Origin of the sequence: Arthrobacter sp. UNCCL28 (genome assembly GCF_900102805.1) — a bacterium.
Classification (GTDB): Bacteria; Actinomycetota; Actinomycetes; order Actinomycetales; family Micrococcaceae; genus Arthrobacter; species Arthrobacter nicotinovorans_A.
This window is the reverse complement of the sequence record NZ_FMWE01000001.1, coordinates 1-56,867: the sequence shown is the minus strand read 5'-3', so window position 1 is coordinate 56,867 and position 56,867 is coordinate 1. Positions and strand designations below refer to the sequence as shown.

The window sequence follows — 56,867 nt, the reverse complement described above, 5'->3', positions numbered from 1 at the left end:
GCTTCTTGTTGTCCTGTGCGGCGGCGTGGCCGGTTGCGAGTACACCTATGAGGACGGCGGCAAGCCGGAAGCGAGTGCCACCTCCACGGCGGGAAATATTGCGCTTCCGCCCGATCCGGCACTGGAAGAAACCGTCAGCGGCGAGGCCCTTGAAGAATGGGCGAAAGCTGCGCTGCCCGAATCCCAAGGGCAGTCGTTCTACTCCAGCAACGGCTACCTGAACCCCGGTGAGTCCAAGTCCGAGCAAACTGTGCAGTTGCCCGCTGGAACGTACGCCGTAACGTTGGCATGCCGCGGCACGCGTCGTGTGTCCTTCGATGTCACATTGAATGGGGTCGCCTTGGTGGACCTGACCTTGGGATGCGCCAACGCCAGGGTGAGCGTTGTCCAACTGGATAAAGACGCCATCCTGTCCATCACTGTGGGATCCAGGTCCGATGCCAACTTCGCCTACCGGGTCAGCCGGCTCTGAACCCGGCCTTACGCTGCTTCGCAGCCTCCGGGGCAGCGCAGCGTTTCCGGGCTTGAAGCACACTCGGCACAGTAAAGGGTCAAGGTCCGGCAGCTGAGGTTGGAGCAGTTCTCGAACTTGTTGGTGGGAGCGGAGCAGCGCACGCATTCACCGATGGTCTTGGCGTCCTCGCTGAACTCAACGTGCATGCGCTTGTCAAAGACGTACAGGGAACCTTCCCAGAGGCCCTTGTCCTTGAACGTTTCGCCGTAGCGGACAATCCCGCCATCGAGCTGGTACACCTCTTTGAAGCCCCTGTTGACCATCAGGCTGGACAAGACCTCGCAGCGGATTCCGCCAGTGCAATAGGTAACAACGGGCTTATCCTTGAGGTCGTCGTACTTGCCCGAGTCGAGTTCCTTGATGAAGTCATGCGTGGTGTCCACGTCCGGAACGATCGCATCCTTGAACTTGCCGATCTGTGCCTCGAACGCGTTGCGGCCATCAAAGAACACCACGTCCTCGCCACTGGACTTCTTCGCATCCACCAACGCGTGGAGTTCCTCCGGCTGCAGGTGTTTGCCGCCGCCCACCACGCCCTGGTCATCAACCCGGAGTTCCCCGGGAGCACCGAACGACACGATTTCATCGCGGACCTTGACGCTGAGGCGCGGGAAATCTGCGGCGCCTCCCTCCGACCATTTGAAGTCGATCCCGTGGAAGCCCTTATATTCACGCGTGGTCTTCACGTACTGCTTCATGTTGTTCAGTTCGCCGCCCACCGTGGCGTTGATGCCGTCCTTCGAGATGAGGATCCGGCCGGTGAGCCCAAGTTTCTCGCAGAGGGCACGCTGCCATAGACGCACGGCGTCGGGGTCGGCGATCGGGGTAAAGCCATAGAAGAGCACAATTCGGTTCAAAGCCACTATTCAAGGGTACTTGGTGCAGTAAAATCGCCGGGCGGCAGGACTGCCGGACCAAGTGCCGGGGCAGCTGCGGGGGTTGCTGCCGGGGCATGTTCTGCGGCGGCTGCCGGGGTGGCTGTCGGGGCATGTTCTGCGGCGGCTGCCGGGGTGGCTGTCGGGGCATGTTCTGCGGCGGCTGCCGCGGGGAGAAGTCACAATTGCATAAGCAACCATTCCGGCGCTGATCCGGCTCTGTTGCTTCATGGTGTGCTGGCATACTCTCTCTACATGAGTCCAGACGCCTTGGTTGAAGACATTGCGCACCTCTTGGAAGTCTGGGTAGCCGGCTGGTCCGGCTGCCGGGGCTACGAGTCACGCCAGGAAGGCCGCTTCCCTGCCGCACTTCGCGCCGACAAGACCGGTGACTGGGAGTATTTTGCCCATGATCCCTCGGACGAAGAGTTCACCGCCCTGGCGGCTAAAACCGCAGAAGCTCCCACCCGGATCCTGACGGTCCTTACCAACGACGTCCAACGCTACAAGTACCTCGCGGAACAGCACGGGCTGACCGTGACCTCCGCATCGCAAACCATGATGATCGTGGACATGGAAACCCAGGATGCCGAGGATCCCTGGCTCCCGGACGATGACCTGGAACTGGCTACCTCCGAATCCAACGGGGTCCACTACGCGGTGGTCCATTCCGGCGAGCAGGTAGCTGCGAGCGGACGGGTCTTCGTGGTGGACGGGACCGCCGTCTTCGACAAAATCGTCACCGAACCGGACTTCCAACGGCGTGGGTTGGGCAGCTTCATCATGAAGGCCCTGGCCGCCCAAGCTTTTTCCCACGATGTCGAGAACGGGCTGCTGCTGGCATCCCTGGACGGTCAGAAACTGTACTCCCACCTCGGCTGGGAAGTGGTGGGGCACGTGCTCATGATGTCCGCCAGCGGCACCGAAGGATCTGATCTCTCGGGGCTGTAACTGCCCGCGGTCGTGTTGGGTTCGACGGCGGCGCCCGCGGGTGCCGCCGTCGGCATGGCTGCACAGTGACAGAATGATTCGGTGGCTGCACCTCAATCATTGATCTCCTTGCTGGGCCGGACGCCGGACCCGGAGCAGTTGCGCCATGTCCACACCATCCCTGCGCGGAAGGCCGTTAATGAGCCCTGGCCGGGCTGGGCTCACCCCGACGTCGTGGACGCCTACCAGTCCCTGGGTATCCAGGAACCGTACCGGCACCAGATCCAGGCAGCCGAGCTCGCCCATTCCGGACAACACGTAGTGATCGCCACTGGTACGGCATCCGGCAAGTCTCTGGCCTACCAGCTTCCTGCCCTGGACGCGATTCACCGTTCCGAGCTGCGGGTCCTCTCCGATCCCGGAAAGATCCACGACGACGGTGCGGTCACCCTCTACCTGTCCCCTACCAAGGCTCTGGCTGCAGACCAGCTCGCGGCGATCCGTGCGCTGAAGCTTCCCACCGTAAGGGCGGAAACATACGACGGCGACACCGACGTGGCGTCGCGGCGTTGGATCCGCGACCATGCCAACTTCATCCTGGCCAACCCGGACATGCTGCACTTTGGAATCCTGCCCAACCACACTTGGTGGGCAAAGTTTTTCCGGCGGCTGCGCTACGTCATTGTGGACGAGGCACACAGCTACCGCGGAGTCTTCGGTTCCCATGTGGCAAACCTGATGCGTCGCCTCCGGCGGATCTGTGCTTACTACGGCGCAGGCAACACGTTCCCAGAGCCGGTGTTCATTGCTGCGTCGGCCACCGCGTCCGATCCCGGTGTTTCCTTTGGCCGGCTCATCGGTGCTCCGGTCAGGGAAGTCTCCGAGGACTGCTCGCCGCACGGTTCCACCACGGTGGCTTTCTGGGAGCCCGCGCTGACCGATGTCAAAGGTGAAAACGGTGCCAAACAGCGGCGGACTGCCGTAGCCGAAACAGCGGACATCCTGGCCAACCTCGTGTCCTCGCGTGTAAGGACCATCGCGTTCATCAAGTCGCGTCGAGGGGCCGAATCCATTGCGTCGATCACCAAGAGGCTCCTCGACGAGGTGGACCCAAGTCTGCCAGGGCGCGTGGCCGCCTATAGATCCGGGTATCTTCCCGAAGAACGTCGTGCTCTGGAGCAGGCTTTGAGGTCCGGCCAGCTGTTGGGTGTTTCCAGCACGTCCGCTTTGGAACTGGGGATCGACATTTCCGGCCTCGATGCGGTGCTGGTGGCTGGATGGCCGGGCACCCGTGCCTCCCTTTTCCAACAGATTGGCCGGGCCGGCCGGGCGGGGCAGGATGCCATTGCCGCTTTCGTGGCAAGCGACGACCCCTTGGACACGTACCTGGTGAACCATCCCGAGGCCATTTTTGACGTTTCCGTGGAAGCCACCGTCTTTGATCCCGGAAACCCCTACGTCCTGGGACCCCACCTGTGTGCAGCGGCTGCAGAACTGCCGATCGGGCCTGCCGAGCTTGATCTTTTCGGCCCAACGTCCGAGGGACTCCTGGACCGGCTTGTTGTCCAGGGATACCTGCGCAAGCGCCCTGCAGGATGGTTCTGGACCCACCCGGAGAGTGCCGCCGGAATGGTGAATCTCCGGGCGGACGGAGGCGGTCCAGTGAGCATCGTTGACGCCGAAACAGGGTCGCTCCTGGGGACCATGGACTCGCCGCAAACCCACTACCAGGCCCACACGGGTGCCATCTATGTCCACCAGGGCGAAAGCTACCTGGTGGAAGACCTCAATGAGGCCGACCATTGCGTCATGGTCCGCCGGGTGAACCCCGATTTCTACACCACCGCGAGGGACGTGACCCAGATCGAGGTGCTCGAAACGTCGCGCTCGGTCCAGTGGGGCGACATCACCGTGCATTTTGGCGACGTCAAAGTGACTACGCAAGTTGTCTCCTTCCAACGCAAGGCCTTGATTTCCAACGAGATCCTTGGTGAAGAACCCTTGGAGCTGGGCGCCCGGGATCTCTTTACCAAGGCCGTCTGGTTTGTTGTGGATAACCGCTCTCTTCACGGGGCAGGTCTGGTGGAAGCAGAGTTCCCGGGGGCACTTCACGCTGCCGAACACGCTGCCATCGGTCTCCTTCCGTTGGTTGCCTCCAGTGACCGCTGGGACATTGGCGGTGTTTCCACTGCCCTGCACGCCGACACCGGGGTGCCCACGATTTTCGTCTACGACGGACATCCCGGTGGTGCCGGATTCGCTGAGCGGGGCTTTGAAAAGGCCAAGATCTGGTTGACGGCAACCAAAGAAGCCATTCAGGCCTGTGAGTGTGAGGCAGGCTGCCCATCCTGCGTCCAGTCCCCTAAATGCGGCAACAAGAACAATCCGTTGGACAAGGCAGCCGCCATCACCCTCCTTGGTGTGTTGTTGAAGGACGCCATCTAGGGCAGGCTGTTCGGCGGCATTAGGGAGGTGGCCCCGCCCTTGCCCGTCCCGTGGCAACTCCCCAGCCGAAAGGGTGGTCCAGCTCAGTGGCAACGTCAACTACCGTTCCGCCGGTCACTGTGCAGGACACAATCTTGGCTTCCTGCCGCCCCGCAACGTCTGAAGCAACCGAACACGGTTCACCCGAAGTGAGGCCCCTGGCGGCGTCCGCCCCCGCGAGCGCTGCCAGATCTGCCGCGGACGCAGCCCTCGAAGCCAAGACCCCGGCCTGGGCCAGGAAGAGCACGCCGAAGAGCAGGGCAATCACTACCGCGCCCAACACCAACGCGAGGACCGTTCCCGCCCCGCGTTCAGGGTGCACAGGAACTCCCGACTGGTTCATGGACTGCTTGCCCCTGAACCACCTGACTCTGCACGGCCTGGTGCACTGCCGGCTGAGTCAGTGCGGCCTGACTCTGCACGGCCTGGTGCACTGCCGGCTGAGTCAGTGCGGCCTGACTCTGCACGAGCGGAAGCCGACGCTGTCAACGTCCAGGGGATTAACGGTCCCAGCGCTCCCCCGACCCGGGATGACGCTGTCACCGTGAGCCATCCATCGCTTTCAGTAAGGGTCGAAGTGGTGGTGTCACCGGCGAGCCTTGTGACGATTCCCTCCACTGTTCCGCCGGTCTCGCCCCGAGCTGACGCCCGGGCTCCGGCCGTGGCAGCTTCTTCCAACCGCAGTTGCGTGATCCCCGCAGCGCCGCCTGCCAACAGGAAGGCCAAGAGCAAGACCACAGCCGGCAAGGCAACGGCAAACTCCGCTGTCACGGCTCCTGATTCCGCCCCGTCCCTCTTCCATCTGGATGGTGGTCCTGCGCAGGCAGCAGGTGACCTCCCGCCGGCAGGCAGCACGTGCATCATGGCAAGGACAGTGCAGTGCGGATCAGGTTGAGCAGGAAGCCACGGACTTCTTCACTCCGAAGGATGACCACCAGCAGGCCGGCCAGACCCACCGCGGCCAAGGTAGCGATCGCGTACTCTGCTGTGGCCATACCGCTTTCGGAGCCCAGGAGCATTCCCCGTGTCCGGAGCTTTTCCCCGATCCTCCGATAGCTCCTCCGCTGCCGCCGGCCAGGCCGCCTCCGCAGAGAAGCATGGTCCTCGACCAAATCCGGGTTTCGGGCGGCCAGCGGCCCCCGTAGGGCCAGAGCATCGCTTGGTGCGGAGACTTGGAGGCTGGTTCCACCGCCCCCTGACTCCACTTGCCCTAACCCGGAATCCTTGAATTCCTCGAGCTCAAATTGCTCAATACCAAACGCCCTCATGCCGGGCTTCCCTGCAGTGGTTCCCCGGTCCAGCCACGTCCGGTCCAACCAGACTCGATCCGTGCCTGCAGAGCGACGACCCGGACGGCGGGCAGGTCCGGGCCTGAATAGTGTTTTCACAGTGGATTCCTTTCAAGAAAAACCAGCGGATCCGCCGGCTGGTTCGACTCTTCCGTGGCTCAGCCACGGCCAAAAGAAGCGGATTCTTCCAAGTGGATAACCCATGCAAATGGCCCGGATGTGGAGGGAGAGTGGCCATTATTCACAGCGTGTATTTGCATGCTTCCTGCCCGGTTCATCCGGCAGGAAGCATGGCTATCAGGACGGGTACTATCCCCAGGCAGATGAACGCGGGCAGTGAGCAAAGGCCCAGTGGCACCACCAGTTTCACACCCAAGGCTGCGGCTCTCTTCTCCGCAGCCCTGAACTGTTCACGCCGTTCCCTGGCAGCCTGGGCGTAAAGGATCGATGCCGAGGGCGCACCCGTCAGCGCTGCAAATGCCAGTGCCTCTTTGAGGCGGACCACCTCGGGGATGTGCTCAGTGGGTGCCCGCCACGCCGTTTCCCAATCGGCCCCTATGGCAAGGGCGGCCACCACTGGCCTGAGCGATTTCCTGATGGGAGGGGAGGCGCATCCGGAAATAAGTTCAAGTGACCGCCCAATACCAGCGCCGGCGTCGAGCATTGATGCCACCAGCTCCAGCATCATGGCGGTGTCGTGGAGGCCATCGTCCGGAGCCCGGCGTGCAGGACCGGTCGGCGACGAGTCACCTTCGCCGCGAATCAGTAATCGAGCCCTGGCACGGACCGGTCCGGCGAGCCAGATGGACGCCGCCAGGCCCAGGACAATAACCATCAACAGCGCTGCCATCACGTGCTCCCGGTCGCAGAGGCCACCAGGCGTGAGGACCAAACCCGGCCGGCCACGGTCAGGAGAATGCCAGCCACGAACGTGGCGACACCCAGAATGTTGTCCAGGAGGATTCCCAGCGGGTCCACACCAAGGCCCATCCCCAGCAAGAGCCCGAACACTGGGAGCCACGACAGCAGCCTGACCGTGGCTTTTGGCCCGGCGAGCGCCGTTTGCCGGGCGGCTTCTGCGTCTTCTTCGGCTTCCAGTTGGGCAGCAAAGCGGGTCAGGAGGTCAGCAAGCGGACAGCCACTTGTTTCTGCAACTTCCAGGCATGCCGCCAGTTCCATCCATACACGTCGTTCGGAACTTCCCCGCCGGGGATAGCTCCGCGCGGCGGTGTCCCGGATTGCTTCAGCCGTAGGATTTCCCAAGCTGGATGCCGCCCTGGCCGCGGCCACCACCAGCAGCGATTGCGTGCTGAGGGTAATTGTCCCCCGCTGTGCCACCGTGTCCGCGGAGCCATCCTTGCTCAACCGGGAGCCATGGACCATCCACAGTTCGTCCCATAATCGGGACGTTCCCCGCCCACCACGCAATAAGGCCGCAAGCTGTTGGACGAGCACAACCAGCGGCAAGGACTCTGTGCGCTGGGTCCGCCAGGGACGGCGCAGCCCCACACCCTGCCGGGCACTGCGTGCGGCACCCATGCCTCCTTGAGGCTCCCCCAATCTCTTCCGCACCCGTCGATCATCAACGCGGCTGCCACGGAAGTGCTGCCAGGCCGCGAGGGCTGCAATGAGGACAAAGGCAGCGATCATGTGCCGGACCTGGGACCCGGTGACCCGGGACCTGGTGACCCGGCATCCCGGAACCAGTCCAACCCCGCGGGCAACGCCGGGGCAAGCCTGCCGGCAAGGGCCGGCCAGGCGGGCCCGCATGTCATCCCGGTGGGGTCCCAGTGGAGGGCGGAGAGCACTTTCTGGCCCTCAGCGGTATCAGTCAGTACCCCTATGGAGGCCACTTTCCTTCCCGCTGGCGTCCGGTCCACATGAATGACGACGTCCAAGGCACTGGAAACCTGGAGCCGTACGGCCTCAGCGTTCAACCCCGCCAGCGCACCCAGTGCCACCAACCGTGCAGGGACGGCCTCTGCCGTGTTGGCGTGGATGGTCCCACCACCGCCTGTGTGCCCGGTGTTGAGGGCCGTCAGCAGTTCACGGACTTCAGCGCCACGGCATTCTCCAACGATCAGCCGGTCCGGCCGCATTCGCAGTGCTTGGCGGACCAGTTCGCCAAGATCCAGGGCACCCCCACCCTCAAGGTTTCCGTGCCGGGATTCAAGGGTTACCACATGGGGGTGGACGGGGTTGAGTTCGGCAGCGTCCTCGATCAGGACCAGCCTCTCGGACGGGTGGCTCAAACCGAGCATGGTGGACAGCAGTGTGGTCTTTCCCGAGCCTGTGGCTCCGCTGATCAGAAAGCTAAGCCTTTGGCTGATGATGGCCTTGAGAACCCACTCGGCTTGCTCCGAGAACATGCCGCTCTCCCTCAACTCCGCAAGGGTGAAGACATTCTCGCGGCGAATACGAATGGAGAGAAGTGTTCCGGTGGTGGAGATCGGCGAAAGAACCGCATGCACCCGGTATCCACCGTTGAGCCGGACATCGACGCAGGGCGACCCATCATCCAAACGACGGCCACCGGCTGAGACCAAACGGGACGCCAGGGATCTGACCTGTTGCTCAGTCTCGAAGTGCACCGGTGACCGTTCCAGCCCTTGCCCTCTGTCCAGCCAGACGGAGTTGGGGCCGTTGACGAAGATGTCCGTCACGGCCGGATCCTGTGCCAACTGCTGCAGGGGTCCCAACCCGTTGAGCTCAGCGTTGATGGATTCGGCCGCTTCGAGGGCGCCGGCTGTGCCCAGCAACCTGCCGCTTGCCTGGACAGCCGCTGCCACCGTGGACGGAGTGACTGGCCCGTTGCCTGCCAGGACAGACTCCCGCACGGTCTCAAGGAGCAGGGAATCGAGTTTTCGGCCTTGCCTTCGCCGTGTTGCTTCGAAACGGTTCATTGAATGGCACCGTTCAGTTCCAGCACGGACAGGGCCAGGCGGTTGATGGGCTTGCGCCGGCCGAACTCAAGAATGCGGCCGAGTTCAGTGCCGGCCGCCACGCCCCTCATCTCGGGGAGGACACCCAGCAATGGCAATCCCAAGGACTCCGCGATGAGGCCGGCATCAACAGAGGAAGCACTGCTGCCCCGCACCACCAGCCCAGCGTCCGTGGGAGGAAGTTCATTGAGGATCCGCCCTGCTGCAACTGCGGATTTAAGGTGCGCCCGTGCGAGCAGGATCAACCGGTCGCAGTCCCAGGCGAGGTTGCGCACTCCTTCTCCGCTGCGCCCTATGTCCACGAGGATGAGCTCAAAGCTGCGGCGCGCGGCGTCCATGACGGCAGCCACTGCCCTGGTGTCCGGGCTGTGGAATGCGTCCCTGGTGCCGGGCCATGACAAATAGGCAAACCCACCGGCGAATGGCAAGGAATCGCGAAATTGCACGGGATCAATGTGCCCGCGGGTCTCAGCGAAGTCGGGCCACTTCAGCCCCGAAACATCCTCTGCCGTCACAGCCAGTTCAAGGCCGCCTCCCCAAGGATCGCCGTCGATGAGCATGGTGCTGACGCCGTAGTCCGCAGCCGCTTGCGCCAGCCAGATGGCTGTAGTGGTAGCCCCCGCGCCGCCACTGCCACCAATGATCCCCAGGACCATGCCCCCGGGATCGGGGGAACCGGACATGCTGAGGTGCTCGGCCAACCATGCGGCAGCTTCGGGAAGGACGGCAACCCGTTCAGCCCCGAGGACAGCCGCCAGCTCCCACAGCCCGTCCCCATCTGTTGCCTTCCCCAACAGCACTGTGGGAGAGCGTCGTCGAGGGGGCAACTCCCGGACATCGCTGCCCACCAAAACGACGTCGGCGCTCTCCCATCCGTGCAAGGCCTCGACGATGTCAGCAGCGGTTGTGATGTTTCCACCCGCGGCGGCCACAATCCGCTTGGCCTCTTCCTGCAAGTAAGGGTCCGAGGAGACGAGCAGTATTCCGGCAGAATCATGGGGAACCCAAACTCCGTCCATTTCCGCTTCCAGTGGCTGGTTTGTGGCTTGCCGGTGCCGGCGTTCTCGCTTGCTCATGAATCCACCCTTGCGGACCTTCGGGAACACCATCAGGATCCGAGACCCGTATGTGCACAACCTGGATGGAACCGGCTGCCCGGGGCCACATGTGGAGGAACAGTGCAGGGCAGCACCACGCACAACGCACCACCACGCACAACGCACCACTACGCACAAGGCAGAATAGAGACCATGTATTTGCTGCTCGCCGCCCACCCGGAAGGCGCAGCCATACAAAGAATTTCCCCCACCGGCAAGCCCACGGCGGACGCGCGCGTGGTCACGCGAGGTGAGCTTCCCGGCGTCGTGCGTGAGTTCGAAACCCAGCGGCCCCGCTGGGTGTGGCACCGCGCCATGGACTGGTATCCGGAACTGCTGACCCACGGTGTGGAGCTGGAGCGATGCCATGATCTGGCACTGTGTGGAGCCATCCTGGCGCACTCGGAATTCACGGCGGACACCGGCTACGCCCGGCATGCCGTCAAGATCACGCAGGACGATGACTCGGCTCCACCGCGCGCTCTTCAACCACCGCCCCCTCCTGCGGACCAGGGGGCCTTGTTTGAAGATCCTGCCCCGTCCAACCCCAAAGCGGGGCTGGCCGAACTCCGGGAGGAATTCGCAGCCCAACAACAGGCAGTGGCTCAGGTGTCCAGCGATGAGCAGCGGAAGCAACGGCTCCAACTGCTGCTGGCAGCCGAATCAGCCTGCGCCATCATCGCTGTGGAGATGCAACACGCCGGCGTCCCGTGGCGCGAAGAGCTGCATCAGCAGATCCTCGCCGACGTCCTCGGACCCAGGCCGCCCCAAGGACGGAGGCCTCCGGCCCTCGAAGCTCTCTGCGCCGAGCTCCGCAGCCTCCTGAACTCCCCTGGCCTGAACCCGGACTCCCCCCAGGACCTCATGCGGGCCCTCCACCGGAACGGTATAGAGGTCAAGAGCACGCGCCAATGGGAGCTGCAGGAGTCCAAACACCCCGCCATCCAGCCCCTGCTCGCCTATAAGAAACTCTCCCGCCTCCACACGGCCAACGGCTGGGCATGGCTGGACGCATGGGTGCGGGAGGGCAGGTTCCACCCGGAATACGTGGTGGGCGGCGTCGTGTCCGGCCGCTGGGCTTCCCGCGGCGGCGGTGCGCTGCAGATCCCGCGGAACATCCGCGGTGCGGTCCATGCCAATCCCGGCCACAAACTCATCGTCGCTGATGCCTCGCAACTCGAACCGCGCGTGTTGGTGGCGCTTGCCCAGGACACAAAGATGGCCGAGGCCGCCCGCGACAAAGACCTCTACGCGGGCATTGCGGCCCAGGGTTTCGGCGGCGACCGGGCCAAGGCCAAGATTGCCCTGCTGGGAGCAATCTACGGCGCCACTACTGGCGAATCGGGCAGGCTCATGCCGCAGCTCACGCGCACCTATCCGCGCGCCGTCGGGTTCGTGGAGCAAGCCGCCCGCCAAGGCGAGGCCGGCAGGACGGTCACCACGAGGCTTGGCCGAAGCAGCCCGCCGCCGTCGTTGGGCTGGTTGCGCAGCCAGCAGTCCACCACTGCCGAAGAACAGCGCCGCGCGGACAACCTGGCCCGCTCCCGGGGCCGCTTCACCCGCAACTTCGTAGTCCAGGGTTCGGCTGCGGAATGGGCGGCCTGCTGGCTCGCTGAATTACGACGGCGGCTGCGGGCCATGCGCGCCGAAGGCTTGCCTTCCGGGGAGCTCGTCTTCTTCCTGCACGACGAAGTGATGGTTCACGCCCCGGACGACGCGGTGGAAGCCTGTATCCAAGCCATCGAGGAAGCAGCCGCCGCGGCCAAGGAGCTCATGTTCGGACGAATCCCGGTCGAATTCCCGGTGAGCATCGCCGTCGTCGAGTCCTACGACAAGGCGAAGTAGCCGCACAGTACCCACAACCTCGTGGACTATCCAGTCATATCTCGCCATATGAGGCGGAATGACCGGTACCGCCAAGTAACTTTCGTTCTCCCCTGGTTCTGGCTACTTTCGCTATGTGGATACATTGTTTTCCACATTTTTCTGCGCGGAAGCACAAGGGGGAGCATCAATGGCCGGCAGGTTCGAAATTCTCAAAGACAGCGACGAGACGTACAGGTTCCGCCTCACCGCCGCCGACGGCACGGTTGTGGCCGAATCGCCCACGTACGGACACCTTGACGGTGTCATTGCAGGCATCAAGGCCGTGCGGGAGAACGCCGCTACCGGGCTGATAGTGGACCGTTCGACGGCGGCGCGCAAGGCCGCCTGACAGCGAACCAGCGCTGCGGTCATTTTTCAAAAGTCGGCCGCGCTCCCTCGGATTTCCGGCGGGAGTGCAGATGAGTGTGACATGAGAATGTCAGGAGTACCCTGGCCTTCAGGCACCGGCGATGCCCCTGGCATCAGATAGAGTGCGCGCCATTCGATCGAGCTTGGTCACCACGAGCGTATCGCCGACCGGCTTGCGGACAGCATTCTGAGGCTCACGAGAGGTCGGTTTAGGTATTCGGACTGGTTTTACCCCAGACGAATGGAGGTTGGTTGGCCCGAGCTGTGGCGAGCTCGTCGCATGTCGACTAAAAGTTGGTCATGCATCGAGGCCGGCCCAGGAGTAGCGCTTCGAGAAACAGAAGGTCTGTGTGTCACCAGGGCAGGTAGTCGGGAGCTTCGTCGACGAGTCCTTCGTGCCTTGACGTCAGGCGAGTCGCCTTAGGAGCAGCGCTACACACGGTGGAACTCATCCTGAAGCTATTGTCGACAGCGTGAGTCTCGTGACCGAAGAGAATGGAACGAACCTTGGCGAGTGATGATGGTGTGGGGTCGGGCGTCGGAAAAGATCATTGGATGGGCGAACTCACTAAGGGAGACCTGCGGTTAGGGAAGAAGGCTGTTAGGTTCAAAACCGTTCTTTGTGCAATCGGATTTGTGCTCGGTCTGGGGATCACGATTTTCGTGCTTTTGAGTGTCCCCTGGGACACCCGAATGCCCTACGACGGGAAATTCAGTCGGGATGGGAGCGGCATACCGATGCAGATCGCCATGCTTCCCTGTTTGGCACTCCTTTTTGGTTTGTGGCGCTCCGGGAGGAAGCTTGACGCGCATCATATGGGCAAAGGGTCGCGCATCGCTTATTACATCCTCGCGCCGACTCTCATCGTGGGGTGCGTCTGGGGCCAGTGGGTTATGGGGGAATCGATCCTGACCGCCGGTGGATACTTCACTAGGTAGAGGCCCACGGGAGCAGCCAGAGGTTTCGGTAGATCTGGTGCCGAGGTTGCCGTCGATTTACTGTTCCAGCTCCCCAGACCCGGAAGACCGGTACATGGGCACGTAAGAAAGGCCGACGTTGGGAAAGTACTTTGAGCATGAAGTTTTTTGGGGCTTCTACCTGGAAGACAGTTGGGTACTGGACATCTATGCAAGCCGAGGACAGCTTGTCATCACGGCGGAGTTCGTACTGACCGAGGAACACCCCTCATATGCTCCGGCACGCTTCGGAGAGCAATACTGCTACCGCAAGGGGGTGCTGGTGTTCGAAGGTGTAAAAGATCTGACTTGGACGGGTCAGCTCAGTTCCCGGCCTTCGCGTGACCCTGACGGGTCAGTTGACTACGGCAATATCGACTCACTCATCATCGAGGGAGACCACTACACCGTTGAAGGTGGTCTCGGCACAATCGGCCTCCACGCTGCATCCATCCGCGTGGCACTGGTCTCGGACGGCACGATTCTCACTTCGCCCGGCGCCGCTACCAACCTCTAGCGCGCGTCCGGTGAAGGATCCAGTTACGCTCGTAGGCAAGGCTATGAAGGATCATCAGGCAACCTTGTCCATGTTCTGCTCCTACTCCGTCGAAGTCTACGGGCAGCATGCCTGCTCGCCTGGCCTGCCCAAGACGCTTCTTCGATAGCAATGATGACGTTGTCATCGACCTCGCTGGCGGGAAGTGAAGCCAGCCAGGGCACGGAAAGGGAAGTCCAATAGTCCATCTGAGTCGCCACCGCTGTCCTCGGAATCGCTGCCAACGGAACTGCTGAAAGCAATGTCCCAGACAACATGGACAACTCACGCTCACACGCTCCAAGTTCAGCTCGGACTTCCTCGTAAGGACGTTCAAGACACGGAAGCAGCCCTATCGGAATCTCCAGATCGAGCTGCCTTTTAGGCCGCGTCTCATCACCTATGTAGAGGACGTCCCCAACGAGACCGAGCCATGAGTGTTGCCCAAGCCTAAGTATCCGGGTCCACGATGGGTGCATTAGACCAGTGTGAAATACGGAAGACGGGACTGCAATGACGAAAACCGGGCCATCGCCGGTGGAGTGGAGCGCCATCCGGTAATGAATCCTTAAGACCGCACGCGACGTGTCCCTAAGCCCATCCTCTATGGAGCATAAATTCGCAGTCCAGACCACTTCTGACATTCGGTGCAGTCAGCTTCTGAAAATGACAGCTACTCAGACCCGTGGCGCTGCCGAAAGACACCTGTTGCTAGAGGTCGACGTCGCGCAGCTTCTCCGTGTCCCAGGGGACGGTCCAGCCCAATTCGTCGAAAAGTCCGCTCAGGATCATCCCGGTAAAGCCCCACACCAGCACTCCGTTCACAGTGAAGCCAGGACTGGTGTAGGTGCGGCCGAAGCGGGTGATGGTGGCGGTGACGCGATTGGCTGGATCCAGGAGGTCGCGCACCGGCACCCTGAACACTTGCGCGGACTCAGCGAAGTCCACTACGCGGACCGGCGATGGCTTGTCCCACCAGCCCAGCACGGGTGTCACCCGGAAATTGCTGCGGATCAGCCCGAGCTCGGGAATGACGCCGAGCACACGGACACCGCTGGCGTCGAGCCCGGTTTCCTCGACGGCTTCCCGCAATGCCGCAGCCACCACCGACTCATCCTCCGGGTCCACCATGCCGCCGGGGAAGGCTACTTGGCCGGGATGGTCATCCAGGGTGTGTGCGCGCTCCAACAAGAGGACATCAAGGTCTGCCGGGGCTATGGGGCGGTCGGACTCTGCGGGTACGTCATCCAGCACGCCGAAGAGCATGAGCACTGCGGCAGGCCTGTTGGTTTCGGGGATGACGGGGAGCTTCTCCCACAGAGCAGAGTGCTGCTGTTCGCCGGCCTCGAACCGGGTCACCAGCGCCGAGAGTTCTTCAAGCGCGGTCACCCGGGCCTCCTTTGCGATTCCATGCGGATTTCCGCGGCGCGGTGGGTCTCCGCCAACAGTTTGTCCAGCAGTGCCTCATTGCCCGGGGCGAGCTCGTACTTCAACAGCTTGGCTGCTTTGACCGGATCCGTCTCGCCGTCGCCGTAACTGGGGCAGAGGCTGGCCACAGGGCAGGCACCGCAGGCGGGCTTCCTGGCGTGGCACACCCTGCGGCCGTGGAACACCACCCGGTGCGACAACATTGTCCAGTCCCGCGGTTCAAACAATTCAGCGACGTCGAACTCGATCTTCACGGGATCATCGGACGCTGTCCATCCAAATCGGCGGGCCAAGCGCCCAAAGTGCGTGTCCACCGTGATTCCGGGGATGCCGAACGCGTTGCCCAGTACCACGTTGGCGGTTTTCCGACCCACGCCGGGCAACGTCACCAGGTCCTCCAGCTTGCCGGGAACCTGGCCGTCGTACTCGTCCACCAGCCGGTTGCTGAGTGCCAGGACGTTCCGCGCTTTGGCCCGGAAGAACCCGGTGGGCTGAAGGATGGTCTCCAGTTCCACGGGATCAGCCTCTGACATGGCCCGCGCATCCGGGTACCGGGCAAACAGGATCTTGGTGACCTGGTTGACCAGGACGTCCGTGGTCTGTGCTGACAGAACCGTGGCCACCACCAGCTCAAACGGATTCCGGAAGTCCAGTTCGGCGTGCGCGTACGGATACTTTTCCGCCAGGACCCGGTTGATCTTGCGGGCCCGACGTTTAAGTGCGAGCAGCGAACCAGCTTCAGCGATGGCCACGGGGTCCCTGCCTAGCCGCGTTCGATGTTGCTGAGCTCCCGAAGAACCCCAACCTTGCCGTCGGTATCCTGCACCAGGAACTCATGGCCGCGGTCCTCCAGCGCCAACACCCAGCCACCCGGTTCGATGGTGAAAGCAGGGGTGCCCGTGTGTTCGTCGTACGCCGTCCGCGGTTGGGCAACAGCGAACCAGAACGCCTCGTATTGCGGTGAGTCGGAGTCGTCCGGACGACTGGCGGGATCCACCGTGGCACCGATCGATTCGCTGACCCGACGGGTGTCGCCGGAAACGATGGGAGTGGCCATGGTGGCAGCCCACGGCTGTTGCGCGGCTGGCTGTTGAGCGGCGTGCTGCGTTGTGGCAGGTTCCGCCGCGTGCTGCGTTGTGGCAGGTTCGGCGGCGACAGGGGAAGTTGCGACTTCCGGCTTCACTTCAGGACCCTTCGCGGCTTCCGGTACCGGCTCAGCGGAAGGCGCGCTACCGCCGGCAGGAGCCGGAGCCGCCACGCCCGGTGCAGGGCTGCCCACGGTTTCCTGGTTGCTCCCGGCGGCGGAGCCAACGGCTCCAGAGTGGCCTTCCGGAGCGCTGGCGGCCGGACTGACGTCCGCTGAATGCACGACGGCGGGTGCCTCCGCAGCGTCCGACGACGCAGTACCGTAGTTGGCTGGCGGAGCGAACGGGCTGGATCCTGTGGCCCCGGTACCGCCAGCGCCAACCCCACCGACAGCGGACGCACTAGCACCGCTGGTAGCTGCACCAGCACCGCTCGTAGCTGCACCAGCACCCGCGCCGGGAGCCCCGGCAACCAATCCTTGCGAGCCTGCAGCCTGCGAACCGGAGTCGTGAGAGCCGGGAGCGTTAGCGGCGGGAGCGTAAGAGCCGGATGCGTTAGCGGAGGATGCGTGACCGGCGGGAGCCTGGAAACCGGGGGCCGATCCAGCCGTAGCCGGCCCTGCGGCCGGAGCGGGGGTTACGGGTTCCTTGGGTGCTTTGGGAGCGGCCGGCTTGCGGCTGGGAATTGCGGCCTCGCGGGCTACCACGTGGGCCGGGACTTCCGCGCGGCCCTTGAAATCAGCTGACAACCAGGGAAGGTGCGGTGCCAGGACGGTGGCGGCCAGGAGGCCCACTGAACCGATCAAACCCAGCAGCACGCCGCCATTGAACGAGTTGGCGATGGTCAGGAAGAAAAGCGGAAAGGCGAAGGACGCCGTGACGGACGCGAACTGGTCAACGGACAGTGAACCCACCCGGACGACGGTTCCCGGCTTCAATCTGCGGGCGACGAAGAGTGCCACCACAACCAGCGGCAGGATGATCCCCAGCAGCAGGAAGAAGAGGTTGCCAAGGTTCCAGAGGTTGTAGCGCTCTCCGAACATCGGCAGCAAGGACGCAACAAACATCAGCAGCGCTGAGCCGAAAACAGTGAGGTCCCGGATGGTGAAGGGGCCTGCGACGGCGTCGTATTTAGTGGCGTCTTTCTTGGCAGCATCAGGATTTGCACCAGCGGTGGCACTTGGTGCGGTGGCCGTTCCAGCCGTGGTCTCGGGCCCCGTTCGCGGTGTGTCGTGCGGGCCTGGGCTCAGCTGGTTCATCTATTTCTCCTTCGTACGGCGGCGTCCTGGGCAGTCCGGACAGGCGACCCCCGCAGGAATCCGCGGAAAACCGGCCACGCTCAAGGTGCGTCCCAAGACTTCTTCAGCCTATGCCACCCCACTGACAGGGTTCTAGCTGAAAACGGCCTTCCGGCTTCGCCCACAGCAAACTCCAAGGTTCCTTACAGATCGCGGCCTGCAGTTGCCCCGTAACAGCGGCGGGCGGGAGCCGCCGTCGTACGTCATGTAAACGGTTCCCCGCCGCCTGAGGCGCCATTCGTCGCTAAATCCGCGCCGCTCGCTGGCACGTTTGTGACGACGCGCACGTAGGACCTTCCGAAGCGATAGTGTTGATGGCGGACAGCACTCTGCGGACCTTTCGGGGAGACGTTCGACGCCGACGACGGCCCGGGCGGGAACCTCGCGACAGGTTCCGCGCAGCAAAGATCGATGAATGATGAGGTTCACATGTCCCAGGACACCACCGGATCCACGGCCACCGCTGCAGCTTCAACTGCTCAGAACGGATCGGCCGCACACGTCGAGGCACTTGAAAACCTCCTCCACGAGAACCGCAAGTTCGCGCCCTCTGCAGAGTTCGCCGCGAACGCCGTGACCAGCGCTGACGCTTATTCAGAGGCAGAGGCGGACCGTCCCGCGTTCTGGGCCAAGCAGGCACGCGAGTTGTTGACGTGGGACAAGGACTTCACCGAGGCGCTTGACTGGTCCAACCCGCCGTTCGCCAAGTGGTTTGTCGGTGGCGAAGTCAACGCTGCGTACAACGCGCTGGACCGCCACGTTGAGAATGGCCTGGGCGACCGCGTTGCCATCTACTTTGAGGGCGAGCCCGGGGACACCCGCACCTACACGTATGCGCAGTTGACCGAAGAAGTGAAGAAGGCTGCCAACGCTTTCGAGTCCCTCGGCGTGGCCAAGGGTGATCGCGTGGCTGTGTACCTGCCCATGATCCCCGAGGCCGTCATCACGCTCCTCGCCTGTGCCCGCATCGGCGCCGTGCACTCTGTGGTGTTCGGTGGCTTCTCCGCGGATGCCCTGCGTTCCCGGATCGAGGACGCCGAAGCCAGGCTGGTGGTCACCGCCGATGGCACCTACCGCCGCGGCAAGCCGAGCGCGCTGAAGCCCGCAGTGGACGAAGCCCTGTCCAAAGAAGGTCATACGGTCCAGAACGTTGTTGTGGTCAAGCGCAACGGTGAGGACGTCAACTGGGTGGAGGGCCGCGATCTCTGGTGGTCTGAAACGGTTGATAAGGCAGCAACCGAGCACACCGCCGTCGGGCACGACTCCGAGCACCCGCTGTTCATCCTTTACACCTCCGGCACCACAGGCAAGCCCAAGGGCATCCTGCACACCACCGGCGGCTACCTCACTCAGGGCGCCTACACGCACAAGGCCGTATTCGACCTCCACCCCGAAACGGACGTGTACTGGTGCACCGCCGACGTCGGATGGGTCACCGGCCACTCCTACGTCACCTACGCTCCGCTCATCAACGGCGCCACCCAGGTCATGTACGAAGGCACCCCGGATTCCCCCCACCAGGGCCGCTGGTGGGAAATCGTGGAGAAGTACAAGGTCTCCATCCTGTACACCGCCCCCACTGCGATCCGGACGTTCATGAAGTGGGGCCGGGACATCCCGGACAAGTACGATCTCTCCTCCATCCGCGTCCTGGGCTCAGTGGGCGAATCCATCAACCCGGAAGCCTGGATGTGGTACCGGGATGTCATCGGTGCAAACGCCGGCAAGAACGGCGAAAAGAAGGAACACCCGGCTCCGATCGTGGACACCTGGTGGCAGACCGAAACCGGCGCCCAGATGATCGCGCCGCTGCCCGGCGTCACGGCCACCAAGCCCGGCTCAGCCCAGGTTCCACTGCCGGGAATCGCGGTGGACGTCGTGGACGAAAACGGCCAGTCCGTGGCCAACGGCGAAGGCGGCTACCTGGTGGTCCGCGAACCGTGGCCGTCCATGCTGCGCGGCATCTGGGGCGACCCGGAGCGTTTCAAGGACACCTACTGGTCACGTTTCGAGGCCATGTACTTCGCCGGCGACGGCGCCAAGAAGGACGAAGACGGCGACGTCTGGCTCCTGGGCCGCGTGGACGACGTCATGAACGTCTCCGGTCACCGCCTCTCCACCACCGAGATCGAGTCCGCCCTGGTCAGCCACCCATCCGTGGCCGAGGCCGCCGTGGTTGGTGCCGCCGACGAAACGACCGGCCAAGCCGTCGTCGCGTTCGTCATCCTCCGCGGTGACGCCGTGAACAACGGCGACGAAACCGTCCTGGAACTGCGCAACCATGTGGGCAAGGAAATCGGCCCGATCGCCAAGCCCAAGCAGCTCCTGATCGTGCCTGAACTGCCCAAGACACGGTCCGGCAAGATCGTCCGCCGCCTCCTCAAGGACATCGCGGAAGGCCGCGATACCGGCGACGCCACCACACTGGCAGACCCCGGCATCATGCAGCAGATCGCGGATTCGCTCCGTAAGTAAGCAGTAAACGACGGCGCCGCTCACCATCGGTGGTGAGCGGGGCCGTCGTGCTTTGGAGCAGTTGCGTGACGCCCGCGTGACGACGCCGCGACCCAATGAGCCACCGGGCGGAGGGACCGCGTCCTAGACTGGAGCCAGACTCAGCCTCACCTTGAACGAGGCCCTCCAGAAAGGCCCTGATGCTTCAGGCAGCACGCCACTCAGCCATCATTGATGCCGTCCAGCGCGAACGCGTGGTCCGGGTCTCGGACCTCGCACAGTTGCTGGGGGTCTCCCCCATGACCGTCCGCCGGGACATCGAAGCACTGGAGGAAACCGGCCGCGTGGAGCGCATCCACGGCGGAGCCAAACTGCCCGGTGATGCAAGCACGCATGAGCCGGGGTTCGAGCTGAAGTCCACTCAGCTCACCGCCGAAAAGCATGCGATCGCCGTCGAGGCTGCATCCATGGTCCAGGAAGGCATGGCTATTGGCCTCAGCGCCGGAACCACCACGTGGGCCTTGGCGCAGGAACTGGTTCACGGGCCCCGCATCACCGTGGTCACAAACTCCGTACGGATCGCTGATCTCTTTCATCATGGATCGTCGTCCGGCCCCGCCCGCTTCGGCTCCACGGTGATCCTGATCGGCGGCGAGCGCACGCCCTCGGACGCCTTGGTGGGACCCATCGCTACCGCTTCCCTGAAGCAACTGCACTTGGATGTCTTGTTCCTGGGCGTCCACGGCATGGATGCCCAGGCCGGTTTCACCACGCCGAACCTGCTCGAAGCAGAAACGGACCGCGCCTTCATGGCCTCCGCCCGGAGCACCGTTGTCCTGGCCGATCACAGCAAGTGGGGCGTGGTGGGCATCGCTTCGATCGCCCAGCTGGAAGAGGCCGATGAACTGATCACCGATTCCCTGCTGGGCGAGGATGCCCGGCGGGTGCTGGCCGAGAATGTGGCGAAGCTAAGGATCGCCGGCGCCTGACTCATACCGCGGGTGGAGGCCGGGCGGCAGAGTTCAGCCGCGGGACTGACGCGGCCGGCCGGGGCAGACGGCGATGCTGGATATATGAACGCCATACTCCACGCCCAGCAACTCACCAAGCACTACCCCGGCAGCATTGCCTTGGACCAGGTTGACTTCACGGCGAACGCCGGGGAGTCCATCGCGATCATCGGGCCCTCCGGCTCGGGCAAGACCACCTTGTTGCACTGCCTTGCCGGTATTTTGAGGCCCGACGCCGGTTCCATCACCTTGCACACGCCATCGGCGCCTTTGCGCCTGGATACTTTGGGAGACGCGGCGTTGTCCCGCCTGCGCCGGGAAGAGTTCGGATTCGTGTTCCAGCAAGGCATGCTCCTGCCGGAATTGACTGCCGTGGAGAACGTTGCGCTGGCCCTGATGCTCAACGGGACTGACCGGGCGTCGTCCGAGTCCCGGGCCGCCGAATGGCTTGGCGCCTTGGGCCTTGCCGGCATGGAGCAGCGCCGCTTGGGAGAGTTGTCAGGTGGGCAGGTCCAGCGGGTGGCGATCGCGAGGGCCCAGGTAACCGGTGCCCGGGTTGTCTTCGCGGACGAACCCACGGGCGCGTTGGACTCGGCCACGTCCACCGAAGTCCTGGACGTTTTGCTGCGCTCCGTGGCCGCCAACGGACGGACACTGCTGGTGGTCACCCACGATCCCAACGTCGCAGCCCGGTGTCAACGGGTGGTGGAGCTGCGTGACGGCAGGATCGTGGCGGACAGTGGCGGACCCGTTCCGCCGTCGGCCCCTGTCCAGCCGGCGAAAATCCCGGCACCTGTGAATACCCAGGCCACGCTGAATACCCAGGCCACCAACACCCAGGCCACCAACTTCAAGGGTGCCTTCAATGTCTAGTCTCTCCATGGCCCTCCGGCTCACCCCTTACCTGGCGCGAAGCAGCGGCAGCAGCCTGCGCGAAACGGGCCTGCGCGATGCCGGACTTCCCGTTCTGGCCTTCGGCACGGTCACCGCCCTCCTGCTGACCGTGGCCGGTGGTTCACAGGTTTTCTGGTCCTGGTCCGACGACATCGCAGGTACCTACCAGGCGTTGGCCGTCGTCGCGATGGTCTTGCTCATCATCCCGCTCCTGACGCTGGGGGCCTCCGCCGCCCGACTCGCCGCCCGCCGTCGTGATGACCGCTTGGCGTCCCTGCGTTTGCTGGGTGCGGACAGCGCCACTGTGGTCTGGATGACTGTCATCGAGTCCACCGTGCTCGCGGCTGTTGGCGCACTCGCGGGCGCGGGACTGTACGCCTGCGCGGCACCGTTCCTGGGTTTGATCCAGTTCCGGGGCCAGGCGATTGCCGGCCATGCGTGGCTGTCTGTACCGTCCATCCTGGGCTGCATTGCCGCCGTCTGCGTGCTGGCCGCAGCAAGTGCCGCCTTGGGACTTCGCAAAGTGGTGGTGACGCCGTTGGGAGTCAGGACACGGCAATCGGCCGACGGCGTCCATTGGGTTCGCGGACTCATCGCGGCTGTTGTGGTGGTTGTGGGAGTGGTGGCGATGGGTATGCTCAGCAGCTTTGGCGGGTTCATCGTGATCGTGGCCGTCATGGGTGGCTGCTTTGGGCTGGCATTGCTGGCGTTGAACCTGATGGGTCCCTGGGTCCTTAGGTTGCGGGCGTCCTCGCAGCTCAAACGGGCCAAGCGCCCGGAACAACTGCTGGCCGCCCGGACCGTCCTGGAGAGTCCCAAGGAATCGTGGCGTCAAGTTGGGGGCGTCGCGATGACCAGCTTTGTGGGCGTTTTTGTGGGTGTGGGCATGGCCGTGGCAGACACCATGGGCTCCGGAGCGGACAACGAGGCCGCGCTGTTGGTGCGCGATATCAACACAGGCGTGATGATCACACTTCTGGGCTCGTTCCTGATGGTGGCCTGCTCAGCGGGCGTCAACCAGGCGGCTTCGGTGCTGGACCGGGCGTCCACCCTGGTGGCTCTGGACCGGGTGGGTATGCCGCGCAAGCTCATGGTGGCCTCGCGGGTGAAGGCTGTGATGTCCCCGCTGTTCCTGGTGGCCGGCCTTTCCGCAGCCGCTGCGGCCGCCTTGGTCCTGCCGCTGACGGGCATGGTGTTGTTGACCCAGCCCGTGGTGCTTCTGACCATTGGCGGCGTATTTGTGGCGGGTTTCCTGCTGGTGCGGCTGGCCGTCGCGGCGGGAACGGCTCAGATCAACCAGGTGCTGGCCCGCCCGGAGCGCTACGCGAGCATGGACTCCTGACCCGACCAGCCGCCGTCGTAATCCCCTTTGGAGCCCCCTCCCCCAAAAGCCCCGCGAGGTGGCACTTAAGGACAGTGTTGGCGCCCGCACAACATTGTCACTAAGTGCCACCTCGCGGGGTTATTTGCAGCCGCAGGACTGCCGGATGATCAGCTCGGTGGGCAGGATATGGTGCTGCAGCTCGTCCCCGCGGCTCTTGCCAACCAGGGCCTGCACGGCAGCTTGGGCCATGGCCTTGACGGGCTGGGCCACAGTAGTGAGCGCGGGCCAGCTGTACTCGGAATCCAGGGAGCCGTCGAAGGACACCAGCGCAAGGTCCTCGGGCACCCGCACGCCGGCCTCGTGAAGTGCCCTGAGGATACCGATTGCCTGCATGTCGTTGCTGGCGAAGATCGCTGTGGGGCGGTTGGCCATGGAGAGGAACCTCTTGCCCACCTCATACCCGCCCGGTCGGCTGAAGGGACCATGCAGCATGGGCCCGTCAGGCAGTCCTGCCTCACGCAGGGTCGCCAGCCAACCCACCTCGCGCCCGTCCAATTGGTTGCCGGTATTGGTGCCGATCGCCAGGCCAATGTTTGTGTGGCCGTGGCCGATCAGGTGCTCCACGGCGGCCCTGGCCCCAGCTTGCAGGTCAACACCCACGCTGTTGAACCCAGGGGGTGAGCCCGCGTTGTTCAGCAACACCGCGGGGATCTCGGAGGCTTCGAGTTCGGAGACGTCGGGATCGAACACGCAACTGGCAAGGAACACACCGTCCACCTGCCGGGCAGCCAAGGTGCGGATATTCTTGCGTTCGCGCGTCAGGCTTCCGTCCGAGTTGGTAAGCACCATGCCGAAGCCCAGTTCCGCCGCAGCATCTTCCACGGCATGGGCCAAGTGGGTGAAGAACGGGTTGGTGTTATCCGGAACCACCACGCCGATGGTTTCGCTGGATCCCAGCTTCAGTGCCCGGGCGGCAGCGTTGGGCCGGTACCCAAGGACGCGGATGGCCTCGCGCACCTTGGCTTCCGTTGCCGGGGCCACATTCTTGGGGCCACCGTTCACCACATAACTGACGACGGCGGTACTCACCCCGGCGTACCGGGCCACGTCTTTGCGTGTAACCGGGCCGCGCGAGGTTTGTACCGCCGAAGGTGTCATGAGGTAAATGCTAGCTACTCCACGGGGGCATCACCGAAGTCGCGGATGGGCAGGCGCTCCCCGCCACGCAGCGCGGACTCGTGGGCGATGATGCCCGGGAGGGTGAACCGGGCAGCCACCCACGCGTTCACCGGGGGAAGGGACCGGTTGTTCACGGCTGTCACAAAGTCGTCCACCAGGAACTGATGGCTGCCCTCGTGTCCGTTGGGTGCGCCCAGGAACTCCTGCGGGAGCCTGGACTGGTCATGCACCGGAGCCAACCCCGAAATGAAGGCATCCCTCAACTCCGGCGCAACGTCTGCCAGGGAGGGGTCATCCAGGGACATGGTGGGTTTGGTTTCCACCTGCTCGGAGACGTCTTCCACCGTGGACTTGTCCTGCCACACCGTGGTGGTGGCAAGTTGTTCGAAGCTTGCCTCGGTGCCGAAGAACCGGAAGCGGGACTCACGGATATGCGATGGGTACCCCACGCGGCGCATCTCGTTGGTGCGCATCGCACCGCCGTCGTTCATTTCGAACAACGCCGTGGCGTTGGAGAAGTCGTTGGCGAACATGCTCACGTCCTTATCGAAGACACCATCGCCGCGCTGGTCCTTCACCCCGATGCAGCTGACGCTGACGGCGTGGCCAGGTACGGCGCCGAGGACGCCACCAATGGCATGTGTCGGGTAGAGCATGGGCGGGTAGCTGGCGGTTTCCTTCCACCGCTCTCCGCCGCTGTACTGATAAGCCTCATAGAAGCCGAGGTCCATGTCATGGACGTAATCGCCCTCCGTGTAGAAGATACGGCCGAACTTGCCTGCCGCGTGCTGCTGCCGGGCGAAGACCGTAGCGGGGTTGTAGTAGCTGGTCTCTCCCATGGCGTAGACCAGTTTGGTCTCCCGGACGGCCTCGATGATCCGTGCTATCTCCTCTTCGGAAATGGCCATGGGCACTGCTGAATAGACGTGCTTGCCGGCCCTGAGGGCGCGCTCCACCAAGGGGCCGTGGGTCCACCGCTGCGTGAAGATGGCGACAGCATCGACGTCGGACTCCAACAGTTCCTCGAAGCTGCCCATCACTCCATCCAGTCCCCAACGCTCCTGCGCCGCAGTTGCCCGTTCGGGGAGTTCATCCACCGCATACACGGCACTGACGCCCGGGTGGAGCTTGAACAAATGGGCGAACTGGCTACCGAACTGCCCTACACCCACAACACCGATCGAAAACGTCATTGTTTACCTTTCCTGGGGCCGTTGAAGCAGCCTCCGCGTGTACTTCCCTGATTTCCCGTCGAGTCTCGCATCGCAATCTACTCGAGTCAACTGAAACAACATTTGTGAACATTTTTCCCCAAAAATTTGCGCCAGCTCTTGCCATGCTCAGATCTACTCGTGTAGATTCACCACCAGTTGTTACGCACATCACAGTCAGGAAAGGGTCGATGATGACCACGATTACCAAACAACCGGATCCGGGGCCTACCACCGGCGCGGCCGGGAAACCAGGAAAACCTGGAAACCCACGGAAGCGGGGAAAACCGTCCGATGGGTTCCGCGGCATCGGTGACCTGAAGGTAGCCCTCTTCTTCATCGCACCGGCGATGGTGGGCTTGATCCTCTTCTACCTCGTCCCGACCATCAGGGGCATCTACCTCAGCTTCACCGAGTACAGCATCCTCGGCGACCCCGAATGGATCGGTACGCGGAACTACGAACGCATAGCCAAGGACCCGCTGTTCTGGAATGCCTTGGGCGTCACTTCTGAATACGTAGTGATCAACATCGTCCTCCAAACGGCCTTGGCCCTGGGCCTTGCCATCCTGATGCATCGCGTGGCAAAGTCGACCCTCATCCGCGGCGCGCTCCTGATGCCCTATCTGATGGCAAACGTCATCGCGGCCCTGCTTTGGTTTTGGATGCTTGACTACCAGATCGGCATCATCAACCAGATCATCGAATGGACCGGGCTTCCGCGGGTGGCCTTCTTCGGCAGTGAGCAATGGGCCATCCCCACCCAGGCACTGATCAACACGTGGCGGCACATGGGCTACACAGCCCTCCTGATCTTCGCCGGACTCCAGGCCATCCCAAACAGCGTCTACGAGGCCGCCAGCATCGACGGCTCCAGGGCGGTGAGCACTTTCTGGCGGATCACGTTGCCACTGTTGCGGCCGGTCCTGGTACTGGTCCTCGTAGTGACCGTCATCGGCTCCTTCCAGGTCTTCGACACCGTTGCCGTCACCACGGCCGGCGGACCCGTCAACGCCACCCGGGTGCTCCAGTTCTACATCTACCAGCGCGCCTTCAACGAGCAGGACTTCGGCTACGGATCCGCCCTGGCCGTCATCCTCTTCCTCATCCTCGCAATCGTCGCTTTCATCCAGATGAAATTCCTCCGCGGCAACCAGTCGGACCTGGACTAAGGACACGCCATGACCACTCTTGCATCGCCCAAGTCCGGCAGCCGCCGTCGAGCATTCAGCCGGCCCTTCAACTGGCGACGTGCCATCGCCCTGACCCTCCTCGCCCTGGCCGTAGCCGTGAGCATCCTGCCCTTCTACTGGGTGCTGCGCACCGCGCTGTCCTCCAACGGCTCCCTCGCCGCGAACTCCGCCAACCTGTTGCCGGCCGACTTCAACCTGGGCGCGTTCAAGCGTGTCTTCGGCCTCCAAAGTGCCTCCGAAGCCATCGCCGAAGGCGGCTCGGGCGCTTCGATCAATTTCTGGCAGTACCTGTGGAACTCGCTGCTCTTCTCCGGCATCACCACAGCCTGTGCGGTGTTCTTCAGCTCGATGGCCGCCTACGCGTTCTCCCGGCTGCGGTGGAAAGGCCGCGACGCAGTCTTCTCCCTGTTCCTTGCCACCATGCTCGTCCCGCCGATCTTCACGGCCCTGCCCAACTTCCTGCTCATCAAGAACCTGGGCCTGCTCAATTCCATGCTGGGGCTCGTGCTGCCCTACCTGTTCATGACCCCATTCGCGATCTTCTTCATGCGCCAGTTCTTCCTGAACATGTCCAGGGAAGTCGAAGAAGCTGCAATGCTGGACGGCGCCAAGCACTGGCGGATCTTCTTCCAGATCATCATGCCCAACGCAGCTGCCCCGATCGCGACCCTCGCGCTGCTGACCTTCATGGGTCAGTGGAACGAATACTTCTGGCCACTGCTGGTAGGTACCTCCGAGGAGTCCCGGGTACTGACCGTGGGTCTGGGAGTCTTCAAATCCCAGTCCCCGCAGGGCGCGCCGGACTGGTCCGGGCTCATGGCCGCGACACTTGTCTCCGCCACGCCCGTGCTGATCCTCTTCGCCATCTTCGGCAAACGAATCGTCAACTCCATCGGCTTCAACGGCACCAAATAATCTCCTCCCTCCCGCGGAACCCGGCATGTGCCGGCACGCACCCCCACCCGTCCTGAAAGGACCAACCATGATGAACAAGAAGGCACTGGGCGCCGTCGCCGCAGCCGCTGTCCTCGCACTGTCCGCCTGCTCGGGCGGAGCCTCCGGGGCAGAAGCTGCCAAGGGCGAGATCAACTACTGGCTCTGGGATGCCAACCAGCTCCCTGCCTACCAGCAGTGCGCCACCGATTTCACCAAGGCCAACCCGGACATCACTGTCAAGATCACCCAGACCGGTTGGGACGACTACTGGTCCAAGCTCACCAACGGCATGGCCTCCGGCACCGCACCGGACGTCTTCACGGACCACCTTTCCAAGTACCCGGACTTCCTCAAGACCAAGCAGCTGGTGGCCCTTGACGACTCCATAAAGCAGGACAACGTAGACGTTTCCCAGTACAACGAAGGCCTTGCCGACCTCTGGGTGGGCCAGGATGGAAAGCGCTACGGACTGCCCAAAGACTGGGACACCGTTGCCCTGTTCTACAACCAGAAGATGGCCACCGACGCCGGCATCACCCCTGAACAGATGGGCTCGCTGACCTGGAACCCGCAGGACGGCGGAACGTACGAGAAAGCAATCGCCCGGCTCACAGTGGACAAGAACGGCAAACGGGGCGACGAAGCAGGCTTCGACAAGGACAACGTTGCCGTCTATGGGCTGGGGCTGCCGGGCTCCGACGCCGAGAACGCCGGCCAGACGCAGTGGAGCTACCTGTCCGCCACCACGGGCTGGACCACCACAGACAAGAACCCGTGGGGTACCCACTTCAACTACGACGACAAGAAGCTCCAGGACACCATCGACTGGTGGGCCTCACTCGCCGCGAAGGGCTACATGCCCAAGCTTGAAACCACCGTTGGCGCCAACGCCGCCGATAGCTTCGGTGCAGGGAAGGCCGCCATCAACAGCAACGGTTCCTGGATGATCGGCCAGTACACCGGCTACAAGGGCATCGACGTCGGCATCGCCCCCACTCCCCAGGGCCCCGAAGGCAAACGCGCCTCCATGTTCAACGGATTGGCCGACTCAGTGTGGGCCGGCACCAAGAAGAAGGACGCTGCCATCAAGTGGGTCGAATACCTCGGCTCCGCAGCCTGCCAGGACGTCGTAGCTTCCAAGGCCGTGGTGTTCCCGGCCATCACCACCTCCTCCGAGAAGGCAGCAGAAGCCTTCAAGGCCAAGAACGTGGACGTCAGTGCCTTCACCCAGCATGTGAAGGACAAGACCACCTTCATGCTCCCGATCACCGACAACGCCGCCAAGGTTGCCGGAATCATGAAGCCTGCAGTTGACGCTGTGATCGCAGGCAAGGCCCCGGCCAGTACGCTGACGGCAGCCAACGAACAGGTCAACGCGCTCTTCGCGAAGTAACACCCCTGTTGTGGGGCCCGCTTTGCGCGTTATCTTCATCGCAAAGCACGCAGAGCGGGCCCCGCAGCGCCCCTTTACCGGCCCAGAGCCCACCGATTGAAAGTGACTTCATACATGCACCCGCTCCATCTCCGTTCCGCAGGTACCAGCCTGGTGATCAGCACCCACCGCGGAGAGGCTGAGATAACCCACTGGGGAGCCGACCTGGGCGAGACCCTGCCTGACCTGGCCATTCTCAACGAGCCAATTCCGCCTTCCGCCATCGACGCCAACGTCCCCGCAGGGCTCCTGCCGCAGGCTTCCTCGAGTTGGCAAGGACGGCCCGGACTGCGTGGCCACCGCATTACCGACGGCGTACCCGGCTTTGATTTCTCCCTCCGCCTTCGCACGGTGAGCGCGACGGCGGACGGTACTGCCGCCGTCGTGGTTCAGTCCGATCCCGACGCCGGCATCACCGTGACCAGCAACCTCACCTTGCACCCGGGCGGGCTTCTCGAACTGCGACACACCCTCACCAACGACGGCACCTCCCCTTTCCAGATTGATGAGCTGGCGACGATGCTCCCGGTGGCGCCTGACGCCGTCGAACTTTTGGACCTGACTGGTCGCTGGTGCCGTGAACGCCACCCGCAGCGCCGGGCCATCCAACAGGGAACCTGGGTCCGGACCGGACGCCACGGACGTACCGGACACGGCTCATCCCTCCTGTTGGCTGCGGGGACCGCCGGGTTCGGTAACCGCCACGGCAAGGTGTGGGCCACGCACCTTGCCTGGAGCGGCAACCACGAGCAATTTGCGGACAGCGTCGCCGATGGGCGCACCATGGTAGGCGGCTCAGAGCTGCTGGGACCCGCCGAAGTCATCCTTCAGCCGGGCGGGAGCTACACCACGCCTGCACTGTTTGCCGCCTACTCAGACCGTGGTTTGGATGGGATCTCGGAAGCGTTCTACTCCTGGTTCCGCTCACGTCCGCACCACGTGGGTGCAGCTTCCGGAAAGGCCCGCCCAGTAGTCCTCAACACCTGGGAAGCGGTGTACTTCGACCACAACCTGGACACCCTGATCGAGCTGGCGGAATCGGCGGCTGAGCTTGGCGTTGAGCGTTTCGTGCTCGACGACGGCTGGTTCCGCGGGCGCCGCGGCGACCACGCCGGGTTGGGCGACTGGTACGTTGACGAAACCCTCTGGCCCGATGGGCTGACGCCGTTGATTGATGCCGTGACCAGCCGCGGTATGGAGTTCGGTCTCTGGGTGGAGCCGGAAATGGTCAACCTGGACTCCGACATCGCCAGGGCGCATCCCGAATGGATCGTGGGGCCCTCGGCAATTTCCCACAAGGACGGTGGCCGGCTGCCCTTGGGATGGCGGCAGCAGCATGTGATCGACCTCGTGAACCCGGACGCGTGGCAGTACATTTACGACCGCATCCACGCGCTGCTGAGCGAGAACAGCATCAGCTACCTCAAGTGGGACCAGAACCGGGACCTCCTGGAACACGGACATGCCGGCCGGGCTTCGGTCCACGAGCAAACACTGGCTGCCTACCGGCTCTTCGACGCCTTGAAGGCCGCCCATCCCGGGGTGGAAATCGAAAGCTGCTCCTCCGGTGGCGCGCGTGTGGACCTCGGCATCCTGGAACGGACCGACCGTATCTGGGCCTCGGACTGCAACGACGCTTTGGAACGGCAGACCATCCAGCGATGGACCGGATTGGTGGTTCCGCCGGAGCTGGTGGGCGGCCACATTGGACCCACGACGTCGCACACCACTGGCCGCACCCACGACCTCTCCTTCCGCGCCGTCACTGCCCTTTTCGGGCACTTTGGCATGGAGTGGGACGTCCGCAGCGTCACCGGAGAGGAGCGCGAGGAACTCAAACGCTTCATCGGCCTGTACAAGGAACACCGCGGACTGATCCACAGTGCACGAATGGTGCGGGCCGATGTGCCGGACGAGTCGCTGATGGTGCACGGCGTTGTTGCCGATACTGAAGGGGCCGACGGCGGCACACCCGCTGGTGCCACTGCTGCACTTTTCGCTGTGGTGAAGACCCGTACAGGCTTTGGGGAGCTGACCGGACGGGTGGCGATCCCGGGACTGGTTCCTTCCCGTTCATACCGGGTGGAGGCGATTTTCCCGACACCCGGTGACGCCGACTACGGGCACACCTTCACTGAGGCAAAGCCCGCGCCGTGGTTGGCGACCGGGGCCGAAGCCACGGGACGTTTCCTGGGCGAAGTGGGCTTGCCGATGCCGGTCCTGAACCCGGAGCACGCCATCCTGCTGCGGTTCACGGCCCTCTGACGCTCACTCACATCCCCTGGGCTTCCCGGGAACCCTCACGCACATCCCCTGCGTTTTAGACGGCGTCCGCCAGATAGTCGATGGCCAGCTTGTACCCAAGTACGCCCGCGCCAACGATGATCGCAGTACAGACACCCGACAAATACGAGTGGTGTCGGAACTCTTCACGCTGGTGGACGTTGGTGATGTGTACTTCGACGGCGGGAAGCTGCACCGCGGCCAGGGCGTCACGGAGTGCCACTGATGTATGCGTGTAGGCACCGGCGTTGATCACAATTCCGACGGCGGTGCCTCGCGCTGCGTGGATGGCGTCCAGGAGGTCGCCTTCATGGTTTGATTGCACGCAGTCAACGGTGAAGCCATGGGCTGCGGCCGCCGACATGGCGAGCTGCTCGACGTCGGCCAGTGTTGACGTTCCATACTTCTCAGGCTCGCGTGTGCCCAAAAGGTTGAGGTTGGGTCCATTGATCACAAGGATGGTGCCGCGACCAGCTTCGGTGGCGGGGGTGGCTTCAGTCATGGCTCCCAATCTATAGCGGCCTGGGAACTCACGGGAACCGTGCCCGCTCCGTGAGCAGTGCCGGCCCGAAAACACCCACCATGCGGGAGAACCGTTACTTACGGGTGCACTGGCCCGGTGTAACGGGGTTGCTGAGGCCTGAAGCCTGCGCGGCCACGGGTTCCAGGTCTGCCATGGTGAGGGCGAAGCCCAGGGCGGCGTCAGTGGTTGTCTTAGCGAAAATGAGCCCGGCGACCTCCCCCTGCATGGTGAGCAACGGACCGCCCGAGTTGCCCGGTTGAACATCACCGGCCAACTTGTAGACCTGTTCGGGAGAAGGATTCGCGCCGTAAATATCCGGGACAATGATGGTCGAGATCCCCTGCACCGTTGCCGGCTTGGACTGGAAAGGACCGCCGTGCGGGTACCCCGCGAAAGCCGCAGGGCTGCCGTCGGGCAGGTCCGCACTCATAGGCAGCGGACTGGACTGCAGTCCATCCACGGCCAGGACTGCGATGTCCCGCTGGGGGTCGAAGTAAACCACCCGACCCGGCAACGCACCGCCGTCGGGAACTTCCACCACGGGTTGCGACACGCCCGCCACAACGTGGGCATTGGTCACGACGCGCCCGGGCGCGACGACAAATCCGGAGCCGGTCTGGTTCTGGCCGCATTCAAAGGCTGTGCCGGCGATTTTGAGCACTGACTCGGCGGCCTGGTTAAGGGCCGGGGTGTCCGTGGAGGCGTTGGGAACGGGCACCGGAGTCACAGGGCCGATGCCCTCGATGAGCTTGGGAATACCATCGCCGATCACGGTGGAACGCAACTGTGCCATGGTGCTCTTGACGGGCGTTGGAGTGATGTTGTCGATGTAGCGGATCACCCGGGAACCGGCCAGTTGCTGGGAAACAAAAGGCACACCAAGCGAACTGATGCTGAACGCCAACATGGACATGACCAGCGCCGCCACCACTACGCTCACTACGCCGCCGATCAAGCGGTCAACGGCATGCAGCGGCTTGATCCGCACGGCGTGGCGGATTTTGCGTCCGATCATGGTTCCAAGCCCATGACCTAAAGCAATAAGCACGACGGCGGCACCCACCGTGGCCGTCAGCCTCCAACCGCTGTCCGTCACCCACCCGCTCACAAGCGGCACGGCGATGAACGCTGCGATGGCGCCGACCACGAATCCCGCAATTCCACCCAACGTGACCATAAAGCCGTTGCGCAGGCCATAGATCAGGTAGGACAGGAGCATCAGGATCAATGCGAAATCCAATATCGTCAAGCCAAACACCAATGCTCCTCATAGCCGCGTAGCGCCAATTGTAGTTGTGGACCCTGACAACCAACCGTTAGTCACATCACCACGGCAGCCCTGTGAATGCTGCTCTTAGCCTGTTCCGAGGCCCTCATTTAGGGCGTTCCATGGCTGAAACCCGCGTAGTTTCAGCGTTTCGCGTGCCAAGTACGTCACAGAAGCCTAAAAATTCTGAAACAATGGCCTGAGCGCCACGACCGAAACTTATATTCAGGAGATTTCATGGACATCGAGGTATTGCGCCGCGCACCCCTCTTCGCCACCCTTGACGACGACGCATTCCGCTTGCTGACGGACGAACTCACCGAGGTGGACCTTTCACGTGGAGCTTCGGTGTTCCGCGAAGGCGACCAGGGTGACCAGCTCTACTTCATCGTTTCCGGCAAGGTGAAGCTCGGCCGCACCTCCCCCGATGGCCGCGAGTCCCTGCTGGCCATCCTCGGCCCGGGCGAGCTCTTCGGCGAGATGGCATTGTTCGACCCCAGCCCGCGTACCGCCACGGCCACCGCCGTTTCGGAGACGCGTCTGGCCGGCCTCAAGAACGAGAGCCTCAACGCACTGCTCCGCACCCGTCCCGAGGTTTCCGCGCAGCTGCTGCAGGCCCTGGCCCGCCGCCTGCGTCGGACCAACGACTCTTTGTCCGACCTCGTCTTCTCCGACGTTCCCGGCCGCGTTGCCAAGGCCCTGCTGGACCTGGCTGATCGCTTCGGCCGTCCGGCGACCGACGGTGTCCTGGTGGCTCACGAGCTCACGCAGGAAGAACTCGCCCAGCTGGTGGGCGCTTCCCGCGAAACCGTAAACAAGGCGCTTGCCGAATTCGTTCAGCGTGGGTGGCTCCGCCTCGAAGCCCGCGCCGTGGTGATTCTGGATATGCAGCGTCTTCGCCAGCGTTCCCGCTAAGCATCACATCAGAAAAGCCGCCCCGGTTGTCACCGGGGCGGCTTTTTTGTTGGCATTGAGAGAGGGTGCAGCCCAAACCCGGGGGACATGAGAGAGGGTGCGGCCCGCACCCAGGAGACGTGAGAGACCGTCCGGCCCAAACCCAGGAGACATGAGAGACCGTCCGGCCCAAACCCGGGGGACGTGAGAGAGCGTGCGGCTAGCGCTCGCGCTGGGGCTCTCCGGCGATAGTGCGGGCGGCTTCGACCTCGAGCATCAGGATTCCGCCCTCGTCCACCAGTTTGGCCTGGTACACGTGCGCTTTGCGCTTGTAGCTCAGGTAGGCGATGCAACCGTTGGCGGCCGACATTTTCTCGAGCATGATTTCGGAGCCGGGAACCAGGAGTTGGCCGAGGGTGAGGCCCACAGTATTCGCCTGGCCGATCTCGTCGCCGAGCGCCGGAGTGTCGCGGAGCGCGATCGCCTCTGCCGCGGTCACCCAGCGGCCCCACACGCCCTTGCTTTCCAGGATGCTCGGCTGCTGGTTCACCGGAACCGTGGCAGCGAAGTAGCGGGTGTTGAAGCGGGTGTGCGCGAAGTCCGGGCTCAGCCAGTTCACCAGGGGCTTCAGGAGATCGGTGCGGAGGGAAAGCCCGCGCTTGGAGAGCATCTCCGTAAAGGATTTTTCCTGCGCGGCAACTGCTTCCCGTGCCCGCATCCAGTCCACCGTGGAATTCGATTCAACAGTGGAAGATGCGTCCGGACCTGCGAGCAGCACGCCGGTTTCTTCAAAAAGTTCACGTATAGCGCCCACAACGTGACGGCGGGCGAGTCCGACGTCGTCCGTTCCCATGTGCTCAGCCCACTGCTGCGGGGTGGGGCCAATCCAACCTACGGGGTCGTCGTCGGACGGATCCAGAGAACCGCCAGGGAAGGCGACAACGCCCAGCGGCGAGGAACCTGGCCTGTAGCCAAGCCAGGTTTCCAAGCCGGTGGGTGAGTCGCGCAAGAGCACAACGGATGATGCGAAGCGGGCGGCCCTGGGGGTCCGCTCGCCGAGCTCAAGCCAGTTCCGTGCTGCCCCTTCGAGTTCGGGGGGCAGTACAAACAGGCGGCGGGCAAGCTGCGGCAATTGGGTGAACCGGTTCCTTAGCTGAATTCAGCGATGAGCTCGACTTCGACAGGAGAGTCGAGCGGCAGGACAGAAACGCCGACGGCGGAGCGTGCGTGCTTGCCGGCGTCGCCAAATACCTGGCCCAGAAGTTCGGATGCACCGTTGATAACGCCGGGCTGGCCGGTGAAGGTGGGTTCCGAGGCTACGAAGCCCACTACTTTGACGATGCGGGTCACGCGGTCAAGATCGCCGATGACGCTCTTGACGGCCGCCAGGGCGTTGATGGCGCAGACAGCGGCGTAGCGCTTGGCGTCTTCGGGATCCACGGTGGGTTCGTCGGACGCGCCCAACTCGCCGAGGGAAACTTTGCCCTTGGCTTCGAGTTTGCCGTTAATAAAGGGCAGCTGTCCGGACGTGTAAACGTAGTTGCCGGAGACGATGGCCGGAACGTAGTCCGCCACGGGTGCGGCGACCTCGGGAAGAGTCAGTCCGAGCTCAGCCAGGCGCTGCTCCACAGCGGATGTGGGGGCGCCGGATTCCGCGGGAGACGTGGTTTCTGCGGGGGTGGTCATGGTTACTGCTTCTCCCTCTTCAGGTATGCAACAAGGCCTTTGCCATCGGGGCCTCCGACAACCTGGACAAGCTCCCAGCCGTCCTCGCCCCACTGGTCCAGGATCTGCTTCGTGGCGTGAATAATGAGCGGAATCGTGGCGTACTCCCATTTGGTCATGACAGAAAGCCTAGCCCGTGCCGGTAAACTGGAAAACATGGTGACTCGCAAGAACCCACTATTCGACACTGCCACCACCCTCGGAAAGATTCTAGGCTTCCTTGGTGTGAGCGCGATTTGTGGCGTCCTCGTGGCGGGCCTTTTGGTCCCCGCAGCCGCCGTTTCGGGCAGTGCCGCCAGTGGTTCAATTCAGTTCTTTGACACTCTGCCGGCGGAACTGCAGGTGGATCCGCCCAGCCAGAACACCACGATCCTGGCGAAGGACGGTACGCCGATCGCCTCGATTTATGCGGAGAACCGGACCAAGGTTCCGCTGGACTCCATGAGCCCGTTCATCAAGGACGCTGTCATCGCGATCGAGGACAGCCGTTTCTATGAGCACGGCGGTATCGACACCACCGGCATCATGCGAGCCATCGTCAGCACCGCCCGCGGCAACAAGCAGGGCGCGTCCACCATCACGCAGCAGTATGTGAACAACGTCATCAACGAGTCCCTTGTGGCGTCCGACCGCGAAGAAGACGTCAAACTCAACGGCGGCGACAAGGGCGTGGGCGACAAGCTCCGCGAAATGAAGCTCGCCATCGCCCTGGAGAAGAAGTTCTCCAAGGAACAGATCCTTGAGGGCTACCTCAACATCGTGTTCTTCAACCGTGACGCCTACGGAATCGAAGCTGCTTCCAAGTTCTTCTTCAGCACCACCGCCAAGGACCTGACACTTCCGCAGGCCGCCCTCTTGGCCGGCCTCGTGAACAGCCCCTCGGCCTTCGATCCCATCGCGAACCCGGACAACGCGAAAAAGCGCCGCGACCTTGTACTCGCCGCAATGGTGAACCAGCACAAGATCACCCAGGCCCAGTACGACGAAGCCGTAGCAACTCCGGTCACCACCAAGGTCACCCCGGCCCGCCAAGGCTGCGCCTATGCCACCATGGCGCCGTACTTCTGTGACTACGTCCTGCACCTTCTTTTCAACAACCCGGCGTACGGCGACACCACGGACGAGCGCATCAAGCGCGTCCAGCGTGGCGGCCTCACCATCCAGACCACCCTCGATCCGACTGCCCAGACCGTAGCCCAGCAGCAGGTTGATGCCACTGCCGGCGCCAACCCGGACAAGTGGGGTGCATCGATCACCTCGGTCCAGCCGGGCACGGGCCAGATCGTGAGCATGGCCCAGAACACCGTGTGGCTTCCTCAAGAGGGCAAGTTCGATCAGACCCAGAACTTCAACGTTGACGTCCTGGATGCCGACGGCAATGACCTCAACGGCATCGGTGGCTTCCAGCCTGGCTCGACGATGAAGCCGTTCACGTTCGCCCAATGGCTGAACGAGGGCAAGTCGATGAATACCACCATCAACGCGAGCGTGCGAAAGTATGGAGTCAACTTTCCGTGGCGTAACACCTGTCCCACGCCGGTCAATGGTTTCTACGACGCCAACGTCTCAGGCAGCTTCGACCTTCAGAACTCGGACCTCGGTTACTACAAAAACATGACCGTCCTGTACGGCCTCATGAACTCCATCAACACCGCGACCTTTGCCTCGGCTTCCCAGGTTGACCTGTGCGGTATCCAGGGCATCGTGGATGCCACCGGCATTCACGGTGGACTCCCGACCCGTGATGAAGCGGGCAAGGTCACCGACCCGAACCCCAAGGTTCCGATGACCACACTGTCCAACCTGATCGGCGCTACGCAGACTGCACCCCTGACCATGGCGGCTGCTTTTGCGACCTTCGCTGCTGACGGTAAATACTGTGAGCCGATTGCCATCACGTCGGTGAAGGACCAGTCGGGCGCTGAATTGCCTGCCCAGTCCTCCAACTGCAAGGATGCCGTCAAACCTGAGGTTGCCCGTGGTGTTGCGTACGCAATGGGGAAGGTGCTGGATGAAGGTTCGGGTTCGCTGATCCGCCCAGCCCTGAACTCCAAGAACTTCCCGGTGGCTGCCAAGACCGGTACCAACGACTCCAACGGCTCAACCTGGGTTGTTGGCTACACCACCGGCCTGGCCACGGCTTCGTGGTTCGGTGATCCGCTGGACAACCAGCTCCGGCCCGGACGTAACCTGACCATCAACGGCCAGTTCTACCAGTCCATTGACGGTTACATGATTGCCGGTCCGCAGTTCACAAACTACATGTTGTCTGTGGCTCCGGCCTATGGAACGAATCCGTTCCAGCAGCCGCCGTCCAACCTGTTGGGCACGGCCGCTCCGCAGCGCAACACGACGCCGGCACCCACCACGCAGAACCCCGCACCGCCCTCCAATAACGGAAACAGCGGCAACGGGAACAATGGCAATAATGGCAACGGCAACAAGGGCTAAGCATGTCCTTCCGTGATTCACTGGCAAACCGCGTCCGCACCGTCGGGCGCGGTTTCGCCGTCACTACAGCCCTTGGTGCAACAGCCGGCGCAGCCGCCGCCGCGTATGGCTGGTGGGAGAAGGACCAATTTGAGGTCCGTCAGGAAACGTTGCCAATCCTCCCTGAGGGTTCGGCGCCGTTCCGTATCCTGCACCTCAGTGACATCCACTTCGTCCCGGGTCAGGACAAGAAGGCCCAGTGGCTTGAGTCCCTGGCTGAGCTGAAGCCCGACCTCGTGGTCAATACTGGCGACAACCTGAGCCATGCAAAGGCCATTGATCCCCTGATTCAGGCTCTACGTCCGCTCTTGGAGTTCCCCGGCGTGTTCGTTCCCGGGTCCAATGACTACTACGCCCCGCGGATCAAGAATCCTGCCGGCTACTTCCGCGGACCATCGAGGCACAAGAAGGACCCCGTCAAACTCGATTGGCCAAAGCTCCGCTCTGCGTTCGGTATGGGTGGTTGGATCGATCTGACCAACCGCGCCCAGTCGGTGGTCCTGAATGGACTCAGGTTCGATTTCTCCGGCATCGATGATCCCCACCTCAAACGCGAGCGGTACGCCGGTTGGCCCCGTGGAACCGTGAATCAGGATGCGCGCCGCCACCTGAAGGTCGCTGTGATCCACGCTCCGTACCAGCGCGTGCTGGACCACTTCACCGAAGCCGGGGCAGACCTGATCCTCGCGGGCCACACGCACGGCGGCCAGATCTGCATCCCCAGCTACGGCGCCCTCGTCTCCAATTGTGATCTCCCGACTTGGCGCGCCAAGGGCCTCCACGACTGGGAAAGCAAGGAATTCACGACGCCGGTGAACGTCTCAGGCGGCATCGGCACCTCGCGCTTCGCCCCGGTCCGCATCGCCTGCCGCCCGGAAGCAGTCTTGCTCACGCTGGTCACACAGGTCTAGTTGCGTCACATGTTGGTCAAACAGGGTGCGCATGGAGACCGCCATATGCAGAGTGAAATAGAAATGTGCCCCCTCGGCCCTGAATTACGCGCGTGCTACAGTTTCAGCATCGGGGCAGTTCTGCGCAATCTGTGACTTTTAGGGTAAAGCTCTGATGGCTAACGTGCTTTCTAAATCTATGAAATTGGGGATCAAAATGCTTAGGAAAATAGCAGCAACCACCGCTGCGGTCGCGTCCATGGTCGCCTTCGGTCTGATGGCATCTCCAGTGGCAAACGCTAGCCCGGCTCACGAGAACACGGATCCCAACGCAACCGGTTGCGCGTCTGGCGCATACGCAATTACGTCGAGGAACGTCGTGAATACGACCTACAATCAAGTCCAAGGACGAGTAGATGTCATGTACTCGCCAGCGTGTCAGACCAATTGGGTCAATCTCTACGGCTTCGTCGCTGGGAACCGTTACCAGGCAGATATTCAGAACCTTGGGTTCCCAGTCCTCAGCGTCGGTACCGTGTTTTTTGGTGCCGGCTCAGGATACAGCCGGCAGACATACTCTCCTGGTGGGTCTTGCATAGACGTAAGCTGGCAAATTCGCGACGCTGGGAGCTTGGCGCTAGAGGGGGCCGACTGGATGCGGCTTTGCTAGTCAAATAATGGATCTGCCAGACCCCTTGTCTAGTTGGAGGAGCCGTAGCCACCGGAGTCATCCGCGCTGGATGCGGCTCTTTCCGCATTTGGCTCGGTCGGTCGAGTAAACCCCACATTCTTCTGTAGGACCTTTCGCACCCATTGTTCAAGTCTCCAGGATTACGATCCTCAATAACTGGGTCAAACATTTCACCGACGTTGCGTTCTCCTGTGAAACGAATCACCCCATGGCATAGGGTAGTTGCTACGGGAAACTACCTCCGCACCATCTGAAGATCCAGCTGTTGAGAAGCGGGCATGTCCAAGCAAACGTCATTTTTCACCTCCGTCGGCCGCCTGTACCCTCATGTGCGGCCCATCCTCCCCCGCCTTTTCATGGGCCTGATCTGCGCCTTGCTCGCGAGCATTGTGGCGTTGACGATTCCGCAGGTCCTGCGCGTTCTCGTCAACAACTCCTTGCAGCCCGGCGGTTCCACGGACGCAGTCTGGATTGCCGCCGTCGTGATTCTTGCGTTGGGTGTTGCTGAAGCGGGACTGGTGGCGTTGCGCCGGCAGTTCGTCATCAACCCGGCCACCACGGTTGAGACCAGGATGCGGGTGACCTTGTACGGCCACCTTCAGGAACTCACCGTGGCGTTCCACGACCGTTGGGGTTCGGGCCAGCTGCTCTCCCGGGCCATGACCGACCTGAGCTTCCTGCGCCGCTGGATGGCCTTTGGTGCGATCATGCTGGTGGTCACCACGCTGACGGTGATCATCGGCGTCGGCGTGATGTTCTCGATGAGCTGGCAGCTGGCGCTGATCTTCCTGGGCGCGGCCGTGCCGATCATGATCAACTCCTTCCGCTTCCGCCGCCGCTTCAGCCTGGTCACCCGCCTCAGCCAGGACCAAGCCGGCGACCTCGCCACCACCGTGGAGGAATCCGTCCACGGCATCCGCGTCCTGAAGGCCTTCGGCCGGAGCCGCGAGGCACTGGAGAACTTTAATGGCCAGGCCGAGGAACTTCGCCAGACGGAGATCGCGAAAGCCAAGCAGCAAGCCGGTTTCACTTTGGTGGTCACGCTGCTTCCGGAGCTGGCCTTGGGGGTTGGGCTGGTGGTGGGCATCATGCTCGCGGCCAGCGGTCAGTTGAGCATCGGATCGCTGGTGGCATTCTTCGCCACCGCCGCTGTTGTGGCCACGCCAGTGGAGTTCTCCGGCATGCTCCTTGCCATGGCGCTGACCGCGAAGACCGCCCTGGACCGGCACTTCGAGGTCATGGACACCGAGAACACCATTACCTCGCCGGATCAGGCCGCGGTGCCGGAGACTGTGAAGGGCGCCTTGCGCTTTGAGCACGCGGGTTTCGGGTTCGACGACGGCGGCTCGCTTCTGCACGACCTCACCCTGGATATCCGTCCCGGCGAGACCATGGCCCTGGTGGGCATCACTGGCAGCGGCAAGAGCGCCATGCTCCAACTGGTCCCCCGCCTGTATGACGTCACCGAAGGTGCAGTGACGATCGACGGCGTTGATGTCCGCGACTATGACGTCGAGGAGCTTCGCAGGATAGTGGCCGTAGCTTTCGAGGACACCACGCTGTTCTCCAGCTCCGTTCGGGACAACGTGCTCCTCGGCGCTCCCGATCCCAGCGACGCTGCCTTGGACGAAGCCTTGGACGTGGCGCAGGCCCAGTTTGCCTACTCATTGCCCGATGGCGTGGACACGCTGATCGGCGAAGAGGGGCTGAGCCTCTCCGGCGGCCAGCGCCAGCGCATTGCCCTGGCCCGGGCCATCGCGGCCAAGCCAAAGGTCCTGGTGCTGGATGATCCGTTGTCGGCCTTGGATGTGAACACCGAGGAAAGGGTTGAGGCCCGGCTGCGCCAGGTACTCCGCGACACCACCACGTTGATCGTCGCGCACCGCCCTTCTACGGTGGCACTGGCGGACCGGGTGGCCTTGCTCGAAAACGGAACCATCACCGCCGTCGGGACCCATACGGAACTCTTGGCCGAAAACGATCACTACCGCTACGTCATTGCCAGCCTGGACGCAGGACCCAAGGACCTGGACACCGAAATGGACGAGCTCGAAGAAGCTGAGGAGGCCCGCCGGTGAGTGCCGCAACGTTCGGAACCGCCAACGAGGACAACACACTCCTCACCAAAGCAGACAGCAAAGCCGTACGACGCCGGTCGCTCACCTTGCTTGCCTCGCTCATCCGCCCGGTACGGTTGCGTTTCTGGATGACGATCGTCATGGTGGTGGTCTCGCAGCTCACCCGGGTTGCCGGACCTGCACTGATCGCCTTTGGGATCGACAACGCCCTCCCCGCGCTGCAGGCGGGTGACAATGGCCCCTTGGTGCTTGCTGGTTCCCTCTATCTGGCAGCTGCGATTGCCACAGCTGGAATGACGGCACTGTACGTGACCTCCACTGCCCGGTTGAGCCAAGCCATGCTGCTGGATCTTCGCCTGAGGGTTTTCCGGCATACCCAACGGCTGAGCCTTGAGTTCCACGAGAAATACACGTCCGGCCGGATCATCGCCCGTCAGACCTCGGATCTCGAAGCGCTGCGGGAACTCCTGGATTCCGGTGTCAGCTCCCTGGCCTCCGGCATGCTGTTCATGGTGTTCACCGCTTTCACCATCTTTGCCCTTGACTGGCGGAGCGGACTGATCGTCCTCGCAGCCGGCGTGCCCATGTTCTTCCTGGCCCGCTGGTACCAGAAGCATTCGCAGATAGCCTTCCGTGAGTCCCGCGTGGTCTCAGCCCGCCTGATCGTCCACTTCGTTGAAACCATGACGGGCATCCGCGCGGTGAAGGCTTTCCGCAAGGAGCGCGAGAATGCCTCCCGGTACGGCGAACTGGCCGAGGATTACCGCAAGAACACCGTCCGCTCCATCAACCTGAACGGCATCTTCCAGCCTGGCCTGGTGTTGATCGGCAACGTCTGCGTCGCCGTCGTCCTGCTGTTCGGCGGTTTCCGGGTGCTCAGTGGCGACTTGGCTGTCGGCGTCTTGCTGGCCCTCATCCTGTCCACCAAACGCTTCTTCCAACCCGTGGACCAGATGGCCATGTTCTACAACTCTTTCCAGAGCGCGCAGGCCGCATTGGAAAAGGTGTCCGGACTCCTTGAGGAAGTTCCTACCGTCCGTCCGCCCAAGAACCCTGTGGCGCTGAAGAGCTCCCGCGGCGAAATCGACTTCAAGGCCGTGGAGTTTGGCTATAGCGATGGCAAGGTTGTTGTTCCCAAGCTCGACCTGCACGTACCGGCAGGGCAAACCGTTGCTTTGGTGGGCCAAACGGGTGCGGGGAAGTCAACGTTGGCTAAGCTCGTGGCCCGCTTCTACGACGTGACCTCCGGCGCGATCACGCTGGACGGTGTGGACCTCAGGGACCTGTCCACCACCGACCTCCGCCGCGCCGTGGTGATGGTGACGCAGGAAGCATTCCTGTTCAGCGGCTCCGTTGCCGACAACATCGCACTGGGCCGGCCGGAAGCGTCGCGGGCTGAGATTGAGGCGGCTGCTGCAGCGGTGGGAGCCCACGAGTTCATCATGAGCCTCCCCGAGGGCTACGACACGGACGTCAACAAGCGCGGTGGGCGGGTGTCCTCCGGGCAACGGCAGCTCATCGGTTTCGCCCGCGCCTTCCTTGCCGCACCGGCCGTGCTGATCCTTGATGAGGCAACATCCTCTCTGGACATTCCTTCCGAGCGCATGGTGCAGCAAGGACTGTCCAACCTGCTGGAAGGAGTGGCCGGTGGCAGAGGGGCCAGGACAGCAATCATCATCGCCCACCGGCTCTCCACTGTAGAGACGGCCGACAGGGTTCTGGTGGTCCACGATGGCCGCATTGTGGAAGACGGAACACCCGCCGAGCTGATCAGTGGAGGCGGGCGGTTTGCCCAACTGCATGGGGCGTGGCGGGACTCGCTGGTGTAGCCTCCGCTGCCTCGTGGCTGTGACAAGGGACACCGGCTCCTCGATTTCGCATCACGGGACGTTTCGGCTATTCTTGAACAGTTGCTTTCGCAGCGGATCGGGATGTAGCGCAGCTTGGTAGCGCGCTTCGTTCGGGACGAAGAGGTCGCAGGTTCAAATCCTGTCATCCCGACCAAACAAAGAGGGTCTTCCATTGGAAGGCCCTCTTTTGTGTTCCCTCGACAATCGCTGTACTCAAGAGATGGCAGGGGATTTCCAATCTGCCAGGGCAAAAAGAAACCCCGGGGCATCGCTCGTCACGCCCCGGGGTTTTCTTAACTACAATTGCTTTACATAGGGTCGGGCCAGTTCCCAATGGACATCGGCGTGTATGTGGTGTCGGTTGACTTGGTCGGCGCCGCCACACGCATCGGATCCGGCCAGTTACCAATGGCGCTTACTGTGCTTGAATCTGCAGCAGGAGCAGCAGAGACTACACCGGGAGCCGCAACCGCGAACGTCAGTGCGCCCGCCACGGCCACTGAAGCGATGATTTTCTTGAACATGATGTTGTACCCCAATGCGAGTCGGATTCGTTACGGAAATTGCACGGTCCCTGTTGACATACATTGTAAAATGTTTTCCACAGAGACTGTCAAGGTTTTGGTCAAAAGACACCTGTAGGAGGGACCCGTGGGAAACGGATTCGGCGAGAAGCTACGTGCCGAACGGCTCGAACGTGGGTTAACGCAGGCTGAGCTCGGCAAAAACCTGTATTCGCCCAGCTACATTTCGCTGCTTGAGACCGGCCGCCGTGAACCCACGGCCGAGGTCATCGAAGAGCTTGCACGCAGGCTCGAACTCGCTCCGAAGGCCCTGGAAGCGTGGAGCCAACCCGTTTCCGTGAGTGACGCGGAGTACGTCCTTGCCGGCCTGTATGCCCGGCAAGCCTGGGATCTTCGCGACTACCAACTCGCCGCCAGCCATGCAGCCACCGCCGCGCAGATTGCCCTCGAAGCCAAGAACAACAGCGCCTGGTGGAACATGACATACATGCAGGCCGAGTGCGTGATGAAGCAAGGCCAATTGAAGGAATGCCAGCAGATTGTTGAGCACCTCCTGGAGCACCCCATGGCCACGGAATCCGCGGGCCTTGGAGTGCGCGCATGGCAGATGCTTGCCGCTGTGTGTCACGGACAAGGTCAGCTGGCCACCGCCGTCGAGCATGCCAAGCAAGCCGTCAAACTCAGCGAGCAGCTGCCCAAGGGATCCACGCTCATCATCGGTGCGCACCGCGCACTGATTGGTGCACTTGCCGAGAGCGGCAAGCTTGATGAGGCCTGGGAGTACTGCCTGGCCATGATCGAGCACATGGACGAGCACTCCATGTCCCAGCTCGCCGGCGAGGTGGCCTGGGTGGTGGGCAACGTTGCCTTCATGCGCCACGACTATGTGGAGGGCATCAAGCACCACGAGCGCGCAGCCAAGCTCCTCTCCCCCGCCAACGACATTGAGCTGTGGGCGCGGTTCAACAAGGCTTCAGCGGCGGTCCGGCTTTCCTCCGGCATCGTGGAGCCGGAAACGCTCTCCGCCATTGAACGTGCAGAACTCGCGTTGTCCATTGTGGGCGGGAACAAGACGGACCAGCTGGAGGTCGCCTTCATCCGCGCACGCTGGCTGTACCTGACCGGTGACATTCCGGCCGCCGTCGGAAAGCTCCGCGAAATTCATGCAGACCGCAAGGTCCTGGCCAAGCACACCGCGGGGGAAGTCTCGCTGTTGCTGGGCAAGTCGCTCAAAGCAGCCGGCGAAGCCTCCGAGGCACTCCAGTTCCTTGAAGAGGCGCAGCATGATTTCAGCGCGGCCGGAGCCTCAGACAGGGTCCAGCAAGCAATGGATGCAGTCCTGGAGATCCGCCTGGCCGAGCGCCGTGCCGCGAAGGAACACTCGCAAGCCTGATCCAACCCCAAGCCTGATTAACCAAGTAAGTCGCAATCAAGCGCGTTTTGAGGGGTCAAAACGCGTCTAATTGCGACTCAGTTGGGTGCTTCTAGGCGAAGGTGCGGCCCGTGAGTTTCTCGTATGCCTCAACGTAGCGTGCACGGGTGCGCTCCACTACCTCAGCGGGCAACGCCGGCGGCGGAGTGTCGGAGGACTTGTCCCAACCCGACTCTGCGGAAGTCAGCCAGTCGCGGACATACTGCTTGTCATAGGACGGCTGCGACTTGCCCGGCGCGTAAGTGGACGCATCCCAGAAGCGTGAAGAATCCGGGGTGAGGACTTCGTCGCCCAGGGTGATGATGCCGGTTGCTGCGTCGATGCCGAACTCCACCTTGGTGTCGGCCAGGATGATGCCGCGTTCACGGGCGATCTCCTCGGCGCGGGTGTAGATCTTCAGTGTGAGCTCGCTCAGGCGGGCTGCGATATCGTCGCCCACCATGGCTACGACGTCGTCGTAGGTGATGTTGACGTCGTGCTCGCCCACCTCGGCCTTTGCCGACGGCGTGAACAATGCCTTGTCCAGGCGGGAACCGTCCACCAGGCCCTCGGGCAGCGGGATCTCGCAGACCGTGCCGTGTTCCTTGTACTCCACCAGGCCGGAGCCAGTGAGGTAGCCGCGTGCGATGCACTCCACCGGGAACATATCCAGCTTCTTGCAGATCATGGCCCGGCCCTCGACGGCGGCAGGTACGCCACCCTCAACCGTGGAGGCCAGCACGTGGTGCTCAACCTCCAACTGGTCGAACCACCACAGGCTCAGCTGTGTCAGGACACGGCCCTTGTCCGGGATCTCGCTGCTCAGAACGTGATCGTAGGCGCTGATGCGGTCACTGGCCACAACCAGCACGCACTCCTGGCCGATCTTCTCCGTGATGGCCTCATCTGCCGGAACGTAGAGGTCCCGGACCTTTCCGGAGTAGACGTGGGTCCAGCCTGGAAGATCCAGGGTCTCGGTCTCGAAACCGCCGGTGGGAAGAGAATCAGTCATGCTCAGGCCTGCACTTTCGGAATGGTGCCGGTAGCGGTGTACGGCACGCGGATTTCGCCGCGTGCGGCCTTGCCTCCGATGTCCGTGCGGAACTGTGAGCCTTCAAGCTGAACCAGCTCCACGCCGTCGTACGCTTTTTCGCGGGCCTCCACCAGATCCGAACCGAGCGCCACAACAGCCAGGACGCGTCCGCCTGCGGAGACCACCTTGCCTTCGTCGTCCAGCTTGGTGCCGGCGTGGACCACGTGGACGCCGTCCAGCTCGTCAACCTTCTTCAGTCCGCGGATGCGATCGCCGGTGCGGGGCGCGTCCGGGTAGTTTTCGGCGGCCACGACGACGGCGACTGCCGTGTCCTTGGACCAGCGCAGCTCTTCTGCGGTGTCCAGTTCGCCCTTGGCAGCTGCCAGCAGCAGCGCACCGAGCGGGGTCTTGAGGCGGGCCAGGACGGCCTGGGTCTCGGGGTCCCCGAAGCGGACGTTGAACTCAATGACGCGGGTGCCACGGGACGTCAGGGCGAGGCCGCAGTACAGCACGCCCACGAAGGGAGTGCCGCGGCGGGCCATCTCGTCCACTGTGGGCTGGGCGACGCGGTCGATGACTTCCTGGACCAGGCCCTCCGGAGCCCATTCGAGCGGGGTGTAAGCGCCCATGCCACCGGTGTTGGGGCCTTCGTCGTTGTCGAAGATGCGCTTGAAGTCCTGTGCCGGGGACAACGGGACAGTGGTGCGGCCGTCGCAGAGGACAAACAGGGAAACCTCGGGGCCGTCCAGGAATTCCTCGATCACCACGGTTCCACCGGCGTCGAAGCATGCCTGGGCATGAGCCAGGGCTTCCGCGCGGTCCTTGGTGACCACCACGCCCTTGCCTGCTGCCAGCCCATCGTCCTTAACAACGTGGGGCGCACCGAAGGTGTCCAGGGCGTCGGCTGCTTCCTCGGCGTTGGTGGCAACGCGGGCCATGGCCGTGGGGACGTTGGCTTCGGCCATGATCTGCTTGGCGAAGGCCTTGGAGGCCTCCAGCTGGGCAGCTTCCTTGCTGGGACCGAAAACCGGAATCCCGGCTTCACGGACGGCGTCGGACACACCGGCAGCCAGCGGCGCCTCGGGTCCTACAACAACCAGGTCCACTGCCAGCTTGGTGGCGAGGGCGGACACGGCTTCCGGGTTGTTCCCGTCAATCGCGTGGGTGGGAACGAGTTTGCTGATGCCCGCGTTGCCCGGGGCCGCGTGGACCTCGGAAACGTTGGGATCTTCAAGCAGAGAGCGGACAATGGCGTGTTCGCGGCCGCCTGGGCCAATGACGAGTACCTTCACAGTCTTCAAGGGTACTTTGTGAAGGGCGCGCGGCCTAAGCTGTGTCACTCCCCGGACCCTGCTGCGCCCTAGACTTGGCTTATGCCCATGAGTTCGCATGAAACGTTCAACGTTGAGTCTGCGGTGGAACTGGCAGTGATCGAACGAAGTGGCTTTATTGAGTCCCGGCACATCGGCGCGGCCGTGGTTCTTGCCGGTGACGGCTCGGTGGTCACCCGTCTTGGTGACATCGATGCCCCCATCCTGGCCCGCTCCACCCTCAAACCTTTCCAGGCGCTGGCCTCCATGCAGTCGGGCGTGCCCTTGCGCGGCGCCCAGGTTGCTGTTGCCTGCGGCAGCCACACCGGTTCCCTTGACCACATGGATGTTGTGGAGGGGATGCTCAAAGCGGCGGGTGTCAAGGAAGAGAACCTCCAGTGCCCCAGCGCGTGGCCGCAGGACGAAACGGCCCGCAATTGGCTGGTCCGGTCCGAGCGCGGAGAGTCCAGGCTGGCTTTCAACTGCTCCGGCAAACACGCTGCCTTCCTGTGGGCCTGCACGGAGAACGGCTGGGACCTCCGCAGCTACCTCGAACCGAACCACCCGCTTCAGCAGCGGGTCCGGTCCGTCATTGAGGAATACACCGGAGAAACCATTTCCCACTTGGGGATCGATGGCTGCGGCGCACCGGTTGCCGCCGTGTCACTGACCGGGCTGGCCCGCGCCTATTCACGCCTGGCCAAATCCCCCGGTGACAAATCTTCCAATGCACGCGCGGCCACCATTGCCACGTCCATGTTGGACTACCCTTGGGCTGTCCAGGGCCGGGGCGAATCCAACACCGTGGTCATGGAAGAACTCGAAGTCCTGGCCAAGATCGGCGCCGAGGGCGTCCTGGTCCTGGCCACCCCCACGGGCGCTACGGTAGCCGTGAAGATGCTGGACGGAAACCTCCGCGCCACAACCCTGGTAGGGCTGACCCTCCTTGCCGTGAGCGGCGCCGTAGACATCCCCGCAGTTTCGAACGTCCTGGAACGGGTAGTTGAGCCCGTCCTTGGCGGTGGACGCACGGTGGGCAGGATCCGGTTGGGCCATGCAGTGTCCGCCCTGTTGGACTAGTAGCTGGACCAGTAGTTATGACGGACCAGTAGTTAAGAAGGAAAAAATCCATGGCAGTTGCACGACGCCGCGTTGATATCTCCGAGGGCCGCGCTGCGCTGGCAGCCTGGCAGGCCGCCGTCGAGCCTTCCCACAGTGAAGGTGAGCCGGGCGGCGCTGCCGGGACGCCGCCGTCGCGCGCTTTGATTGCGACGGCGGTGCGTTACTCCCTGGAGGAGGTCACCGCCCGCGCGCCCGGGAATTCCGTGGAAGTCCGTGTGCCGCCGTTCGGGGTGACGCAGTGCGTGGAGGGGCCCCGCCATACGCGCGGCACTCCCCCGAACGTCATAGAGACCGACGCCGCCACCTGGCTCTCGTTGGTCACCGGCACCCTTTCGTGGGCGGACGCCGTTTCAACCCACCGGGTCATGGCGTCGGGCTTGCGCGCCGATCTCTCCGGATTGCTTCCCCTGTAGGGCTCCTTGCATAGCCGATGCCCCCAAGACGGCGTCTTGGGGGCATCGGCTGGGACAACTATTCGGTTGGTCCGGGCACATCGTCGAGTCCGGGCACACTGTTTAGTCCGGGCACGTCTCCCTGTCAGGGCATATCGCCTAGTCCGGGCAAATCGGCGTGGTTGGCTTGCCGGGTTTGCTCATCTCGAATTGCGGGATGGCGTCGGCAGCCGGGCCTCCGCGGAATTTCGGTGAGGGTTCCTGGCCGCCGCTGATCCGCTCCAGTTCCTGCTGGGCAAAGAGTTCTTCCTTGCCGAGCATGATGGCCGTGTCCTCGTTGGTGATTTCGCCGTTGAAAGCACGGACCATAACGCTGCGGTCGAACTGGCCTTCCCACTTGGCCACCACGAACGTTGCCACGCAATTGCCGAGCAGGTTGACCACGACCCGCATGGAGTCCATGAGGCGGTCGGCTCCAAGGAGGAGCGCGACGCCGGCAACCGGGAAGATACCCAGGGCGGCGGCTGTCGCGGAGAGCGCCAGGAAGGACGAGCCGGGGACGCCGGCCATGCCCTTGGACGTCAGGAGGAGGACACCCAAGGCCGCCAGTTGCTGGCCGAGGTCAAGGTTGTGGCCGAAGGCCTGTGCCAGGAACAGCAGCGAAATGGAGAGGTAGATCGCGGCGCCGTCGAGGTTGAACGAGTAGCCGGTGGGAACCACCAGGCCTGTGGTGGCACGGGAGCAGCCGGCGTTGGTCAGCTTGGTCATGATGCGCGGCATCACAGCTTCGGTGGACGCGGTGCCCAGTGCCAGCAGGAATTCCTCGCGGGTGTACTTGAGGAATTGCCATAGTGGAACGCGTGCAAAGCCCCAAGCCACTACGAACAGCAAGCCAATGAAGATGATGGCCGCTCCGTAGCAGGCGGCTATCAGGAGCGCATAGGTGCTCAGCGTACTGATCCCGTACTGGCCGATAATGAAGGCCATGGCACCGAAGGCGCCGATGGGGGCAACCCTCATGATCCAGGACATGATCTTGAAGATCAGTTCGAGGACAGTTTCCATGAGGCTGATGACCGGCAGGCAGCGTTCGCGGCCGATGACCACAATGGCCGCGCCGAAGAAGACTGAGAAGAACAGCACCTGAAGCAGGCTGTTGTTGGCAAAAGCACCGATCACGCTGACGGGAATGACATCCAGGATGAACGCCGCGGCGTCCTTGGGGACGGCATGACCGGTTTTGGCGTCCAGTGCGTCCTGGGAGAGCGAAGCGGGGTCGATATTAAGGCCAGCACCAGGCTGAACGATGTTTCCTACGATGAGTCCGAAGACAAGGGCAAAAAGAGTGGCGCCGGTGAAGTACAGGAGCGCTTTGACCCCGACCCTTCCGACCGCTTTGACGTCGCCCACTGCCGAGATGCCCGTGACGATCACGAGGAAGATCAGCGGGGCGATGATCATTTTGATGAGTTGAATGAATCCATCGCCCAGTGGCCGAAGGGCGGACCCAATGGTCGGCCAAAAATGACCGATGAGCACACCTGCGACGACGGCGATCAGGATTTGAAAAAAGAGCGACTGGTACAGCCGCTTTTTCTTCTGCGGGGCCGAACTCGCCTTCAGCGCCGCGGAGTCTGGGATCTTCATTGTTCTGAACCAATCAGTTGTGAACAGCCTCACATTTTGTGGGGGTTTTTCAAATGTAGGCCTGCTTGTTCCATTCCGCAAGGGGGAATTCAGTTTCCATATTGTGGAAGTCACATTTGGTTTTTTGTACAGGTGATGCCCCAAAGGACGAGTCATGAGGGCATCAGCTGTACAAAAACCTCAGCCCGTCCATCCCTGTTTACGGAGCCCCTGGGATACCCGGGCCACCACCCACTTCCTGCCATGCGTCATGTCGATCTTGTTGATCTTTACCTGTCGCCAGCCAGCCTCTGAGACGCGCTGATCCCGATAAGCATCCAGAGCCTGCTGCTCTGGTAACAGATGATGAAGGCCCTCGTACTCAAGGCAGATCCGATACTCCGGGCATCCCAAGTCAGTCCACACCGGTTTGCCAAGCGCATCGTCTACCCGGCAGTTTGGAACGAATGCAGGAAGCCCGGCCTCTTCAAGCAAGAGCCGGAGCTTGGTTTCCGGCGGAGAATCAACACCCACGCGAAGCGACTCCAACGCGACGCGAGCCTTGCGGACGCCGTGGACACCGTTGGCCTTCTCCACGAAACTCTTGAGGGCTTGAAGGGAGACAAGCGCCACCCGGGGAGGGCCGAAGGTGCGGCTGTGCTCGCTGATAATGGCATCCCCGACCACGATCAAGTCGTCCATCGGCAGCATCGTGGCCAAATCCACCCAGGTTCGTGCCACAGACGTGAGGATAACCCCCTCCAGATCTGTGAGATCACCGTCCCTCAATGTCAGCCGATGGCCGGCCACTCCCCTCCGCCGAGGCAACGATCCATCCCTTGGCCGCGAGAGATGGATAAATCGTCCCGGCTCCCGAAAATGAGGGCCGCTCTTTGGTCCGCAGGGAATAGGTTCGACGACGGCGGTCACCGGCCCGCCGTCGTCGGGCCTGAACTGCGCCCAAGAGGGCAGCGGCAATCCCAGCACCTCAGCGGCACTGTTGTGGCTCAAAAAGTCACCCTGACGGAGGTCAAGGTGGGGCCGGGCAACCTCCAGCAACGTCTGCGTCCGCTGCGGCACGCGGAGTCCCCGGCTGGGCACCAGAAGGTCCGATGCCCGGAGCCTCTTTGGGGCAACTCCAAATTCCGCAGCCGCAGCCAGAGTAAAGGCTTGGTCAGAAAGAGCCGGGGGAAGGGAAGACAACGGGCGCATGCCCCATTGAGTCACAACCGCTGAGGCGAGAAAGAGTTATCCACAGACCAGCTCCCTCAGACCGGATGTTTTGTACAGCTAATGCCCGGAAAGGGCGGTTTTGAGGGCGTTATGTGTACAAAAACTCGCTAGCCGCGGCCCACAAAGGGCATGCCGGCAGCAGTCACCACCACGGACCCCACGCTGGCCGAGGCCGGCATGTTGGCCATCATCAGCACCACCCGGGCAGCGTCATCCACCGGGAACATTGGCTCAACCTTGCGGCTGCCATCGGCCTGCAGCGCCCCGGAGCCCACGCCGATGGTGTCCATGATCTCCGTGCGGGTATTGCCGATGTCGATCTGCCCGCACGTGATGCCGAATTCCCTGCCGTCGAGCTCGATGCTCTTGGTCAGGCCCGTCATCGCATGCTTGGTTACCGTATAGGCCACGGACCTTGGCCTTGGCGAATGCGCCGAAATGGAGCCGTTGTTGATGATGCGGCCACCCTGGGGCTCCTGGGCTTTCATGGCCCGCACTGCCTCGGCCGCACACAGCATGGAACCGGTGACGTTCACGCGAAGAGTCGCTTCCCACTCCTCCACGCTGATCTCGCCAACGTCGCCGGCCGGTCCGAAGATGCCCGCATTGTTGAACAGCACATCAACCCGGCCCCAGCGTTGGCGGACCTCCCCGAAAAGGCGGGCGACGTCGTCGGGCGCTGTGACGTCGCACGGAACTGCCAGCGCTTCCGGATGGCCTCCCGCAGTTTCGAGCAGCTGCGCCCCACGACGCCCGGCCAGCGCTACGCGGTAGCCCTCGGCGAGCATGAGCCGGGCAACTGCCCGCCCAATACCCGAACCCGCCCCGGTAACGACGGCGACCCTGGGGTCTGCGGGCAGGCTGGAGTCAGTCATATGGTTGCCTTTCAGGGACGTACTTTGCCTCAGTGTGCCGCGTCGGCAGGCTGGGGTCCTGCGTGGGTTGAGGCCACGGTTATCGGCCAGCCTATGACAGTCTTGGGACGCGGGGTGGCATACGTCCTGACCTTCGAGGTGGACAGGCCCAGGCGGACCAGGGATTCTGCGATGGTGACTGCCGCGGCCACACCATCCACTACAGGAACGCCGGTGCGCTGACGGATCTCCTCGTCGAGACCGGCCATGCCACCGCACCCCAGGACAATGACCTCGGCTTTGTCATGGTCGACCGCTTGTTCGGCCTGGCCCACGATCGCTTCAACGGCGCGTTCCGGGTATTCCTCCAGCTCGAGCACGGCCATGCCACTGGCCCTCACAGAAGCACACCGGGCATCGAGGCCGGCAAGCTTGAGGCGGTCCTCGATCAGCGGAACCGCGCGGTCAAGCGTGGTGACCACGGAATACTTGTGACCCAGGAACATCGCCGTGCTGGCGGCTGCCTCGGTGATGTCGACCACCGGGACGTCCAGGAGTTCCTGGAGGCCTTCGCGGCCGTGCTCGCCATAGCCGGCCTGGATGACGGCGTCGAATGGTTCGGGATAGTTGACCACGGCGTCCATGACGGCGATCGCGGCAAGGTAGCTTTCGAAGTTTCCTTCACAGGAGTCGGCGCCGAACCGCGGGGTAATGCCAATGATTTCGGTGCCGGGGGCCGCTGCAGCACGGGCCTGCGCGGCGATGGAGTCCGTCATGGACTGGGTGGTGTTGACGTTTGCGACCAGGATGCGCATGGTTTTCCTTCCAACGGCAATGCCCGTCCCTGCCGGCCGGCCCGGATCCGTTTGCTGGGATCCGGGACGGCGTGGAGGACGGGCGGTGCCTTGATGATGGGGGTCAGTGAGTACTGGCGACGGCGATCGGCTCGCCGGAGACGTCCTCGTGGACCTGCTTCTTGTCAGCCACTGCGAAGAACGTGAGTGCAGCAACGCCTGCACCGATAAACCAGGCGAACGGTGCTGCGGCTGCCAATGCCGGAACAAAGGCAATGGCAATTGCGATTGCTGCCGCCGGAATCATGGCGATGATGGCCTTCGGGTTCACTCCGCGCTTGTAGAAATAGGCGCCCTTGGGGTCATCTGTGTAGAGCTCAGGGACGTTGACCTTGCCGCGACGGACCAGCCAGTAGTCGGCCATGATGACGCCGAACAGCGGTCCAAGCAATGCGCCGAGGCCACCGAGGAAGTACACGATGACAATGGGGTTGTTGTAGAGGTTCCACGGCAGGATGACCAAGCCGATGGTGCCACTGACCCAGGCTGCCTTGCGGAAGTTCAGGTGCCGCGGGAAGAGATTGGTCAGCGCATAGACCGGAGCAACGAAGTTGGCCATCAGGTTCACTGCCACTGTCAGGATCAGCAGGGCAAGGCACGCCAGGACCAGCAGAAGGGTGTTCGGGATGCTCTGGACGATGTCCGACGGGCTCTCGATGACCGTTCCGTTGATCTTGTATTGGCCACCGGCCATGACAACCACAATGGCGCCAAAGACGAGCATGTTGATGGGGATGCCCCAGAAGTTTCCCTTGACGATTGACTTCTTGGAGGTGGAGGACCGCGTGAAGTCGCAGAAGTTCAGGACGAACGTTCCGTAGATGGAGACCCAGAGCGCGCCGCCGGCGAAGATGGTCAGCCACATTTCCCCACCTTCAAGGCCCTTGATGCCGGACCACTGGATGGCGCCACCGGCTTCGATGAAGACCCACACGGCGATTGCGGCCATGGTCACCAGGATGACCGGGCCGGCGAAGGCCTCGTACTTACGAATCATCTCCATGCCAAAGCTGACGATGACCAGCTGAACGATCCACAGGGCCACGAAGGAGAGCCAGCCCAAAGTTGAGAGGCCCAGGATGGAGTTGCTGTCCAAGTCCTTCAAGCCGGGGGCCATGGCAACCAGCATGACGCGAAGGACCACAGAGGCCAGGTACGTCTGGATGCCAAACCACGCTACGGCAACGGCGCCGCGAACCAAGCTGGCAATTTGAGCTCCGCGGATGCCGAAGCTGATGCGGCTCATGACCGGGAAAGGAACCCCCGTCTTCTGTCCCATGAATCCGGAAAAGTTCAGGAGGCCGAACAGCAGTATGGCGCCGATGCCCAGTGCCACCAGGATCTGCCACCCGCCCAGTCCGAGGGAGAACAGGCCAATGGCGAAGGCATAGTTACCCAGGCTGTGGACGTCGTTGGCCCAGAGGGTAAAGATGCTGTAGCTGGTCCACTTGCGGCCCTTGGCTTTAGTCGGCGCAAGGTCAATGTTGTAGAGGCTGGGGCTGATGGTACGGCCTGATGCTTCGGAAGCAATGGCGCAGAGGTCAGTGTTTCCCACGACCGGGTGGTTGGGGCCACCTGCGTTTGGTTCTCCCGGAGTCTCAGTGACGCCGACTGATGAAGTCGTCTGCATCGTGGATCTCCACTTCGTACTGATTCCACATTGCGGAATCTAGTTATTGAATAGTGAAAGCACTCTATGACTCAGGTCACGTAACGTCAAGGATTCGCCGTGTATGCAGGGTCACATTCGGTTGCTTGGGCAACGGTTTCCCAGTTGACTGTTTTGGTTACGCAATCCGTGTTGACGCTGCCCATCAGCAGACGTAATCTCGAATTGCAGAATTTTATTCTCACAATACGAAATTCCTTGAGCGCCCCCACAGAGCAAGCGCCCAGACATTCAATGAAGAGAGGTTGGACGTGGCTGCAGGAGAAGAGACCTCACACATCCTCAGCGGGTTGACTGCCCAGCTGCCTGATCGTGATCCGGAAGAGACCGCTGAGTGGATTGAGTCCCTTGATGCGTTGATCGCGGAGCAGGGTACCGAGCGTGCCCAGTACATTATGCGTTCGTTGTTGCAGCGTGCCGGCGCGAGGTCGGTGGGTGTGCCGATGGTGACGACCACTGATTATGTGAACACGATCCCGGTGGACCAGGAAGCAGAGTTCCCGGGGAACGAGGAGTTCGAGCGCCGGTACCGGGCGTATATGCGGTGGAACGCCGCGGTGATGGTCCACCGTGCGCAGCGGGCTGATATTGGTGTGGGCGGGCATATCTCCACTTATGCCGGTGCCGCGACCTTGTATGAGGTGGGGTTCAACCACTTCTTCCGCGGCAAGGACCACCCCAGTGGCGGGGACCAGGTGTTCTTCCAGGGCCACGCTTCCCCTGGCATGTACGCCCGCGCGTTCATGGAAGGCCGTCTCACGGAAGAGGATTTGGACGGGTTCCGGCAGGAAAAGTCCAAGGCCGGCCATGCCCTGTCCTCGTACCCGCACCCGCGGTTGATGCCTG

49 protein-coding genes, 1 tRNA gene and 3 pseudogenes (1 of these 53 running past the window's edge) are annotated in these 56,867 nt (G+C 62.8%); 26 read left to right on the top strand and 27 right to left on the bottom strand.

Annotated features, from left to right (window positions below):
- Window positions 1–472, top strand: partial view of a hypothetical protein gene (locus BLQ01_RS00260; protein WP_026546538.1) — the 3' portion only. Its footprint begins 59 nt before the window's first position; only the last 472 of its 531 coding nucleotides appear in the window; its start codon lies off the left edge, out of view; the stop codon is at window positions 470–472.
- A gap of 8 nt (window positions 473–480) precedes the next feature.
- On the opposite strand, the gene BLQ01_RS00255 is transcribed toward BLQ01_RS00260, so the two are convergent.
- Entirely contained in the window at window positions 481–1,377 is an 897-nt protein-coding gene (locus tag BLQ01_RS00255) for an oxygen-dependent tRNA uridine(34) hydroxylase TrhO (RefSeq protein WP_026541361.1), read from the bottom strand.
- 267 nt (window positions 1,378–1,644) lie between these two features.
- Here BLQ01_RS00255 and BLQ01_RS00250 point away from each other — a divergent pair, with 267 nt between their 5' ends.
- Both BLQ01_RS00250 and BLQ01_RS00245 read left to right on the top strand, forming a co-directional pair.
- Window positions 1,645–2,340: a GNAT family N-acetyltransferase gene (locus BLQ01_RS00250; protein ID WP_026541362.1), complete on the top strand. Its 696-nt coding sequence runs from the start codon at window positions 1,645–1,647 to the stop codon at window positions 2,338–2,340.
- A gap of 81 nt (window positions 2,341–2,421) precedes the next feature.
- The gene (locus tag BLQ01_RS00245; RefSeq protein WP_026541363.1) at window positions 2,422–4,764 is read left to right on the top strand and encodes a DEAD/DEAH box helicase; all 2,343 of its coding nucleotides are present in this window, start codon (window positions 2,422–2,424) and stop codon (window positions 4,762–4,764) included.
- A gap of 19 nt (window positions 4,765–4,783) precedes the next feature.
- On the opposite strand, the gene BLQ01_RS00240 is transcribed toward BLQ01_RS00245, so the two are convergent.
- The 7 genes and pseudogenes from BLQ01_RS00240 to ssd all read right to left on the bottom strand — a co-directional run bounded on the left by BLQ01_RS00240 (window position 4,784) and on the right by ssd (window position 10,110).
- Window positions 4,784–5,146: an Rv3654c family TadE-like protein gene (locus tag BLQ01_RS00240; RefSeq protein WP_026541364.1), complete on the bottom strand. Its 363-nt coding sequence runs from the start codon at window positions 5,144–5,146 to the stop codon at window positions 4,784–4,786.
- A complete protein-coding gene (locus tag BLQ01_RS00235; RefSeq protein ID WP_254779206.1) occupies window positions 5,143–5,664 on the bottom strand; it encodes a TadE family type IV pilus minor pilin in 522 nt (173 codons plus the stop codon). Before BLQ01_RS00235 ends, BLQ01_RS00240 begins: the two co-directional genes overlap by 4 nt.
- A pseudogene (locus BLQ01_RS22830) lies at window positions 5,664–5,828 on the bottom strand (DUF4244 domain-containing protein); the annotation flags it as partial. The gene BLQ01_RS00235 and the pseudogene BLQ01_RS22830, both read right to left, overlap by 1 nt.
- Before the next feature lie 538 nt (window positions 5,829–6,366).
- Window positions 6,367–6,942 (bottom strand): type II secretion system F family protein, encoded by a 576-nt coding sequence (locus BLQ01_RS00225; protein WP_043431948.1) that lies wholly within the window; start codon window positions 6,940–6,942, stop codon window positions 6,367–6,369.
- Window positions 6,942–7,742 carry a type II secretion system F family protein gene (locus tag BLQ01_RS00220; RefSeq protein ID WP_091549687.1) on the bottom strand — a complete coding sequence of 267 codons (801 nt, stop codon included), beginning with the start codon at window positions 7,740–7,742 and terminating at the stop codon, window positions 6,942–6,944. The genes BLQ01_RS00225 and BLQ01_RS00220 overlap by 1 nt, the downstream gene beginning before the upstream one ends.
- Window positions 7,739–8,995, bottom strand: coding sequence for a TadA family conjugal transfer-associated ATPase (locus BLQ01_RS00215; protein ID WP_091549686.1), 1,257 nt, complete (start codon window positions 8,993–8,995; stop codon window positions 7,739–7,741). The genes BLQ01_RS00220 and BLQ01_RS00215 overlap by 4 nt, the downstream gene beginning before the upstream one ends.
- Window positions 8,992–10,110: a septum site-determining protein Ssd gene (ssd, locus tag BLQ01_RS00210; protein WP_254779076.1), complete on the bottom strand. Its 1,119-nt coding sequence runs from the start codon at window positions 10,108–10,110 to the stop codon at window positions 8,992–8,994. The genes BLQ01_RS00215 and ssd overlap by 4 nt, the downstream gene beginning before the upstream one ends.
- Before the next feature lie 174 nt (window positions 10,111–10,284).
- Between ssd and BLQ01_RS00205 the strand changes: the two genes are divergently transcribed.
- Together BLQ01_RS00205 and BLQ01_RS00200 are read left to right on the top strand one after the other, a co-directional pair.
- Window positions 10,285–11,976 (top strand): bifunctional 3'-5' exonuclease/DNA polymerase, encoded by a 1,692-nt coding sequence (locus tag BLQ01_RS00205; protein ID WP_091549685.1) that lies wholly within the window; start codon window positions 10,285–10,287, stop codon window positions 11,974–11,976.
- 169 nt (window positions 11,977–12,145) lie between these two features.
- Window positions 12,146–12,346 carry a YegP family protein gene (locus BLQ01_RS00200; RefSeq protein ID WP_026541370.1) on the top strand — a complete coding sequence of 67 codons (201 nt, stop codon included), beginning with the start codon at window positions 12,146–12,148 and terminating at the stop codon, window positions 12,344–12,346.
- Window positions 12,347–12,463: 117 nt separating this feature from the next.
- On the opposite strand, the pseudogene BLQ01_RS22825 reads toward BLQ01_RS00200, so the two are convergent.
- Window positions 12,464–12,550: pseudogene (locus BLQ01_RS22825) on the bottom strand (recombinase family protein); the annotation flags it as partial.
- Between the two features lie 371 nt (window positions 12,551–12,921).
- Between BLQ01_RS22825 and BLQ01_RS00195 the strand changes: the two are divergent.
- Window positions 12,922–13,305 carry a hypothetical protein gene (locus BLQ01_RS00195; RefSeq protein ID WP_091549684.1) on the top strand — a complete coding sequence of 128 codons (384 nt, stop codon included), beginning with the start codon at window positions 12,922–12,924 and terminating at the stop codon, window positions 13,303–13,305.
- A 118-nt stretch (window positions 13,306–13,423) separates the two neighbouring features.
- The gene (locus BLQ01_RS00190; RefSeq protein WP_091549683.1) at window positions 13,424–13,840 is read left to right on the top strand and encodes a hypothetical protein; all 417 of its coding nucleotides are present in this window, start codon (window positions 13,424–13,426) and stop codon (window positions 13,838–13,840) included.
- A gap of 729 nt (window positions 13,841–14,569) precedes the next feature.
- Here the strand turns inward: BLQ01_RS00190 and BLQ01_RS00185 are convergent.
- The 3 genes from BLQ01_RS00185 to BLQ01_RS00175 are packed head-to-tail and all read right to left on the bottom strand — an operon-like array spanning window position 14,570 to window position 17,630.
- Window positions 14,570–15,247, bottom strand: coding sequence for an NUDIX hydrolase (locus BLQ01_RS00185; protein ID WP_026541376.1), 678 nt, complete (start codon window positions 15,245–15,247; stop codon window positions 14,570–14,572).
- Window positions 15,244–16,038, bottom strand: a complete 795-nt coding sequence (gene nth, locus BLQ01_RS00180; protein WP_091549682.1) for an endonuclease III — start codon at window positions 16,036–16,038, stop codon at window positions 15,244–15,246. The genes BLQ01_RS00185 and nth overlap by 4 nt, the downstream gene beginning before the upstream one ends.
- Before the next feature lie 11 nt (window positions 16,039–16,049).
- The gene (locus BLQ01_RS00175; RefSeq protein ID WP_091549681.1) at window positions 16,050–17,630 is read right to left on the bottom strand and encodes a hypothetical protein; all 1,581 of its coding nucleotides are present in this window, start codon (window positions 17,628–17,630) and stop codon (window positions 16,050–16,052) included.
- Between the two features lie 468 nt (window positions 17,631–18,098).
- Here BLQ01_RS00175 and acs point away from each other — a divergent pair, with 468 nt between their 5' ends.
- The 4 genes from acs (at window position 18,099) to BLQ01_RS00155 (ending at window position 23,369) form a co-directional block, all read left to right on the top strand.
- Window positions 18,099–20,144, top strand: coding sequence for an acetate--CoA ligase (gene acs, locus BLQ01_RS00170; protein ID WP_091549680.1), 2,046 nt, complete (start codon window positions 18,099–18,101; stop codon window positions 20,142–20,144).
- 179 nt (window positions 20,145–20,323) lie between these two features.
- Entirely contained in the window at window positions 20,324–21,112 is a 789-nt protein-coding gene (locus BLQ01_RS00165) for a DeoR/GlpR family DNA-binding transcription regulator (RefSeq protein ID WP_026546546.1), read from the top strand.
- An 84-nt stretch (window positions 21,113–21,196) separates the two neighbouring features.
- Window positions 21,197–22,006 carry an ABC transporter ATP-binding protein gene (locus tag BLQ01_RS00160; protein WP_026541381.1) on the top strand — a complete coding sequence of 270 codons (810 nt, stop codon included), beginning with the start codon at window positions 21,197–21,199 and terminating at the stop codon, window positions 22,004–22,006.
- A complete protein-coding gene (locus tag BLQ01_RS00155; protein WP_254779073.1) occupies window positions 21,999–23,369 on the top strand; it encodes an FtsX-like permease family protein in 1,371 nt (456 codons plus the stop codon). Before BLQ01_RS00160 ends, BLQ01_RS00155 begins: the two co-directional genes overlap by 8 nt.
- Before the next feature lie 120 nt (window positions 23,370–23,489).
- Here the strand turns inward: BLQ01_RS00155 and BLQ01_RS00150 are convergent, their stop codons facing one another.
- Both BLQ01_RS00150 and BLQ01_RS00145 read right to left on the bottom strand, forming a co-directional pair.
- Entirely contained in the window at window positions 23,490–24,509 is a 1,020-nt protein-coding gene (locus tag BLQ01_RS00150) for a LacI family DNA-binding transcriptional regulator (RefSeq protein ID WP_026541383.1), read from the bottom strand.
- A 14-nt stretch (window positions 24,510–24,523) separates the two neighbouring features.
- Window positions 24,524–25,723, bottom strand: coding sequence for a Gfo/Idh/MocA family protein (locus tag BLQ01_RS00145; protein ID WP_091549678.1), 1,200 nt, complete (start codon window positions 25,721–25,723; stop codon window positions 24,524–24,526).
- 368 nt (window positions 25,724–26,091) lie between these two features.
- On the opposite strand from BLQ01_RS00145, the gene BLQ01_RS00140 reads away from it, so the two are divergent.
- The 4 genes from BLQ01_RS00140 to BLQ01_RS00125 all read left to right on the top strand — a co-directional run bounded on the left by BLQ01_RS00140 (window position 26,092) and on the right by BLQ01_RS00125 (window position 31,567).
- Window positions 26,092–26,913, top strand: coding sequence for a carbohydrate ABC transporter permease (locus BLQ01_RS00140; protein WP_081733348.1), 822 nt, complete (start codon window positions 26,092–26,094; stop codon window positions 26,911–26,913).
- Window positions 26,914–26,922: 9 nt separating this feature from the next.
- Window positions 26,923–27,849 (top strand): carbohydrate ABC transporter permease, encoded by a 927-nt coding sequence (locus tag BLQ01_RS00135; RefSeq protein ID WP_026541386.1) that lies wholly within the window; start codon window positions 26,923–26,925, stop codon window positions 27,847–27,849.
- Window positions 27,850–27,916: 67 nt separating this feature from the next.
- Window positions 27,917–29,263 carry an ABC transporter substrate-binding protein gene (locus BLQ01_RS00130; protein WP_026541387.1) on the top strand — a complete coding sequence of 449 codons (1,347 nt, stop codon included), beginning with the start codon at window positions 27,917–27,919 and terminating at the stop codon, window positions 29,261–29,263.
- A 114-nt stretch (window positions 29,264–29,377) separates the two neighbouring features.
- Entirely contained in the window at window positions 29,378–31,567 is a 2,190-nt protein-coding gene (locus BLQ01_RS00125) for an alpha-galactosidase (protein WP_091549677.1), read from the top strand.
- Between the two features lie 55 nt (window positions 31,568–31,622).
- Here BLQ01_RS00125 and aroQ read toward each other — a convergent pair whose 3' ends face one another.
- A complete protein-coding gene (gene aroQ / locus BLQ01_RS00120; protein ID WP_091549676.1) occupies window positions 31,623–32,087 on the bottom strand; it encodes a type II 3-dehydroquinate dehydratase in 465 nt (154 codons plus the stop codon).
- A gap of 94 nt (window positions 32,088–32,181) precedes the next feature.
- Window positions 32,182–33,366 carry a MarP family serine protease gene (locus BLQ01_RS00115; protein WP_026541390.1) on the bottom strand — a complete coding sequence of 395 codons (1,185 nt, stop codon included), beginning with the start codon at window positions 33,364–33,366 and terminating at the stop codon, window positions 32,182–32,184.
- A gap of 246 nt (window positions 33,367–33,612) precedes the next feature.
- Between BLQ01_RS00115 and BLQ01_RS00110 the strand changes: the two genes are divergently transcribed.
- Window positions 33,613–34,290, top strand: a complete 678-nt coding sequence (locus BLQ01_RS00110) for a Crp/Fnr family transcriptional regulator (RefSeq protein ID WP_011775987.1) — start codon at window positions 33,613–33,615, stop codon at window positions 34,288–34,290.
- Window positions 34,291–34,489: 199 nt separating this feature from the next.
- Here the strand turns inward: BLQ01_RS00110 and BLQ01_RS00105 are convergent, their stop codons facing one another.
- The 3 genes from BLQ01_RS00105 to BLQ01_RS00095 are packed head-to-tail and all read right to left on the bottom strand — an operon-like array spanning window position 34,490 to window position 36,113.
- Window positions 34,490–35,401, bottom strand: a complete 912-nt coding sequence (locus BLQ01_RS00105; RefSeq protein WP_026541391.1) for an NUDIX hydrolase — start codon at window positions 35,399–35,401, stop codon at window positions 34,490–34,492.
- 17 nt (window positions 35,402–35,418) lie between these two features.
- The gene (locus BLQ01_RS00100) at window positions 35,419–35,955 is read right to left on the bottom strand and encodes a RidA family protein (RefSeq protein ID WP_026546555.1); all 537 of its coding nucleotides are present in this window, start codon (window positions 35,953–35,955) and stop codon (window positions 35,419–35,421) included.
- 2 nt (window positions 35,956–35,957) lie between these two features.
- On the bottom strand, window positions 35,958–36,113 hold the full coding sequence (locus tag BLQ01_RS00095; protein ID WP_011775990.1) for a Sp36 family protein: 156 nt from the start codon (window positions 36,111–36,113) through the stop codon (window positions 35,958–35,960).
- A 37-nt stretch (window positions 36,114–36,150) separates the two neighbouring features.
- On the opposite strand from BLQ01_RS00095, the gene BLQ01_RS00090 reads away from it, so the two are divergent.
- The 6 genes from BLQ01_RS00090 (at window position 36,151) to BLQ01_RS00065 (ending at window position 44,147) form a co-directional block, all read left to right on the top strand.
- A complete protein-coding gene (locus tag BLQ01_RS00090; RefSeq protein ID WP_254779070.1) occupies window positions 36,151–38,445 on the top strand; it encodes a transglycosylase domain-containing protein in 2,295 nt (764 codons plus the stop codon).
- 2 nt (window positions 38,446–38,447) lie between these two features.
- Window positions 38,448–39,395, top strand: coding sequence for a metallophosphoesterase (locus BLQ01_RS00085; RefSeq protein ID WP_091549674.1), 948 nt, complete (start codon window positions 38,448–38,450; stop codon window positions 39,393–39,395).
- A gap of 154 nt (window positions 39,396–39,549) precedes the next feature.
- Window positions 39,550–40,044 (top strand): DUF2690 domain-containing protein, encoded by a 495-nt coding sequence (locus BLQ01_RS22820; RefSeq protein ID WP_091549673.1) that lies wholly within the window; start codon window positions 39,550–39,552, stop codon window positions 40,042–40,044.
- Between the two features lie 299 nt (window positions 40,045–40,343).
- Entirely contained in the window at window positions 40,344–42,143 is a 1,800-nt protein-coding gene (locus tag BLQ01_RS00075) for an ABC transporter ATP-binding protein (RefSeq protein WP_091549672.1), read from the top strand.
- Window positions 42,140–43,972, top strand: coding sequence for an ABC transporter ATP-binding protein (locus BLQ01_RS00070; RefSeq protein WP_091549671.1), 1,833 nt, complete (start codon window positions 42,140–42,142; stop codon window positions 43,970–43,972). Before BLQ01_RS00075 ends, BLQ01_RS00070 begins: the two co-directional genes overlap by 4 nt.
- Before the next feature lie 98 nt (window positions 43,973–44,070).
- Window positions 44,071–44,147 (top strand) — tRNA-Pro (locus tag BLQ01_RS00065).
- 154 nt (window positions 44,148–44,301) lie between these two features.
- On the opposite strand, the gene BLQ01_RS00060 is transcribed toward BLQ01_RS00065, so the two are convergent.
- The gene (locus BLQ01_RS00060) at window positions 44,302–44,517 is read right to left on the bottom strand and encodes a hypothetical protein (protein WP_026546560.1); all 216 of its coding nucleotides are present in this window, start codon (window positions 44,515–44,517) and stop codon (window positions 44,302–44,304) included.
- 127 nt (window positions 44,518–44,644) lie between these two features.
- Between BLQ01_RS00060 and BLQ01_RS00055 the strand changes: the two genes are divergently transcribed.
- Window positions 44,645–45,910 carry a helix-turn-helix domain-containing protein gene (locus tag BLQ01_RS00055; RefSeq protein ID WP_026541398.1) on the top strand — a complete coding sequence of 422 codons (1,266 nt, stop codon included), beginning with the start codon at window positions 44,645–44,647 and terminating at the stop codon, window positions 45,908–45,910.
- Between the two features lie 91 nt (window positions 45,911–46,001).
- Here BLQ01_RS00055 and BLQ01_RS00050 read toward each other — a convergent pair whose 3' ends face one another.
- Entirely contained in the window at window positions 46,002–46,940 is a 939-nt protein-coding gene (locus tag BLQ01_RS00050) for a phosphoribosylaminoimidazolesuccinocarboxamide synthase (protein ID WP_026541399.1), read from the bottom strand.
- A 2-nt stretch (window positions 46,941–46,942) separates the two neighbouring features.
- Window positions 46,943–48,253 (bottom strand): phosphoribosylamine--glycine ligase, encoded by a 1,311-nt coding sequence (gene purD, locus BLQ01_RS00045; protein ID WP_026546562.1) that lies wholly within the window; start codon window positions 48,251–48,253, stop codon window positions 46,943–46,945.
- Between the two features lie 81 nt (window positions 48,254–48,334).
- On the opposite strand from purD, the gene BLQ01_RS00040 reads away from it, so the two are divergent.
- Together BLQ01_RS00040 and BLQ01_RS00035 are read left to right on the top strand one after the other, a co-directional pair.
- The gene (locus tag BLQ01_RS00040; protein WP_026541401.1) at window positions 48,335–49,351 is read left to right on the top strand and encodes an asparaginase; all 1,017 of its coding nucleotides are present in this window, start codon (window positions 48,335–48,337) and stop codon (window positions 49,349–49,351) included.
- 50 nt (window positions 49,352–49,401) lie between these two features.
- Window positions 49,402–49,806: a sterol carrier family protein gene (locus tag BLQ01_RS00035; protein ID WP_091549670.1), complete on the top strand. Its 405-nt coding sequence runs from the start codon at window positions 49,402–49,404 to the stop codon at window positions 49,804–49,806.
- Window positions 49,807–49,944: 138 nt separating this feature from the next.
- On the opposite strand, the gene BLQ01_RS00030 is transcribed toward BLQ01_RS00035, so the two are convergent.
- From BLQ01_RS00030 to BLQ01_RS00010, 5 genes are all read right to left on the bottom strand, one after another.
- The gene (locus BLQ01_RS00030) at window positions 49,945–51,432 is read right to left on the bottom strand and encodes a cation:dicarboxylate symporter family transporter (protein WP_026541403.1); all 1,488 of its coding nucleotides are present in this window, start codon (window positions 51,430–51,432) and stop codon (window positions 49,945–49,947) included.
- Window positions 51,433–51,612: 180 nt separating this feature from the next.
- Complete coding sequence (locus tag BLQ01_RS00025) at window positions 51,613–52,113, bottom strand: hypothetical protein (RefSeq protein WP_254779066.1); 501 nt, start codon at window positions 52,111–52,113, stop codon at window positions 51,613–51,615.
- A 638-nt stretch (window positions 52,114–52,751) separates the two neighbouring features.
- On the bottom strand, window positions 52,752–53,519 hold the full coding sequence (locus BLQ01_RS00020) for an SDR family oxidoreductase (RefSeq protein ID WP_091549669.1): 768 nt from the start codon (window positions 53,517–53,519) through the stop codon (window positions 52,752–52,754).
- Between the two features lie 29 nt (window positions 53,520–53,548).
- Complete coding sequence (locus tag BLQ01_RS00015; RefSeq protein WP_091549668.1) at window positions 53,549–54,313, bottom strand: aspartate/glutamate racemase family protein; 765 nt, start codon at window positions 54,311–54,313, stop codon at window positions 53,549–53,551.
- Between the two features lie 103 nt (window positions 54,314–54,416).
- Window positions 54,417–55,982, bottom strand: coding sequence for an NCS1 family nucleobase:cation symporter-1 (locus tag BLQ01_RS00010; protein WP_091549667.1), 1,566 nt, complete (start codon window positions 55,980–55,982; stop codon window positions 54,417–54,419).
- 290 nt (window positions 55,983–56,272) lie between these two features.
- On the opposite strand from BLQ01_RS00010, the pseudogene BLQ01_RS00005 reads away from it, so the two are divergent.
- Window positions 56,273–56,867: pseudogene (locus BLQ01_RS00005) on the top strand (pyruvate dehydrogenase (acetyl-transferring), homodimeric type); the annotation flags it as partial.

Bases quoted from the DNA above. Each gene is read 5' to 3' on its own strand.
- BLQ01_RS00165 (WP_026546546.1), top strand. From the start codon at position 20,324: ATGCTTCAGGCAGCACGCCACTCAGCCATCATTGATGCCGTCCAGCGC.
- BLQ01_RS00125 (WP_091549677.1), top strand. From the start codon at position 29,378: ATGCACCCGCTCCATCTCCGTTCCGCAGGTACCAGCCTGGTGATCAGC.
- BLQ01_RS00250 (WP_026541362.1), top strand. From the start codon at position 1,645: ATGAGTCCAGACGCCTTGGTTGAAGACATTGCGCACCTCTTGGAAGTC.
- BLQ01_RS00225 (WP_043431948.1), bottom strand. From the start codon at position 6,942: ATGGCAGCGCTGTTGATGGTTATTGTCCTGGGCCTGGCGGCGTCCATC.
- BLQ01_RS00110 (WP_011775987.1), top strand. From the start codon at position 33,613: ATGGACATCGAGGTATTGCGCCGCGCACCCCTCTTCGCCACCCTTGAC.
- BLQ01_RS00205 (WP_091549685.1), top strand. From the start codon at position 10,285: ATGTATTTGCTGCTCGCCGCCCACCCGGAAGGCGCAGCCATACAAAGA.
- BLQ01_RS00030 (WP_026541403.1), bottom strand. From the start codon at position 51,432: ATGAAGATCCCAGACTCCGCGGCGCTGAAGGCGAGTTCGGCCCCGCAG.
- BLQ01_RS00195 (WP_091549684.1), top strand. From the start codon at position 12,922: ATGGGCGAACTCACTAAGGGAGACCTGCGGTTAGGGAAGAAGGCTGTT.
- BLQ01_RS00240 (WP_026541364.1), bottom strand. From the start codon at position 5,146: ATGAACCAGTCGGGAGTTCCTGTGCACCCTGAACGCGGGGCGGGAACG.
- BLQ01_RS00140 (WP_081733348.1), top strand. From the start codon at position 26,092: ATGGTGGGCTTGATCCTCTTCTACCTCGTCCCGACCATCAGGGGCATC.
- acs (WP_091549680.1), top strand. From the start codon at position 18,099: ATGTCCCAGGACACCACCGGATCCACGGCCACCGCTGCAGCTTCAACT.
- BLQ01_RS00155 (WP_254779073.1), top strand. From the start codon at position 21,999: ATGTCTAGTCTCTCCATGGCCCTCCGGCTCACCCCTTACCTGGCGCGA.
- BLQ01_RS00220 (WP_091549687.1), bottom strand. From the start codon at position 7,742: ATGATCGCTGCCTTTGTCCTCATTGCAGCCCTCGCGGCCTGGCAGCAC.
- BLQ01_RS00010 (WP_091549667.1), bottom strand. From the start codon at position 55,982: ATGCAGACGACTTCATCAGTCGGCGTCACTGAGACTCCGGGAGAACCA.
- BLQ01_RS00025 (WP_254779066.1), bottom strand. From the start codon at position 52,113: ATGGACGACTTGATCGTGGTCGGGGATGCCATTATCAGCGAGCACAGC.
- BLQ01_RS22820 (WP_091549673.1), top strand. From the start codon at position 39,550: ATGGCTAACGTGCTTTCTAAATCTATGAAATTGGGGATCAAAATGCTT.
- BLQ01_RS00235 (WP_254779206.1), bottom strand. From the start codon at position 5,664: ATGCACGTGCTGCCTGCCGGCGGGAGGTCACCTGCTGCCTGCGCAGGA.
- BLQ01_RS00085 (WP_091549674.1), top strand. From the start codon at position 38,448: ATGTCCTTCCGTGATTCACTGGCAAACCGCGTCCGCACCGTCGGGCGC.
- BLQ01_RS00130 (WP_026541387.1), top strand. From the start codon at position 27,917: ATGATGAACAAGAAGGCACTGGGCGCCGTCGCCGCAGCCGCTGTCCTC.
- BLQ01_RS00135 (WP_026541386.1), top strand. From the start codon at position 26,923: ATGACCACTCTTGCATCGCCCAAGTCCGGCAGCCGCCGTCGAGCATTC.
- BLQ01_RS00150 (WP_026541383.1), bottom strand. From the start codon at position 24,509: ATGACACCTTCGGCGGTACAAACCTCGCGCGGCCCGGTTACACGCAAA.
- BLQ01_RS00160 (WP_026541381.1), top strand. From the start codon at position 21,197: ATGAACGCCATACTCCACGCCCAGCAACTCACCAAGCACTACCCCGGC.
- BLQ01_RS00215 (WP_091549686.1), bottom strand. From the start codon at position 8,995: ATGAACCGTTTCGAAGCAACACGGCGAAGGCAAGGCCGAAAACTCGAT.
- BLQ01_RS00095 (WP_011775990.1), bottom strand. From the start codon at position 36,113: ATGACCAAATGGGAGTACGCCACGATTCCGCTCATTATTCACGCCACG.
- BLQ01_RS00040 (WP_026541401.1), top strand. From the start codon at position 48,335: ATGCCCATGAGTTCGCATGAAACGTTCAACGTTGAGTCTGCGGTGGAA.
- aroQ (WP_091549676.1), bottom strand. From the start codon at position 32,087: ATGACTGAAGCCACCCCCGCCACCGAAGCTGGTCGCGGCACCATCCTT.
- BLQ01_RS00015 (WP_091549668.1), bottom strand. From the start codon at position 54,313: ATGCGCATCCTGGTCGCAAACGTCAACACCACCCAGTCCATGACGGAC.
- BLQ01_RS00100 (WP_026546555.1), bottom strand. From the start codon at position 35,955: ATGACCACCCCCGCAGAAACCACGTCTCCCGCGGAATCCGGCGCCCCC.
- BLQ01_RS00175 (WP_091549681.1), bottom strand. From the start codon at position 17,630: ATGAACCAGCTGAGCCCAGGCCCGCACGACACACCGCGAACGGGGCCC.
- BLQ01_RS00035 (WP_091549670.1), top strand. From the start codon at position 49,402: ATGGCAGTTGCACGACGCCGCGTTGATATCTCCGAGGGCCGCGCTGCG.
- BLQ01_RS00020 (WP_091549669.1), bottom strand. From the start codon at position 53,519: ATGACTGACTCCAGCCTGCCCGCAGACCCCAGGGTCGCCGTCGTTACC.
- BLQ01_RS00090 (WP_254779070.1), top strand. From the start codon at position 36,151: ATGGTGACTCGCAAGAACCCACTATTCGACACTGCCACCACCCTCGGA.
- BLQ01_RS00060 (WP_026546560.1), bottom strand. From the start codon at position 44,517: ATGTTCAAGAAAATCATCGCTTCAGTGGCCGTGGCGGGCGCACTGACG.
- BLQ01_RS00145 (WP_091549678.1), bottom strand. From the start codon at position 25,723: ATGACGTTTTCGATCGGTGTTGTGGGTGTAGGGCAGTTCGGTAGCCAG.
- ssd (WP_254779076.1), bottom strand. From the start codon at position 10,110: ATGAGCAAGCGAGAACGCCGGCACCGGCAAGCCACAAACCAGCCACTG.
- BLQ01_RS00200 (WP_026541370.1), top strand. From the start codon at position 12,146: ATGGCCGGCAGGTTCGAAATTCTCAAAGACAGCGACGAGACGTACAGG.
- BLQ01_RS00075 (WP_091549672.1), top strand. From the start codon at position 40,344: ATGTCCAAGCAAACGTCATTTTTCACCTCCGTCGGCCGCCTGTACCCT.
- BLQ01_RS00050 (WP_026541399.1), bottom strand. From the start codon at position 46,940: ATGACTGATTCTCTTCCCACCGGCGGTTTCGAGACCGAGACCCTGGAT.